50 protein-coding genes and 2 pseudogenes (1 of these 52 running past the window's edge) are annotated in these 57,671 nt (G+C 51.4%); 33 read left to right on the top strand and 19 right to left on the bottom strand.

Annotated elements, in window-relative coordinates; genetic code table 11:
• From mnmG to phoU, 18 genes are all read left to right on the top strand, one after another.
• Nucleotides 1-708, top strand: the 3' end of a protein-coding gene (gene mnmG, locus AC3G3F_RS22775) for a tRNA uridine-5-carboxymethylaminomethyl(34) synthesis enzyme MnmG (RefSeq protein WP_488395817.1). Its footprint begins 1,182 nt before the window's first position; the window shows 708 of its 1,890 coding nt (coding positions 1,183-1,890); its start codon lies off the left edge, out of view; its stop codon occupies nt 706-708.
• 98 nt (nt 709-806) lie between these two features.
• Nucleotides 807-1,430, top strand: a complete 624-nt coding sequence (gene rsmG, locus AC3G3F_RS22770; protein ID WP_023247185.1) for a 16S rRNA (guanine(527)-N(7))-methyltransferase RsmG — start codon at nt 807-809, stop codon at nt 1,428-1,430.
• 615 nt (nt 1,431-2,045) lie between these two features.
• Nucleotides 2,046-2,426, top strand: coding sequence for a F0F1 ATP synthase subunit I (gene atpI / locus AC3G3F_RS22765; RefSeq protein ID WP_023247186.1), 381 nt, complete (start codon nt 2,046-2,048; stop codon nt 2,424-2,426).
• Nucleotides 2,427-2,434: 8 nt separating this feature from the next.
• Nucleotides 2,435-3,250, top strand: coding sequence for a F0F1 ATP synthase subunit A (gene atpB, locus AC3G3F_RS22760; RefSeq protein ID WP_000135628.1), 816 nt, complete (start codon nt 2,435-2,437; stop codon nt 3,248-3,250).
• Between the two features lie 46 nt (nt 3,251-3,296).
• Nucleotides 3,297-3,536 carry a F0F1 ATP synthase subunit C gene (gene atpE, locus AC3G3F_RS22755; protein ID WP_000429386.1) on the top strand — a complete coding sequence of 80 codons (240 nt, stop codon included), beginning with the start codon at nt 3,297-3,299 and terminating at the stop codon, nt 3,534-3,536.
• 59 nt (nt 3,537-3,595) lie between these two features.
• Nucleotides 3,596-4,066, top strand: a complete 471-nt coding sequence (gene atpF, locus AC3G3F_RS22750; RefSeq protein WP_001052212.1) for a F0F1 ATP synthase subunit B — start codon at nt 3,596-3,598, stop codon at nt 4,064-4,066.
• 14 nt (nt 4,067-4,080) lie between these two features.
• A complete protein-coding gene (atpH, locus tag AC3G3F_RS22745) occupies nt 4,081-4,614 on the top strand; it encodes a F0F1 ATP synthase subunit delta (RefSeq protein ID WP_001288957.1) in 534 nt (177 codons plus the stop codon).
• 12 nt (nt 4,615-4,626) lie between these two features.
• Nucleotides 4,627-6,168 carry a F0F1 ATP synthase subunit alpha gene (gene atpA / locus AC3G3F_RS22740; RefSeq protein ID WP_001176751.1) on the top strand — a complete coding sequence of 514 codons (1,542 nt, stop codon included), beginning with the start codon at nt 4,627-4,629 and terminating at the stop codon, nt 6,166-6,168.
• Nucleotides 6,169-6,218: 50 nt separating this feature from the next.
• Nucleotides 6,219-7,082 (top strand): F0F1 ATP synthase subunit gamma, encoded by an 864-nt coding sequence (gene atpG, locus AC3G3F_RS22735; RefSeq protein WP_000896506.1) that lies wholly within the window; start codon nt 6,219-6,221, stop codon nt 7,080-7,082.
• Between the two features lie 26 nt (nt 7,083-7,108).
• Entirely contained in the window at nt 7,109-8,491 is a 1,383-nt protein-coding gene (atpD, locus tag AC3G3F_RS22730) for a F0F1 ATP synthase subunit beta (RefSeq protein ID WP_000190499.1), read from the top strand.
• Nucleotides 8,492-8,511: 20 nt separating this feature from the next.
• A complete protein-coding gene (locus AC3G3F_RS22725) occupies nt 8,512-8,931 on the top strand; it encodes a F0F1 ATP synthase subunit epsilon (protein WP_001251972.1) in 420 nt (139 codons plus the stop codon).
• A gap of 310 nt (nt 8,932-9,241) precedes the next feature.
• Nucleotides 9,242-10,612 carry a bifunctional UDP-N-acetylglucosamine diphosphorylase/glucosamine-1-phosphate N-acetyltransferase GlmU gene (gene glmU / locus AC3G3F_RS22720; protein WP_023247188.1) on the top strand — a complete coding sequence of 457 codons (1,371 nt, stop codon included), beginning with the start codon at nt 9,242-9,244 and terminating at the stop codon, nt 10,610-10,612.
• Between the two features lie 239 nt (nt 10,613-10,851).
• Entirely contained in the window at nt 10,852-12,681 is a 1,830-nt protein-coding gene (gene glmS, locus AC3G3F_RS22715) for a glutamine--fructose-6-phosphate transaminase (isomerizing) (RefSeq protein ID WP_053511059.1), read from the top strand.
• A gap of 290 nt (nt 12,682-12,971) precedes the next feature.
• A complete protein-coding gene (gene pstS, locus AC3G3F_RS22710) occupies nt 12,972-14,012 on the top strand; it encodes a phosphate ABC transporter substrate-binding protein PstS (protein WP_023247190.1) in 1,041 nt (346 codons plus the stop codon).
• Between the two features lie 126 nt (nt 14,013-14,138).
• Complete coding sequence (gene pstC / locus AC3G3F_RS22705; protein ID WP_000741630.1) at nt 14,139-15,098, top strand: phosphate ABC transporter permease PstC; 960 nt, start codon at nt 14,139-14,141, stop codon at nt 15,096-15,098.
• A complete protein-coding gene (gene pstA, locus AC3G3F_RS22700) occupies nt 15,098-15,988 on the top strand; it encodes a phosphate ABC transporter permease PstA (RefSeq protein ID WP_023247191.1) in 891 nt (296 codons plus the stop codon). Before pstC ends, pstA begins: the two co-directional genes overlap by 1 nt.
• A 106-nt stretch (nt 15,989-16,094) precedes the next feature.
• Nucleotides 16,095-16,868, top strand: coding sequence for a phosphate ABC transporter ATP-binding protein PstB (gene pstB / locus AC3G3F_RS22695; RefSeq protein ID WP_000063118.1), 774 nt, complete (start codon nt 16,095-16,097; stop codon nt 16,866-16,868).
• Nucleotides 16,869-16,882: 14 nt separating this feature from the next.
• Complete coding sequence (gene phoU, locus AC3G3F_RS22690) at nt 16,883-17,608, top strand: phosphate signaling complex protein PhoU (protein WP_000377800.1); 726 nt, start codon at nt 16,883-16,885, stop codon at nt 17,606-17,608.
• Between the two features lie 131 nt (nt 17,609-17,739).
• On the opposite strand, the gene yieH is transcribed toward phoU, so the two are convergent.
• On the bottom strand, nt 17,740-18,405 hold the full coding sequence (yieH, locus tag AC3G3F_RS22685) for a 6-phosphogluconate phosphatase (RefSeq protein ID WP_023247192.1): 666 nt from the start codon (nt 18,403-18,405) through the stop codon (nt 17,740-17,742).
• A gap of 168 nt (nt 18,406-18,573) precedes the next feature.
• On the opposite strand from yieH, the gene adeP reads away from it, so the two are divergent.
• Complete coding sequence (gene adeP / locus AC3G3F_RS22680; RefSeq protein ID WP_053511052.1) at nt 18,574-19,911, top strand: adenine permease AdeP; 1,338 nt, start codon at nt 18,574-18,576, stop codon at nt 19,909-19,911.
• Nucleotides 19,912-19,993: 82 nt separating this feature from the next.
• On the opposite strand, the gene AC3G3F_RS22675 is transcribed toward adeP, so the two are convergent.
• From AC3G3F_RS22675 to mnmE, 5 genes are all read right to left on the bottom strand, one after another.
• Nucleotides 19,994-20,578 (bottom strand): NADPH-dependent FMN reductase, encoded by a 585-nt coding sequence (locus AC3G3F_RS22675; protein WP_077918443.1) that lies wholly within the window; start codon nt 20,576-20,578, stop codon nt 19,994-19,996.
• Nucleotides 20,578-21,333, bottom strand: coding sequence for a 4'-phosphopantetheinyl transferase family protein (locus AC3G3F_RS22670; RefSeq protein ID WP_023247195.1), 756 nt, complete (start codon nt 21,331-21,333; stop codon nt 20,578-20,580). The genes AC3G3F_RS22675 and AC3G3F_RS22670 overlap by 1 nt, the downstream gene beginning before the upstream one ends.
• 157 nt (nt 21,334-21,490) lie before the next feature.
• Nucleotides 21,491-22,450, bottom strand: coding sequence for an HTH-type transcriptional regulator YidZ (gene yidZ, locus AC3G3F_RS22665; RefSeq protein WP_023247196.1), 960 nt, complete (start codon nt 22,448-22,450; stop codon nt 21,491-21,493).
• Nucleotides 22,419-23,606: an MFS transporter gene (locus tag AC3G3F_RS22660; protein WP_079813759.1), complete on the bottom strand. Its 1,188-nt coding sequence runs from the start codon at nt 23,604-23,606 to the stop codon at nt 22,419-22,421. Before AC3G3F_RS22660 ends, yidZ begins: the two co-directional genes overlap by 32 nt.
• 159 nt (nt 23,607-23,765) lie before the next feature.
• A complete protein-coding gene (gene mnmE / locus AC3G3F_RS22655) occupies nt 23,766-25,130 on the bottom strand; it encodes a tRNA uridine-5-carboxymethylaminomethyl(34) synthesis GTPase MnmE (protein ID WP_053511050.1) in 1,365 nt (454 codons plus the stop codon).
• A 175-nt stretch (nt 25,131-25,305) separates the two neighbouring features.
• On the opposite strand from mnmE, the gene AC3G3F_RS22650 reads away from it, so the two are divergent.
• Nucleotides 25,306-26,364 carry a type III secrection system effector, WxxxE family gene (locus tag AC3G3F_RS22650; RefSeq protein ID WP_023247199.1) on the top strand — a complete coding sequence of 353 codons (1,059 nt, stop codon included), beginning with the start codon at nt 25,306-25,308 and terminating at the stop codon, nt 26,362-26,364.
• A 295-nt stretch (nt 26,365-26,659) separates the two neighbouring features.
• Here the strand turns inward: AC3G3F_RS22650 and yidC are convergent, their stop codons facing one another.
• The 5 genes from yidC to AC3G3F_RS22625 form a co-directional block, all read right to left on the bottom strand.
• Nucleotides 26,660-28,306 (bottom strand): membrane protein insertase YidC, encoded by a 1,647-nt coding sequence (gene yidC / locus AC3G3F_RS22645; RefSeq protein WP_023247200.1) that lies wholly within the window; start codon nt 28,304-28,306, stop codon nt 26,660-26,662.
• A 2-nt stretch (nt 28,307-28,308) separates the two neighbouring features.
• Nucleotides 28,309-28,566, bottom strand: coding sequence for a membrane protein insertion efficiency factor YidD (gene yidD / locus AC3G3F_RS22640; RefSeq protein WP_001307474.1), 258 nt, complete (start codon nt 28,564-28,566; stop codon nt 28,309-28,311).
• The gene (rnpA, locus tag AC3G3F_RS22635) at nt 28,530-28,889 is read right to left on the bottom strand and encodes a ribonuclease P protein component (protein WP_000239725.1); all 360 of its coding nucleotides are present in this window, start codon (nt 28,887-28,889) and stop codon (nt 28,530-28,532) included. Before rnpA ends, yidD begins: the two co-directional genes overlap by 37 nt.
• 16 nt (nt 28,890-28,905) lie before the next feature.
• Nucleotides 28,906-29,046 (bottom strand): 50S ribosomal protein L34, encoded by a 141-nt coding sequence (gene rpmH / locus AC3G3F_RS22630; RefSeq protein WP_000831330.1) that lies wholly within the window; start codon nt 29,044-29,046, stop codon nt 28,906-28,908.
• A gap of 228 nt (nt 29,047-29,274) precedes the next feature.
• Nucleotides 29,275-29,367, bottom strand: a complete 93-nt coding sequence (locus AC3G3F_RS22625; protein ID WP_418895921.1) for a hypothetical protein — start codon at nt 29,365-29,367, stop codon at nt 29,275-29,277.
• A gap of 340 nt (nt 29,368-29,707) precedes the next feature.
• Here AC3G3F_RS22625 and dnaA point away from each other — a divergent pair, with 340 nt between their 5' ends.
• The 4 genes from dnaA to gyrB all read left to right on the top strand — a co-directional run bounded on the left by dnaA (nt 29,708) and on the right by gyrB (nt 35,868).
• A complete protein-coding gene (gene dnaA / locus AC3G3F_RS22620; protein WP_023247201.1) occupies nt 29,708-31,108 on the top strand; it encodes a chromosomal replication initiator protein DnaA in 1,401 nt (466 codons plus the stop codon).
• A gap of 4 nt (nt 31,109-31,112) precedes the next feature.
• Nucleotides 31,113-32,213, top strand: a complete 1,101-nt coding sequence (gene dnaN, locus AC3G3F_RS22615) for a DNA polymerase III subunit beta (protein WP_053511042.1) — start codon at nt 31,113-31,115, stop codon at nt 32,211-32,213.
• A 138-nt stretch (nt 32,214-32,351) separates the two neighbouring features.
• Complete coding sequence (gene recF / locus AC3G3F_RS22610) at nt 32,352-33,425, top strand: DNA replication/repair protein RecF (protein ID WP_023247203.1); 1,074 nt, start codon at nt 32,352-32,354, stop codon at nt 33,423-33,425.
• A gap of 28 nt (nt 33,426-33,453) precedes the next feature.
• Nucleotides 33,454-35,868, top strand: coding sequence for a DNA topoisomerase (ATP-hydrolyzing) subunit B (gene gyrB, locus AC3G3F_RS22605; protein WP_023247204.1), 2,415 nt, complete (start codon nt 33,454-33,456; stop codon nt 35,866-35,868).
• A gap of 64 nt (nt 35,869-35,932) precedes the next feature.
• On the opposite strand, the gene AC3G3F_RS22600 is transcribed toward gyrB, so the two are convergent.
• From AC3G3F_RS22600 to AC3G3F_RS22580, 5 genes are read right to left on the bottom strand one after another with little or no spacing between them, the layout of a single operon-like run.
• Nucleotides 35,933-36,265, bottom strand: a complete 333-nt coding sequence (locus AC3G3F_RS22600; protein WP_023247205.1) for a cupin domain-containing protein — start codon at nt 36,263-36,265, stop codon at nt 35,933-35,935.
• Nucleotides 36,266-36,289: 24 nt separating this feature from the next.
• On the bottom strand, nt 36,290-38,221 hold the full coding sequence (locus tag AC3G3F_RS22595) for a heparinase II/III domain-containing protein (protein ID WP_064055823.1): 1,932 nt from the start codon (nt 38,219-38,221) through the stop codon (nt 36,290-36,292).
• A gap of 10 nt (nt 38,222-38,231) precedes the next feature.
• Nucleotides 38,232-39,449 (bottom strand): alginate lyase family protein, encoded by a 1,218-nt coding sequence (locus AC3G3F_RS22590; RefSeq protein ID WP_023247207.1) that lies wholly within the window; start codon nt 39,447-39,449, stop codon nt 38,232-38,234.
• Nucleotides 39,450-39,463: 14 nt separating this feature from the next.
• Entirely contained in the window at nt 39,464-40,162 is a 699-nt protein-coding gene (locus tag AC3G3F_RS22585) for an oligogalacturonate-specific porin KdgM family protein (RefSeq protein ID WP_023247208.1), read from the bottom strand.
• Between the two features lie 30 nt (nt 40,163-40,192).
• Complete coding sequence (locus AC3G3F_RS22580; protein ID WP_053529110.1) at nt 40,193-41,449, bottom strand: MFS transporter; 1,257 nt, start codon at nt 41,447-41,449, stop codon at nt 40,193-40,195.
• A 569-nt stretch (nt 41,450-42,018) separates the two neighbouring features.
• On the opposite strand from AC3G3F_RS22580, the gene yidA reads away from it, so the two are divergent.
• On the top strand, nt 42,019-42,864 hold the full coding sequence (gene yidA, locus AC3G3F_RS22575) for a sugar-phosphatase (protein WP_488395809.1): 846 nt from the start codon (nt 42,019-42,021) through the stop codon (nt 42,862-42,864).
• Nucleotides 42,865-43,016: 152 nt separating this feature from the next.
• Here yidA and AC3G3F_RS22570 read toward each other — a convergent pair.
• A pseudogene (locus AC3G3F_RS22570) lies at nt 43,017-43,488 on the bottom strand (transposase); the annotation flags it as partial.
• Nucleotides 43,489-43,649: 161 nt separating this feature from the next.
• Here AC3G3F_RS22570 and AC3G3F_RS22565 point away from each other — a divergent pair.
• The gene (locus tag AC3G3F_RS22565; protein WP_488395807.1) at nt 43,650-45,938 is read left to right on the top strand and encodes a VgrG-related protein; all 2,289 of its coding nucleotides are present in this window, start codon (nt 43,650-43,652) and stop codon (nt 45,936-45,938) included.
• 2 nt (nt 45,939-45,940) lie between these two features.
• Nucleotides 45,941-46,342, top strand: a complete 402-nt coding sequence (locus tag AC3G3F_RS22560) for a hypothetical protein (protein ID WP_053511031.1) — start codon at nt 45,941-45,943, stop codon at nt 46,340-46,342.
• A 618-nt stretch (nt 46,343-46,960) separates the two neighbouring features.
• On the opposite strand, the gene torS is transcribed toward AC3G3F_RS22560, so the two are convergent.
• Nucleotides 46,961-49,699 (bottom strand): TMAO reductase system sensor histidine kinase/response regulator TorS, encoded by a 2,739-nt coding sequence (torS, locus tag AC3G3F_RS22555; RefSeq protein ID WP_488395805.1) that lies wholly within the window; start codon nt 49,697-49,699, stop codon nt 46,961-46,963.
• A 79-nt stretch (nt 49,700-49,778) separates the two neighbouring features.
• On the opposite strand from torS, the gene torT reads away from it, so the two are divergent.
• A complete protein-coding gene (gene torT / locus AC3G3F_RS22550; protein ID WP_023247215.1) occupies nt 49,779-50,819 on the top strand; it encodes a TMAO reductase system periplasmic protein TorT in 1,041 nt (346 codons plus the stop codon).
• Here the strand turns inward: torT and torR are convergent.
• Complete coding sequence (gene torR, locus AC3G3F_RS22545) at nt 50,792-51,484, bottom strand: two-component system response regulator TorR (RefSeq protein ID WP_023247216.1); 693 nt, start codon at nt 51,482-51,484, stop codon at nt 50,792-50,794. The two genes, torT and torR, sit on opposite strands and share 28 nt — an antisense overlap.
• A 129-nt stretch (nt 51,485-51,613) precedes the next feature.
• Here torR and torC point away from each other — a divergent pair, with 129 nt between their 5' ends.
• The 5 genes and pseudogenes from torC to AC3G3F_RS22520 all read left to right on the top strand — a co-directional run.
• Nucleotides 51,614-52,798 (top strand): pentaheme c-type cytochrome TorC, encoded by a 1,185-nt coding sequence (torC, locus tag AC3G3F_RS22540; RefSeq protein ID WP_001230258.1) that lies wholly within the window; start codon nt 51,614-51,616, stop codon nt 52,796-52,798.
• Nucleotides 52,788-55,340, top strand: a complete 2,553-nt coding sequence (torA, locus tag AC3G3F_RS22535; RefSeq protein ID WP_023247217.1) for a trimethylamine-N-oxide reductase TorA — start codon at nt 52,788-52,790, stop codon at nt 55,338-55,340. Before torC ends, torA begins: the two co-directional genes overlap by 11 nt.
• A complete protein-coding gene (torD, locus tag AC3G3F_RS22530) occupies nt 55,333-55,965 on the top strand; it encodes a molecular chaperone TorD (protein ID WP_488395803.1) in 633 nt (210 codons plus the stop codon). Before torA ends, torD begins: the two co-directional genes overlap by 8 nt.
• 189 nt (nt 55,966-56,154) lie before the next feature.
• Nucleotides 56,155-57,555 (top strand): cytochrome-c peroxidase, encoded by a 1,401-nt coding sequence (locus AC3G3F_RS22525; RefSeq protein WP_000724467.1) that lies wholly within the window; start codon nt 56,155-56,157, stop codon nt 57,553-57,555.
• 5 nt (nt 57,556-57,560) lie between these two features.
• A pseudogene (locus tag AC3G3F_RS22520) lies at nt 57,561-57,671 on the top strand (cytochrome c biogenesis heme-transporting ATPase CcmA); the annotation flags it as partial.

The raw sequence follows: 57,671 nt of genomic DNA, 5'->3' as shown, positions 1-57,671 counted from the left end.
TCCGCCGACAAAGAGGGCTGGGCGCCTGCGCGTTCTCAGGCTTATCTCGGCGTGCTGGTGGACGATCTGTGTACGCTGGGCACCAAAGAGCCGTATCGCATGTTTACCTCCCGCGCCGAATATCGCCTGATGCTGCGTGAGGACAACGCCGATCTGCGTCTGACCGAAATGGGCCGCGAGCTGGGTCTGGTGGATGATGAACGCTGGGCGCGATTCAACGAGAAGCTGGAAAATATCGAACGCGAACGTCAGCGGCTGAAATCGACATGGGTAACGCCGTCTGCGGAATCCGCTGATGAAGTGAATGCGCATTTGACCACGCCTCTCTCCCGTGAGGCCAGCGGCGAAGATCTGTTGCGTCGTCCGGAAATGACCTACGCGCAGCTCACTTCGCTTTCTGCATTCGCGCCTGCGCTTGAAGATGAGCAAGCCGCTGAGCAGGTGGAAATCCAGGTCAAATACGAAGGCTATATCGCTCGCCAGCAGGATGAGATTGAAAAACAACTACGTAACGAGAATACGTTGTTGCCTGCCACGCTGGATTATCGTCAGGTTTCCGGTCTGTCGAACGAAGTTATCGCCAAGCTGAACGATCATAAACCGGCGTCTATCGGCCAGGCATCGCGTATCTCCGGCGTCACGCCAGCGGCAATCTCCATTCTGCTGGTATGGCTGAAAAAACAAGGTATGCTGCGTCGCAGCGCTTAATAACCTTTTTGACGGGGCTCTGCGCTTTCCCGTCCTAAAATTGGTAGGCCGGATAAGGCAACGCCGCCGTCCGGCAAAGAAAACTACAGGTATCTACTGTGCTTAACAAACTTTCTCGCCTGCTGGATGAGGCTGGCATTTCGCTTACCGATCACCAGAAAACGCAGCTGGTCGCCTACGTTGATATGCTGCATAAATGGAATAAAGCCTATAATCTGACGTCCGTTCGCGATCCGGCTGAAATGGTTGTTCGCCACATCCTCGACAGCATTGTTGTTGCGCCATATCTCCAGGGACAGCGTTTTATCGATGTAGGAACGGGACCGGGACTGCCGGGCATTCCGCTGGCTATTGTTCTCCCTGACGCGCATTTCACCTTACTCGACAGCCTGGGCAAGCGGGTGCGTTTTCTGCGTCAGGTTCAGCATGAACTTAAACTGGAAAACATCACGCCGGTTCAAAGCCGCGTTGAAGCCTATCCCTCCGAGCCACCGTTTGATGGCGTTATCAGCCGCGCTTTCGCATCGTTGAATGATATGGTGAGCTGGTGTCATCATCTGCCAGGAGAGAAAGGGCGTTTTTATGCCTTAAAAGGGCAATTGCCAGAGGATGAGATTGCCTCGCTACCTGATGATTTTAGCGTCGAATCTGTTGAAAAATTACGCGTTCCGCAACTGGAAGGGGAGCGGCACCTGGTGATTATTAAGTCAAACAAAGTTTAATTTTTATCAAAAAAAATAGAAAAAAAACGACGCAGCTTGTGTTAAAAATCGACAGGCGTAACGCATTTCAGCGTTGTTACATTTAACCCTGAATTTACGGTTTCTTTTCAACATTACAACGCTGCTGCTTTTGTTAAAATAGAGAGTAATCAACTTTGTAAATATAAGCCTGCTAAAAATCGAATCAAAAAACCACTTTTGCTTGTTAAATTTTTATTATAAATGTCAATGGGGCGTTTTAAGGGTGTAAGCCGGTATTTTTAAAACAGTGCCTGGTTTTACGCTTAAATATCAAAAAGATGAAAAGGCATGAATTGACACGTAAATGAATTGCGTAAGCGTGAATATGTTTAATATGTGATCTGGTGCACGCTTTATCGCCAGTGTTTTCGCGCTATTTGCAGTTTTGTACGATCGTTCACACTTTGGCTAAAAGTTAAAAATGCGGGCCAGAGAAAAATATTTAAACATTTATTCACCTTTTGGCTACTTAATGTTTGAAATCACGGGGGCGCACCGTATAATTTGACCGCTTTTTGATGCTTGACTCTAAGTCTTAAAGAACGTTTTATACGACACGCGGCCTACCTCGAAGGGAGCAGGAGTAAAAACGTGATGTCTGTGTCGCTCGAGAGTCGAAACGTTGCTCGTAAGCTTCTGTTCATTCAGTTTCTGGCGGTAATAGCAAGTGGCTTGCTGTTTTGCCTCAAAGACCCCTTCTGGGGCATCTCCGCATTGTGCGGGGGATTGGCAGTGGCACTGCCTAATATGTTGTTTATGATATTTGCCTGGCGTCACCAGGCGCATACACCTGCTAAGGGCCGCGTGTCCTGGACTTTCGCCTTCGGTGAAGCCTTTAAGGTGTTAGCGATGCTGGTTTTACTGGTGGTGGCGTTGGCGGTTTTAAAGGCGGTGTTTTTGCCGCTGATCGTTACGTGGGTTTTGGTGCTGGTGGTTCAGATACTGGCGCCGGCTGTAATTAACAACAAAGGGTAAAAGGCATCATGGCTTCAGAAAATATGACGCCGCAGGATTACATAGGACACCACCTGAATAACCTTCAGCTGGACCTGCGTACATTCTCGCTGGTGGATCCGCAGAACCCCCCAGCCACCTTCTGGACGCTCAATATTGACTCCATGTTCTTCTCGGTGGTGCTGGGTCTGTTGTTCCTGGTGATGTTCCGTAGCGTTGCTAAAAAAGCGACCAGCGGCGTGCCAGGCAAGTTTCAGACCGCGATTGAGCTGATAGTCGGCTTTGTGCATGGCAGCGTCAAAGACATGTACCATGGCAAAAGCAAGCTGATTGCGCCGCTGGCCCTGACGATTTTCGTTTGGGTATTCCTGATGAACCTGATGGACTTACTGCCTATCGACCTGCTGCCGTATATCGCTGAGCATTGGCTGGGTCTGCCGGCAACGCGCGTGGTGCCGTCTGCTGACGTTAACATCACCCTGTCGATGGCGCTGGGCGTATTCATCCTTATTCTGTACTACAGCATCAAAATGAAAGGCATCGGCGGCTTCGCAAAAGAGTTGACGCTGCAGCCGTTCAATCACTGGGCGTTCATTCCTGTCAACTTAATCCTTGAAGGGGTAAGTCTGCTGTCCAAACCGGTTTCTCTCGGTCTGCGACTGTTCGGCAACATGTATGCCGGTGAGCTGATTTTCATTCTGATTGCTGGTCTGTTGCCGTGGTGGTCACAGTGGATTCTGAATGTGCCGTGGGCCATTTTCCACATCCTGATTATTACGCTGCAAGCCTTCATTTTCATGGTTCTGACGATTGTCTATCTGTCGATGGCGTCCGAAGAGCATTAATTTACCAACACTACTACGTTTTAACTGAAACAAACTGGAGACTGTCATGGAAAACCTGAATATGGATCTGCTGTACATGGCTGCCGCTGTGATGATGGGTCTGGCGGCAATCGGTGCTGCGATCGGTATCGGCATCCTCGGGGGTAAATTCCTGGAAGGCGCGGCGCGTCAACCTGATCTGATTCCTCTGCTGCGTACTCAGTTCTTTATCGTTATGGGTCTGGTGGATGCTATCCCGATGATCGCTGTAGGTCTGGGTCTGTACGTGATGTTCGCTGTCGCGTAGTAAGCGTTGCTTGAATTAAGAGCAATATCAGAAGGTTAACTAGATAGAGGCATTGTGCTGTGAATCTTAACGCAACAATCCTCGGCCAGGCCATCGCGTTTATTCTCTTTGTCTGGTTTTGCATGAAGTACGTATGGCCGCCGTTAATGGCTGCCATCGAGAAACGTCAGAAAGAAATTGCTGACGGTCTTGCTTCTGCTGAACGAGCACATAAGGATCTTGACCTTGCAAAGGCCAGCGCGACCGACCAGCTGAAAAAAGCGAAAGCGGAAGCTCAGGTAATCATCGAGCAGGCAAACAAACGCCGCGCTCAGATCCTGGACGAAGCCAAAACTGAAGCAGAGCAGGAACGTACTAAAATCGTGGCGCAGGCGCAGGCTGAAATTGAAGCCGAGCGTAAACGCGCCCGTGAAGAGCTGCGTAAGCAAGTTGCTATCCTGGCTGTTGCTGGCGCCGAGAAGATCATCGAACGTTCCGTGGATGAAGCTGCTAACAGCGACATCGTGGATAAACTTGTCGCTGAACTGTAAGGAGGGAGGGGCTGATGTCTGAATTTGTTACGGTAGCTCGCCCCTACGCCAAAGCAGCTTTTGACTTTGCCGTTGAACACCAAAGTGTAGAGCGCTGGCAGGATATGCTGGCGTTTGCCGCCGAGGTAACCAAGAACGAACAAATGGCAGAGCTTCTCTCTGGCGCGCTGGCGCCGGAAACGCTCGCTGAGTCGTTTATCGCAGTCTGCGGTGAGCAGTTAGACGAAAATGGTCAGAACCTGATTCGGGTGATGGCTGAAAATAATCGTCTGAACGCGCTCCCGGATGTTCTGGAGCAGTTTATTCACCTGCGTGCCGCCAGTGAAGCTACCTCCGAGGTAGAAGTTACGTCGGCAACCGCATTGAGTGAAGAGCAGCTTTCGAAAATCAGCGCCGCGATGGAAAAACGTCTGTCACGCAAAGTGAAGCTGAATTGCAAAATCGATAAGTCTGTAATGGCAGGCGTTATCATCCGGGCGGGTGATATGGTCATTGATGGCAGCGTACGCGGCCGTCTTGAGCGCCTTGCAGACGTCTTGCAGTCTTAAGGGGACTGGAGCATGCAACTGAATTCCACCGAAATCAGCGAACTGATCAAGCAGCGCATTGCTCAGTTCAATGTTGTGAGTGAAGCTCACAACGAAGGTACTATTGTTTCTGTAAGTGACGGGGTTATCCGCATTCACGGCCTCGCCGATTGTATGCAGGGTGAAATGATCTCCCTGCCGGGGAACCGTTACGCTATCGCACTGAACCTGGAGCGCGACTCTGTGGGTGCGGTAGTCATGGGTCCGTACGCTGACCTTGCCGAAGGCATGAAAGTTAAATGTACGGGTCGTATCCTGGAAGTTCCTGTTGGCCGCGGCCTGCTGGGACGTGTGGTAAACACCCTGGGTGCGCCAATCGACGGTAAAGGTCCGGTTGATAATGACGGCTTCTCTGCCGTTGAAGCTATCGCGCCGGGCGTTATCGATCGCCAGTCTGTCGATCAGCCGGTGCAGACCGGTTATAAAGCCGTTGACTCCATGATTCCAATCGGTCGTGGTCAGCGTGAACTGATCATCGGTGACCGTCAGACCGGTAAAACCGCGCTGGCTATCGACGCCATCATCAACCAGCGCGACTCCGGCATCAAATGTATCTATGTCGCTATCGGCCAGAAAGCGTCCACCATCTCTAACGTGGTGCGTAAACTGGAAGAACACGGCGCGCTGGCTAATACCATTGTTGTGGTGGCGACTGCGTCCGAATCCGCTGCACTGCAATATCTGGCACCGTATGCCGGTTGCGCAATGGGTGAATACTTCCGTGACCGTGGCGAAGATGCGCTGATCATTTACGATGACCTGTCTAAACAGGCTGTTGCTTATCGTCAGATTTCCCTGCTGCTCCGTCGTCCGCCTGGACGTGAAGCATTCCCGGGAGACGTATTCTACCTCCACTCTCGTCTGCTGGAGCGTGCTGCGCGTGTTAACGCCGACTACGTCGAAGCCTTCACCAAAGGTGAAGTAAAAGGGAAAACCGGCTCACTGACCGCGTTGCCGATTATCGAAACGCAGGCAGGTGACGTTTCCGCGTTCGTTCCGACCAACGTAATTTCGATTACCGATGGTCAGATCTTCCTGGAATCTAACCTGTTTAACGCCGGTATTCGTCCAGCGGTTAACCCGGGTATCTCCGTATCCCGTGTAGGTGGCGCAGCCCAGACCAAGATCATGAAAAAACTGTCCGGTGGTATTCGTACCGCGCTGGCGCAGTATCGTGAACTGGCGGCGTTCTCTCAGTTTGCATCCGACCTTGACGATGCCACCCGTAAACAGCTTGACCACGGTCAGAAAGTGACCGAACTGCTGAAACAGAAACAGTATGCGCCGATGTCCGTCGCGCAGCAGTCTCTGGTTCTGTTCGCAGCAGAACGTGGTTATCTGGCGGATGTCGAACTGGCGAAAATCGGTAGCTTCGAAGCCGCATTGCTGGCTTACGTCGACCGTGATCACGCTCCGCTGATGCAAGAGATCAACCAGTCCGGTGGCTATAACGATGAAATCGAAGGCAAGCTGAAAGGCATCCTCGATTCCTTCAAAGCAACCCAGTCCTGGTAACGTCTGGCGGCTTGCCTTAGGGCAGGCCGCAAGGCATTGAGGAGAAGCTCATGGCCGGCGCAAAAGAGATACGTAGTAAGATCGCAAGCGTCCAGAACACGCAAAAGATCACTAAAGCGATGGAGATGGTCGCCGCTTCCAAAATGCGTAAATCGCAGGATCGCATGGCGGCCAGCCGTCCTTATGCAGAGACCATGCGCAAAGTGATTGGTCACCTTGCGAACGGTAATCTGGAATATAAGCACCCCTACCTGGAAGAGCGCGACGTTAAACGCGTGGGCTATCTGGTAGTGTCGACCGACCGTGGTTTGTGCGGCGGCTTGAACATTAACCTGTTCAAAAAGCTGCTGGCGGATATGAAGGCATGGTCCGATAAAGGCGTTCAGTGCGAACTCGCAATGATCGGCTCTAAGGGCGTGTCATTCTTTAATTCCGTAGGCGGCAACGTTGTCGCTCAGGTGACAGGTATGGGGGATAACCCTTCTCTGTCCGAACTGATCGGTCCGGTTAAAGTGATGTTGCAGGCCTACGACGAAGGCCGTCTGGACAAGCTTTACATTGTCAGCAACAAATTTATTAACACCATGTCTCAGGTGCCGACGATCACTCAACTGCTGCCGCTGCCGGCGTCAGAAGATGATGATCTGAAGCGTAAAGCCTGGGATTACCTGTATGAGCCAGATCCGAAAGCGCTGCTGGATACTCTCCTGCGTCGTTATGTGGAATCTCAGGTTTATCAGGGCGTGGTAGAAAACCTGGCCAGCGAGCAGGCCGCACGAATGGTGGCGATGAAAGCCGCAACCGATAATGGCGGCAGCCTGATTAAAGAGCTGCAGTTGGTATACAACAAAGCTCGTCAGGCCAGCATTACTCAGGAACTCACCGAGATCGTCTCGGGGGCCGCCGCGGTTTAACCAGGTTATTTCGTAGAGGATTTAAGATGGCTACTGGAAAGATTGTCCAGGTAATCGGCGCCGTGGTCGACGTCGAGTTCCCTCAGGATGCCGTACCACGCGTGTACGATGCTCTTGAGGTGCAGAATGGTAATGAGAAGCTGGTGCTGGAAGTTCAGCAGCAGCTTGGCGGCGGTATCGTGCGTACCATCGCGATGGGGTCTTCTGACGGTCTGCGTCGCGGTCTTGATGTAAAAGATCTCGAACACCCGATCGAAGTCCCGGTAGGTAAAGCAACGCTGGGTCGTATCATGAACGTCCTGGGTGAACCGGTCGATATGAAAGGCGAGATCGGCGAAGAAGAGCGTTGGGCGATTCACCGCGCGGCGCCGTCCTACGAAGAGTTGTCAAACTCTCAGGAACTGCTGGAAACCGGTATCAAAGTTATCGACCTGATGTGTCCGTTCGCGAAGGGCGGTAAAGTCGGTCTGTTCGGTGGCGCGGGTGTAGGTAAAACCGTAAACATGATGGAGCTTATCCGTAACATCGCGATCGAGCACTCCGGTTACTCTGTGTTTGCGGGCGTAGGTGAACGTACTCGTGAGGGTAACGACTTCTACCACGAAATGACCGACTCTAACGTTATCGATAAAGTATCCCTGGTGTATGGCCAGATGAACGAGCCACCGGGAAACCGTCTGCGCGTTGCATTGACCGGCCTGACCATGGCGGAAAAATTCCGTGATGAAGGTCGTGACGTTCTGCTGTTCGTCGACAACATCTACCGTTATACCCTCGCCGGTACGGAAGTATCCGCACTGCTGGGTCGTATGCCTTCCGCGGTAGGTTATCAGCCGACTCTGGCTGAAGAAATGGGCGTTCTGCAGGAACGTATCACCTCCACCAAAACCGGTTCTATCACCTCCGTACAGGCGGTATACGTACCAGCGGATGACTTGACTGACCCATCTCCAGCCACCACCTTTGCTCACTTAGATGCAACCGTGGTACTGAGCCGTCAGATCGCATCCCTGGGTATCTACCCGGCCGTTGACCCGCTGGATTCCACCAGCCGTCAGTTGGACCCGCTGGTAGTAGGCCAGGAACACTACGACACCGCGCGTGGCGTTCAGTCCATCCTGCAGCGTTATCAGGAACTGAAAGACATCATCGCCATCCTGGGTATGGATGAACTGTCTGAAGAAGATAAACTGGTGGTAGCGCGTGCTCGTAAGATTCAGCGCTTCCTGTCCCAGCCGTTCTTCGTGGCGGAAGTATTTACCGGTTCTCCGGGCAAATACGTCTCCCTGAAAGACACCATCCGTGGCTTTAAAGGCATCATGGAAGGCGAATACGATCACCTGCCGGAGCAGGCGTTCTACATGGTCGGTTCCATCGACGAAGCCGTGGAAAAAGCCAAAAAACTTTAACGCCTTAATCGGAGGGTGATATGGCAATGACTTACCACCTGGATGTCGTCAGCGCGGAGCAACAAATGTTCTCCGGTCTGGTCGAGAAAATCCAGGTTACGGGTAGCGAAGGCGAACTGGGAATTTACCCGGGTCACGCGCCGCTGCTCACCGCCATTAAGCCTGGTATGATTCGCATCGTTAAGCAGCACGGTCATGAAGAGTTTATCTATCTGTCCGGCGGCATTCTGGAAGTGCAGCCTGGCACCGTGACCGTTCTGGCGGATACTGCGATTCGCGGTCAGGATCTCGACGAAGCGCGAGCCCTGGAAGCGAAGCGTAAAGCCGAAGAGCACATTAAGAGCTCGCACGGTGACGTGGATTACGCTCAGGCGTCTGCGGAACTGGCCAAAGCGATCGCTAAACTGCGCGTTATCGAGTTGACCAAAAAAGCGATGTAACACCGGCTTGAAAGCATAAAACCAGTCTGATCTCAGGCTGGTTTTTTTTTACCTGTGATTTATGACCTATGCCGAATCTTACTTCATGGCTCAAAAAAATAGCAAAAACATCACCCTAACGCTTTAATCAAGGCATAGCGCGACTTTTCACAAGACAAACACCGCGTCAATGGTCGAAAATGTCGCCATCGCCGTCGGAGGAACCCCGCGATCGAGCGTTTTATCCTCCTTCCATTTTACGATGAAAAAAATGTAGTATTTTCAAAGTGAAACAGTATAAATTCGTTCTCAAATTACAGTCAGGACGCGTATGTTAAATAGTGCTATGAGCGTAGTGATCCTTGCCGCAGGTAAAGGCACGCGCATGTATTCCGATATTCCTAAAGTGCTGCACACACTTGCGGGTAAAGCAATGGTGCAGCATGTCATTGATGCTGCTAATGAATTAGGCGCCTCACAGGTACATCTGGTCTACGGCCATGGTGGCGACCTGCTTAAACAGACGCTGAAAAACGATAACCTGAACTGGGTGCTTCAGGCGGAACAGTTGGGAACAGGTCACGCAATGCAGCAGGCCGCGCCCTTCTTTAGCGACGATGAAGATATTTTAATGCTTTACGGCGACGTGCCGCTGATTTCGGTTGAAACCTTACAGCGCCTGCGCGATGCCAAACCGCAGGGCGGTATTGGGTTATTAACCGTGAAGCTGGACGATCCGAGCGGCTATGGTCGTATTACGCGTGAAAACGGTAAAGTGACTGGCATCGTTGAACATAAAGACGCCACTGATGAACAGCGTCAGATCCAGGAAATTAACACCGGTATTCTGATTGCCAACGGCGCGGACATGAAACGCTGGTTGTCTAAGCTGACTAACAATAATGCGCAGGGTGAATATTACATCACTGATATCATTGCGCTGGCTTATCAGGAAGGACGGGAAATCGCCGCGGTACATCCGGCCCGCATCAGTGAAACGGACGGTGTGAATAACCGTCTGCAGCTTTCTCGTCTGGAACGTATTTACCAGGCCGAGCAGGCAGAGAAACTGCTGCTGGCAGGAGTGATGCTGCGTGACCCGGCACGTTTTGATCTGCGCGGTAATCTGGTTCACGGACGTGATGTGGAAATTGATACTAATGTTATCATCGAAGGTAACGTGACGCTCGGTCATCGGGTGAAGATTGGCGCGGGCTGCATTATCAAAAACAGCGTGATTGGCGATGACTGTGAAATCAGCCCCTATAGCGTGGTGGAAGATGCGCGCTTAGATCCGGCCTGTACCATCGGCCCGTTTGCCCGCCTGCGTCCCGGCGCGGAGCTGTTAGCGGGCGCTCACGTCGGCAATTTCGTTGAGATGAAAAAAGCGCGCCTCGGTAAGGGTTCTAAAGCCGGCCATCTGACCTACCTGGGCGATGCGGATATCGGCGACAACGTGAATATCGGCGCGGGGACCATCACCTGTAATTATGATGGCGCGAACAAATTCAAAACGGTTATTGGCGACGATGTGTTTGTTGGCTCCGATACCCAACTGGTGGCGCCGGTTACTGTCGGTAAAGGGGCCACCATCGCCGCAGGGACTACCGTCACCCGTAACGTAGCCGACAATGAACTGGTATTAAGCCGCGTGCCGCAGGTTCATAAGCAAGGCTGGCAGCGTCCGGTGAAGAAAAAGTAAATCACGATCATGGCGGGAGCGCTTCGCTTGCCCGCCCGACATTCAACCTGTTTTTGTAGGCCGGATAAGCGTCAGCGCCATCCGGCAGACTGGAGATGAGAGGATAAAATAATCCTCCGCTCAATGAGCAGTACTTATAAAAATAACCCCACTCTCTACAAGGCTCGGGGCGCCCGCCACGACGGGCATACAGGTTAGCGACAACGCATGGCGAAATGCCATAATCAGGAAATTAAACTATGTGTGGAATTGTTGGCGCTATCGCGCAGCGTGATGTAGCTGAAATCCTTCTCGAAGGTTTACGTCGTCTGGAATACCGTGGTTACGACTCGGCCGGCCTGGCCGTGGTGGATGCGCAAGGGCACATGACCCGTCTACGTCGTCTCGGTAAGGTACAAATGCTGTCTCAGGCCGCGGAAGAACATCCGCTGCACGGCGGGACGGGGATTGCTCACACGCGTTGGGCAACGCACGGTGAACCTTCAGAAGCAAACGCGCATCCGCATGTTTCTGAACACATCGTGGTGGTGCATAACGGCATCATCGAAAACCATGAACCGCTGCGTGAAGCGTTAAAAGCGCGCGGTTACACCTTTGCTTCCGAGACCGACACGGAAGTAATTGCTCACTTAGTGCACTGGGAGCTGAAACAAGGCGGTACTCTGCGAGACGCGGTTCTACGTGCGATCCCACAACTGCGTGGCGCATATGGCACGGTGATCATGGATACCCGCCATCCGGATACGTTGCTGGCTGCCCGTTCGGGTAGCCCGCTGGTTATCGGTCTGGGCATGGGCGAAAACTTTATCGCTTCCGATCAGTTGGCCCTACTGCCGGTGACCCGCCGCTTTATCTTCCTGGAAGAGGGCGATATCGCAGAAGTGACCCGTCGTTCGGTCGCTATTTTCGATAAAACCGGTGCGGAAGTGAAACGTCAGGATATTGAATCTAATCTGCAGTATGACGCCGGTGATAAAGGCATTTACCGCCACTATATGCAGAAAGAGATCTACGAACAGCCGAACGCGATTAAAAATACGCTGACCGGGCGTATCAGCCACGGTGAGGTGGATTTAAGCGAGCTGGGGCCGAAAGCCAACGAATTGTTGTCTCAGGTTGAACATATCCAGATTATCGCCTGCGGTACGTCGTACAACTCCGGGATGGTCTCTCGCTACTGGTTTGAAGCGCTGGCCGGAATTCCGTGTGACGTGGAAATTGCCTCGGAATTTCGCTATCGCAAATCTGCGGTGCGCCGTAACAGCCTGATGATCACGCTCTCCCAGTCTGGCGAAACGGCAGACACCTTAGCGGGCCTGCGTTTATCCAAAGAATTGGGCTACCTCGGATCGCTCGCCATTTGTAACGTACCGGGCTCTTCTCTGGTGCGTGAATCCGATCTGGCGATGATGACTAACGCCGGGACGGAAATCGGCGTTGCTTCTACGAAGGCGTTCACCACCCAACTGACCGTTTTGCTAATGCTGGTGGCGAAACTGGCGCGTCTGAAAGGCCTGGATGCGTCCATTGAGCATGACATCGTTCATGGCCTACAGGCGCTGCCGAGCCGTATTGAGCAGATGCTCTCACAGGACAAACGCATCGAAGCGCTTGCAGAAGATTTCTCCGACAAGCATCACGCGCTGTTCCTCGGTCGTGGCGATCAATATCCGATTGCGCTTGAAGGCGCGCTGAAGCTGAAAGAAATCTCTTACATTCATGCTGAAGCTTACGCGGCAGGCGAGCTGAAACACGGCCCGCTGGCGCTGATTGACGCCGATATGCCGGTTATTGTGGTGGCGCCGAACAACGAACTGCTGGAGAAACTGAAATCCAACATCGAAGAAGTTCGCGCTCGCGGCGGTCAGCTTTATGTCTTCGCCGATCAGGATGCGGGTTTCGTCAGCAGCGACAACATGCACATCATTGAGATGCCGCATGTGGAAGAGGTCATTGCGCCCATCTTCTACACTGTTCCGCTGCAACTGCTGGCGTATCACGTGGCGCTGATTAAAGGCACCGATGTTGACCAGCCGCGTAACCTGGCGAAATCAGTAACGGTGGAATAACCCCCTCCATGCCCCGCAGCAGCGGGGCATTTCTCTTATTATTTTATGATGACAAACTGTCATCTTTCCTGCCTGTTCTCCGTGTCATAAAAAGAAAATTTTTTTGCAATATGACGATAGTGATAATAAATAACATATTGTTTTTTAATATGTTTATAAAATCGTGATGTCGATATTGTTGATTGTCATAAAACTGTCATATTACGTACATTTAACTGTCACCTGTTTGTCCTATTTTGCTCATCGTAGCAACTCAAACAATGATTTACCGAAACCGTGCAGGAGACATTATGAAAGTTATGCGTACCACTGTCGCAACTGTTGTCGCCGCGACCTTATCGATGAGCGCGTTCTCTGCCTTTGCAGCAGCAAGCCTGACAGGTGCCGGTGCAACGTTTCCTGCGCCGGTATATGCCAAATGGGCGGATACCTACCAGAAAGAAACCGGTAACAAAGTCAATTACCAGGGAATAGGCTCTTCCGGCGGCGTGAAACAAATTACCGCAAATACCGTTGATTTTGGCGCGTCCGATGCGCCGCTGTCTGATGAAAAACTGAATCAGGAAGGCCTGTTCCAGTTTCCGACCGTCATTGGCGGCGTGGTGCTGGCGGTGAATATTCCAGGGCTCAAATCCGGCGAACTGGTGCTGGACGGTAAAACGCTGGGCGACATCTACCTCGGTAAAATCAAAAAGTGGGATGATGAAGCCATCACCAAACTGAACCCGGGCGTGAAGCTGCCCTCACAGAATATCGCCGTGGTGCGTCGCGCTGACGGTTCCGGCACTTCCTTCGTTTTCACCAGTTACCTGGCGAAAGTCAACGACGAGTGGAAATCGAAAGTGGGCGCGGGTTCTACCGTGAACTGGCCAACCGGCCTGGGGGGTAAAGGTAACGACGGCATCGCAGCGTTTGTACAGCGTCTGCCAGGCGCTATCGGCTACGTTGAGTATGCGTATGCCAAGCAGAACAATCTGGCCTACACCAAACTGATTTCTGCTGATGGCAAACCAGTAAGCCCGACGGAAGAGAGCTTCTCTAATGCGGCGAAAGGCGCAGACTGGAGCAAAACCTTCGCACAGGATCTGACCAACCAGAAAGGTGACGATGTGTGGCCAATCACCTCCACCACGTTTATCCTGGTCCACAAAGTGCAGAAGAAACCTGAGCAGGGTTCTGAAGTGTTGAAGTTCTTCGACTGGGCATACAAAAATGGCGCTAAGCAGGCGAATGATCTGGATTACGCCAGCCTGCCGGATAACGTCGTTGAGCAGATTCGTACCGCCTGGAAGACCAGCATAAAAGACAGCAGCGGTAAGGCATTGTATTAATTTAGTATTCTGACGAAAATGGCGGGTGACGCTTACGTTTACCCGTCCTACGGTTCTGACTGTAGGCCGGATAAGCGCAGCGCCATCCGGCAACTTCGTAAACGCGTTTAACTTAAAGAGTGATTTATGGCTGCAACCAAGCCTGCTTTTAACCCGCCGGGTAAAAAAGGCGACATGATTTTCAGCGCGCTGGTAAAACTGGCTGCGCTGATTGTGCTATTGATGTTGGGCGGTATTATCGTCTCATTGATCATCTCCTCCTGGCCAAGTATTCAGAAATTTGGTTTCTCATTCCTTTGGACTAAGGAGTGGGACGCGCCAAACGATATCTACGGCGCGCTGGTGCCCATTTACGGCACGCTGGTGACCTCCTTTATCGCATTGCTGATTGCCGTTCCGGTCAGTTTCGGCATTGCCCTGTTTTTAACCGAGCTGGCGCCAGGCTGGCTGAAGCGTCCGCTGGGCATTGCCATTGAACTGCTGGCGGCTATCCCCAGTATTGTGTACGGCATGTGGGGGCTGTTTATCTTCGCGCCGCTGTTTGCGACGTACTTCCAGGAGCCGGTCGGCAATATTCTTTCCAACATTCCTTTTGTCGGCGCGTTGTTCTCCGGTCCGGCGTTTGGTATCGGCATTCTGGCGGCAGGCGTCATCCTCGCCATCATGATAATCCCCTATATTGCGGCGGTTATGCGCGACGTCTTCGAGCAAACGCCGGTAATGATGAAAGAGTCAGCCTATGGTATCGGCTGTACTACCTGGGAAGTTATCTGGCGCATCGTGCTGCCGTTCACCAAAAATGGCGTCATTGGCGGCATTATGCTGGGACTGGGACGTGCGCTGGGTGAGACGATGGCGGTCACTTTTATCATCGGCAACACTTATCAGCTCGACAGCGCGTCACTGTATATGCCGGGCAACAGCATCACTTCCGCCCTGGCCAACGAATTCGCCGAAGCGGAATCGGGCCTGCACGTGGCAGCGTTGATGGAACTGGGGCTGATCCTGTTTGTGATCACCTTTATCGTTCTGGCGGCGTCTAAGTTCATGATTATGCGTCTTGCGAAGAACGAGGGAGCACGTTAATGGCTACGCTTGATATGCAGAACACCGCGCAGCTCGCGGAATCCCGTCGCAAGATGCAGGCGCGTCGCCGCATGAAGAACCGTATCGCATTAACGCTCTCAATGGCGACGATGGCATTTGGCCTGTTCTGGCTGATCTGGATTTTGATGTCCACCATCACGCGCGGCATTGATGGTATGTCGCTGGCGCTGTTTACCGAAATGACGCCGCCGCCGAACACGGCGGGCGGCGGGCTGGCGAACGCCCTGGCGGGGAGTGGATTGTTGATTCTCTGGGCTACCGTATTGGGTACGCCGCTGGGGATTATGGCCGGGATCTATCTGGCGGAATATGGCCGCAAATCCTGGCTGGCGGAAATCATTCGCTTTATTAACGACATTCTGCTTTCCGCGCCGTCAATTGTTGTGGGGCTGTTTGTTTACACCATCGTGGTGGCGCAGATGCAGCACTTCTCCGGTTGGGCGGGTGTGATTGCGCTGGCGCTGTTGCAGGTGCCGATCGTTATCCGTACTACCGAGAACATGTTGAAGCTGGTACCGGACAGCCTGCGTGAAGCAGCCTATGCGTTGGGAACGCCGAAATGGAAAATGATCTCTGCCATTACGCTGAAAGCGTCCATATCCGGGATTATTACCGGTGTGCTGCTGGCGGTTGCCCGTATTGCCGGGGAAACTGCGCCATTGTTGTTTACCGCGCTCTCCAACCAGTTCTGGAGCACCGACATGATGCAGCCGATCGCCAACCTGCCGGTAACCATCTTTAAATTCGCGATGAGCCCGTTTGCTGAATGGCAACAATTGGCCTGGGCGGGCGTGCTGATTATTACCCTGTGCGTGCTGCTACTAAATATTCTGGCGCGTGTTGTTTTCGCGAAGAAAAAACACGGTTAAAGACATTGCCGGATGGCGGCATAAACGCCTTATCCGGCCTACGGGTTGCATACATTTGTAGGCCTTAAAGCTACGCGCTATCAGGCATGATGAGGAAAAGAGTGAAATGAGTATGGTTGAAACTGCCCCGAGTAAGATTCAGGTTCGTGATTTGAACTTCTACTACGGCAAATTCCATGCCCTGAAGAACATTAATCTGGATATCGCGAAGAATCAGGTAACGGCATTTATCGGGCCATCCGGCTGCGGTAAATCGACGCTGCTGCGCACCTTCAATAAAATGTATTCGCTTTATCCGGAGCAGCGCGCCGAAGGTGAAATTCTGCTGGATGGCGACAATATTCTCACCAACACCCAGGATATCGCGCTGCTTCGCGCGAAAGTGGGGATGGTATTCCAGAAGCCGACGCCGTTCCCGATGTCCATCTATGACAACATCGCCTTTGGCGTGCGTCTATTTGAGAAGCTGTCTCGCGCCGATATGGACGAGCGCGTGCAGTGGGCGTTGACCAAAGCCGCATTATGGAACGAAACCAAAGATAAATTGCACCAGAGCGGGTACTCTCTCTCCGGTGGTCAGCAGCAGCGTCTGTGCATTGCGCGCGGTATCGCCATTCGTCCGGAAGTGTTGCTGCTGGATGAGCCATGTTCAGCTCTGGACCCTATCTCTACCGGGCGTATTGAAGAGCTGATCACCGAGCTGAAACAGGATTACACCGTGGTGATCGTGACCCACAACATGCAGCAAGCGGCACGTTGTTCCGATCATACGGCGTTTATGTACCTGGGCGAGTTGATTGAGTTCAGCAATACGGACGATCTGTTCACCAAGCCCGCGAAGAAACAAACAGAAGATTATATCACCGGTCGTTACGGTTAATTCAGGAGTGCGTAATGGACAGTCTGAACCTTAATAAACATATTTCCGGCCAGTTCAACGCTGAACTGGAAAGCATCCGCACTCAGGTAATGACCATGGGCGGCATGGTGGAACAGCAGCTTTCTGACGCTATCACCGCCATGCACAACCAGGACAGCGAGCTGGCGAAACGCGTGGTAGAAGGCGACCATCAGGTCAATATGATGGAAGTTGCCATCGACGAAGCCTGCGTGCGTATTATCGCCAAGCGCCAGCCGACGGCGAGCGATCTGCGTCTGGTAATGGCGATTATCAAAACTATCGCCGAACTGGAGCGTATTGGCGACGTGGCGGATAAAATCTGCCGTACCGCGCTGGAAAAATTCTCCCAACAGCATCAGCCGCTGTTGGTGAGTCTGGAATCGCTGGGCCGCCATACCGTACAGATGCTACACGACGTACTGGACGCATTCGCGCGGATGGATCTTGACGAAGCGGTGCGCATCTATCGTGAAGATAAGAAGGTTGACCAGGAGTATGAAGGAATCGTGCGTCAGCTCATGACCTACATGATGGAAGATTCGCGCACGATTCCCAGCGTGCTGACCGCGTTGTTCTGCGCCCGTTCTATCGAGCGTATTGGCGACCGCTGCCAGAATATTTGCGAATATATCTTCTACTTCGTGAAGGGACAGGATTTCCGTCACGTCGGCGGCGACGAACTGGATAAGCTGCTGGCGGGTAAAGATCCAAAAGAATAAGGTTTGTGGTGGGGGGGGGGCAACGATCCAAAAGCGCCACAAAACGTAGGCCCGGTAAGCTTGCGCCACCGGGTAATTCGCCGGATGAAGCTAACGCTTATCCGGCCTACGAGCCATCCGGCTTTGTTTTTTCAGCGCGTAATCTCCCACCCGCGCGCTTTCCACAATCCCGGCAACTGCGCCAAATCGGTAAACGTCGTCACGTTAGGGTGATCGATCGGCTTGTTATGCGGATCGGCGCAGAAATAAAACACTTCCATTCCTGCCGCGATTCCTGACTGTGCGCCTGCGCTGGAATCATCCACCAGAATACACTTCTCAACATTGACCTTCATGGCGTTCGCCGCATGGAGCATTAGCGCCGGATCGGGCTTCCAGCGTTGAATATCGTAACCGCTAAACAGCAAATCGGGAAAATGATGCAACATGCCCAGTTTACCCAGCGAATGCTGCATCTTACTGACTGGCCCGTTAGATACCACGCACATGGGCGTCTTAATACTCTCCAGCAGGATATTCGCGCCCGCAATGGCTTCCAGATCTGCATCGAACAGACGAGCAACCTCGGCGCGATACACGGGTTCCAGCTCCGCCTTTGCCAGCGCAACGCCATGCTCTTTACTGATGGTATCGATAATTTCGTAGAGCTTTACGCCTTTAAAGCGTCTGAATACTTCCGCGAGCTCAAGCGTAATGCCGAACTGCCGGAACATAGCGACATAGGCGCGCGAACAAATCACTTCACTGTCGACCAGCGTGCCGTCGCAGTCAAAAAACACCGCTTCGATTTGGGACATGTCATTTCCATTTTAACAAGTTTAACGTTTACGTAATGCTGAATTGAGAGACGCAATCGTTGCCGTACTAACAAATTGAGTGAAAAAAATTACCACACAACTGCGCCAGGTGTCGTATTTTGGTATAGGATAACGGCGAATTTTCCCTCCTTTCTCCGGAAATTGATAATGAGTCAACAACACACCACCCAGGCTTCTGGTCAGGGTATGCTGGAACGCGTGTTTAAACTACGCGAACATGGCACGACGGCACGAACCGAAGTGATCGCCGGTTTTACCACTTTCCTGACGATGGTTTATATCGTTTTTGTTAACCCGCAAATTCTGGGCGTAGCTGGCATGGACACCAGCGCCGTCTTTGTGACCACCTGTCTGATTGCGGCCTTTGGCAGTATTCTGATGGGCCTGTTCGCTAACCTGCCGGTGGCGCTCGCGCCAGCGATGGGGTTGAACGCTTTCTTCGCCTTTGTCGTTGTCCAGGCGATGGGACTGCCGTGGCAAGTTGGGATGGGCGCGATTTTCTGGGGCGCAATCGGACTGCTGCTGCTGACCATTTTCCGCGTGCGTTACTGGATGATCGCCAACATTCCTGTCAGCCTGCGCGTGGGTATCACTAGTGGTATCGGTCTGTTCATCGGTATGATGGGCCTGAAAAACGCCGGCGTGATCGTCGCCAATCCGGAAACTCTGGTCAGCATCGGCAACCTGACTTCCCACAGCGTATTGTTGGGCATTCTGGGCTTCTTTATCATCGCTATTCTGGCGTCCCGCAACATTCATGCGGCAGTGCTGGTCTCTATTATAGTCACCACGCTGCTGGGCTGGATGTTGGGAGATGTGCATTACAACGGCATCGTTTCCGCGCCGCCAAGCGTCTCTACGGTAATTGGTCATGTCGATCTGGCCGGCTCGCTGAATCTGGGGCTGGCAGGCGTCATCTTCTCTTTTATGCTGGTGAACCTGTTTGACTCTTCCGGTACGCTGATTGGCGTGACGGATAAAGCCGGTCTGGCGGATGAGAAAGGTAAATTTCCGCGCATGAAGCAGGCGCTGTTTGTCGATAGCGTCTCTTCTGTCACCGGGGCGTTTATCGGTACTTCCTCTGTTACCGCGTATATTGAATCCTCTTCTGGCGTCTCTGTGGGCGGACGTACCGGCCTCACTGCCGTGGTAGTCGGTTTGCTATTCTTGCTGGTCATTTTCCTGTCGCCGCTGGCGGGGATGGTGCCAGGTTATGCCGCGGCCGGCGCGCTGATTTACGTGGGCGTGTTAATGACATCCAGCCTGGCGCGTGTGAAGTGGCAGGATTTAACGGAGTCCGTTCCGGCCTTTATTACCGCCGTGATGATGCCGTTTAGCTTCTCCATTACCGAAGGTATCGCGCTGGGATTTATCTCGTACTGCGTGATGAAAATTGGTACCGGCCGCCTGCGCGATCTCAGCCCATGCGTGGTGATTGTCGCGCTGTTATTCGTGTTGAAGATTGTCTTTATCGACGCGCATTAATCCATGTATTGCCGGATAGCGGTGTGAATACCTTATCCGGCCTGGCGTAAGCCCGGTAAGCGTCGCTGCCGGGCATTGCGGATTACGCTTTTACGCGCTGGATATAGTCGCCAAACGCGGTCAGTTGGCCCGTTAAATGGTCCAGTGTGCTTTGGTCGATTACTTCTCTGGCTTGCGGGTCGACTTTATTCTGAATCACGCCGCCCATAAATTCCGGTTTATTCATCACCATCGCGTCGAGGAACACCAGAATCTGGCGCAGATGATACTGACAGCGCGCGCCGCCAATCGCCCCCATTGAACTGGTCTGGATAAGGACCGGCTTACCCGCCAGCGGCTGTTCAGGCAGACGGGATAGCCAGTCGATGGCATTCTTCAGGCCGCCTGGAACTGAATAGTTATATTCCGGCGTCACAATGATGACGCCGTCGGCGTTGCGAATCTGCTCTGCCAGTGCCTCTACGCTGGCCGGAAATCCTTCTTCTTGCTGGATATCGGCGTCATACAGCGGAATATCTCCGATCGAAGGCAGCGGCGATACCGTCATTCCTGCCGGCGCGACTTTAGGCAGCGTACGCGCCACCATTCCGTTAAAGGAACCTTTGCGCAAACTTCCCAGCAATGTAACCACATTCAGTGTTTCAGACATACGTGCCCCTTTTTTCATTACGAACGATTAAGCGTATACGATTTGACGGCGGGGAGTTGGGCGAATCGCATCAGGCGACCGGGTGGCTCATTGGCGCGCGTCTGGATATCGGGCAGGCTTTTCCAACCCAGTTTTCCATCGAACTCCCACACCTTCAACTTTTCTATCGCTGGCGTAACGGCCACGGACCACACCAGCACATCTTCCGCATCACACACGGCTTCAAGCTGCGTGACATGCGCGCACTTGAGGCGTCCGGCAACGGGTAAAAGTTGCAGCTCCCGCGGATCGCCATTCATGACATCGCCGGTGAGTTTTAACACGCTCTGACGCAATGTAATGAGTTGCGCTCGTGCTTCGTTGGGATCGTTTTGATTGGCTACCCATAAATTTTCATTACGGGAGAAAGGGTGGCGTTCGAGCGAATGCGGGCTGTGAAAGCCGCGTGAGGTGCGCTGCAACTCCATATCCAGCCCACACTCTCCTTCGGTGGTCAACGCCACGCCAACCATATTTCCGGCATAGGAGATAGAAAAGCCTGGCAGATTTTTATCACGAAACGCAGGTTTACCTTTCGCCTGAATAATGATTTCCGGTAGCTCGCCAATCCCGTACAGCATAAACATCAGTTCGGCGAGAAGGCCTCTGGAGGCGAGAAAACGCGTTCGTCGGTGAGCAGGTAGGTTTCTGGCTTCAATATGACAAGGCGAAGAGAGACGAATTGAAACCAACTGTCCCTCCGTAAGTATCCCTCTGGCAAAGTGAGTCGCCATTTTTCGCTCCGTGATTAATGGGCCGTGATAATGACGAGAGTAACATTAACGTAAATTATGGATAGGTTTTACGCGCTAAAAATTCAATTTCAGAAGGTTCTTTAATCAGACGGTTACATTTCTGATAAGAGGAAGGTTAATTTATCAACATAGGTGGTTAGATAAGGCGACGGCAGAGCGCGTTGATAGCCTGTCGTAGCCAAACAATCTTAGGATTATGACTGTTACGTTTGTGCCATAACAGGGTAAACGGTACCATGAGTTTTTCCCGCCGTTGCGCATCAAAAGGCAGGGGGCGCGCCACTAACGGTAGCTGGTGGAGTTGATTGTAGTGCTGACAATAGCGCGGCGCGGTTGCTATCAGGGTGTGATCCGGCTGGGCGGCCATAAAGAGCGACTGCTCGAACCCCGGCAGGCTCAACGCGATATGGCGTTTACGCCCCATTTCTTGCAGGACATCATCCAGCGCCCAGGTATCGCTTTGCTCCCAGCAAATACTGATATGCGGGTAGCGCAGAAAAGTGTCCAGATCCCACGCTTCGCGCAACGCCGGATGATCCTCCCGCAGCCAGACCCACGGCAAATCGCTAAACAGCACCTCAAAATCGATCGCGAGCGGCAACAGACTGAGCAATTCTCGCGAGCGGGGATGGCTTTCGCGTCCGGTAAATCCGATATCGACTTCCCCACGCGTAATCGCCTCCAGCGAGTCATAATCCCAGTTGCGAACCTTAATAGTAGCCTGTGGATAGCGTTGATAAATCTGCTGCGACAGCGAATTAAACATAATCATCATCAGCGGCGACTCTGCCGCCAACTCAAATTTTAAACCGCGCGGCGTTTGATGATGCGGCTTATCAAGCAGTTGATTACCCATCTGCATCCAGTCCGCCAGACTTTGCTCCATACTGACCATCAGCGGTGTCGGCGTCAGACCCAGCGGCGTATTGACGAACAGCGGATCGTCAAACCATGCCCGGAGTTTCGCCAACGATTTACTGACCGCAGAGGGCGTTACGTTCATCCGTTTTGCGGTTTTAGTGACGCTGCGCTCCTGCATCAGTAACTGTAGACATAACAGCAGATTAAGATCGAGACTGGTAAGGGATTTCTTCATGCTCGGATACGGACCTATTAGGTGCGACGGAGAGTATCAGCAGAATACTCACTATGCTACAGCCAATCAGAATCCCGATCAGCATATTCAGCGCGCTGATACCGACTATTGCCGCCAGCCAAATCCACAGTGATGAACCGCAAACCTGCGCGATACCCAACGTGGAACTGGCCACACCGGCGCGCAGCGAAAACGGCCCCAGCGCCTGGCTCATCGCGACGCCAAAACCGACCGAGAATCCGGCGCAGATAAGCGTCAGGCCAAAGAGCGTGACGGTATTGGTATGAGCAAGGCTTAACGTCACGCCAGCCGTCAAAAACAGCCCCTGTGAGACGAGCATTAAGGTTCGCGGCTTAAATAACCCTAGCGCAAAAGGGGTAGAAAAAGAGACAACCATGCTGACGCCTGCCGTGAGCGCCATTGTAACGGCATAGTCGCCACGGCTAAATCCCATCACATCCATCAGCAGCACCGGAGAGGCATTGACGAAGGTCAGGATCACTGACACGCTAAGGGAAGTGATCGCCAGTCGACTCAGAAAAAAACGGTTAATCAGCGACTCGGCGGCGTGCGACGATCGTGATAAATCGCGTGGAGCCAGCCTTGCCGGGCGCGTCTCGCGTAGGATAAACAGTGATAACAGGCCCACAATAATGCCCATCGCGGACATCGTATAGAACAGACTTTGCCAGGGGAAACGAAGCATAATCAAATGCCCCATCACCGGGGCGAGTACCGGCACAATGCAGGTAATCCCATTCAATAACGACAGCACTTTCGCCCGGCGACGCTCGTCGAGCGTGTCGCGCAGAATGGCGAACGCCACCACGTAGCAGCCGCCTGCTCCCACCCCCTGAAGAAAACGCCCACTCAGAAACAGCGAACCTTCCGACGCCCATGAACAAAGCAGTGAGGCCATCATGAAGACGATCGCGCCGACGATAGCGACCGGCTTGCGACCTGACTGGTCGGCTATCTTCCCGGCAAACAGCATAGCCGTCGCCATTCCGGCCAGGTAAACGGAGAAGGCGATATGCAACTGCGCCTCGCTAGCGTTCAGATCGGCGGCTATACGCGGTAAACCGACCAGATACATATCAATACCGGCAGGATAGAGTAAAACCAGGGCAAAACTACACAGTAGAAAACGTTTCATAGCGGCCTCACGAAAAGTGTGGTGCTAAGGATACGGGGCGGCGTTGCGCGAGACGAGTTGCCATTTGGACAACAGCAATTTCCTGTGAGGCAATGAGATATCACCCCGGCAGTTACGTAGGCCGGATAAGGCGTCAGCCGCCATCCGGCACGATCAATGTTATTTACCAATACAAAAGCTGGAGAAAATTCGTCCCAGCAGATCGTCGGAGGTAAACTCGCCAGTAATCTCGCTTAAGCTTTGCTGCGCCAGGCGTAACTCTTCCGCCAGCAGTTCTCCCGCCCATGCGCCTAATAGCTGCGCTTTGCCCTGTTCAAGATGTTCAGCGGCTTCCGCCAGCGCCTGTAGGTGACGGCGGCGGGCCAGAAAGCCGCCTTCCATATTGGTATCAAACCCCATACTCTGCTTGAGATGATTGCGTAACACGTCGACGCCTTCGCCGGTACGTGCCGAGAGGCGAACAAGTGTGTAAGTATTTACTTCGCTAATACCCAGCGTCTCGCCGGTGATATCCGCCTTGTTACGGACCACGGTAATCGGTAGATTTTTGGGCAGACGGGCGATAAAGTCCGGCCAGATGTCGGCAGGGTCAACGGCGTCCGTCGTGGTGCCATCCACCATAAACAGCACGCGATCGGCCTGTTCAATCTCCTGCCAGGCGCGTTCGATACCGATACGCTCTACTTCGTCGCTGGCATCGCGTAGACCGGCGGTATCGATGATATGCAGTGGCATTCCATCGATATGGATATGCTCGCGCAGCACGTCACGCGTGGTACCTGCGATATCGGTAACAATCGCCGCTTCACGGCCCGCCAGCGCATTTAGCAGGCTTGATTTTCCGGCATTCGGGCGTCCGGCAATCACCACCTTCATCCCTTCGCGCAGCAGGCTGCCCTGGCGCGCTTCGGCGCGCACGGCGTCAAGATCGGCGATGACGCCATTGAGCTGCGTTTCGATTTTGCCGTCAGAAAGAAAGTCGATCTCCTCATCCGGAAAATCGATAGCCGCTTCGACGTAGATTCGCAGGTGAGTAAGTGCTTCCACAAGGTGGTTAACGCGGGCGGAAAATGCTCCCTGTAACGAGTTCAGCGCCGAACGCGCCGCCTGTTCGGAACTGGCATCGATCAGGTCGGCAATGGCTTCCGCCTGGGCTAAATCGAGCTTATCGTTAAGGAACGCTCTCTCTGAGAACTCGCCTGGTCGGGCAATTCGCACGCCTGGAATCGTCAGAATGCGTTTTAACAGCAGATCGAGGATCACCGGACCGCCATGCCCTTGTAGCTCCAGCACATCTTCGCCGGTAAAGGAGTTCGGGCCGGGGAACCACAGCGCGATGCCCTGATCCAGCGTGGCGCCGTCGGCATCTTTGAATGGCAGGTAATCGGCGTAGCGTGGTTTGGGCAGTTTGCCCAGTACCGCCTGAGCGACCTCTTTAGCATTCAAACCGGAAATACGCAGGATACCGACGCCACCGCGTCCCGGTGGGGTAGCCTGGGCGACAATAGTGTCGTTATGGCTCATGATATGTCTCGTAAAATACGAATAAAAAGGCGGTCGTCAGCCGTTCCTTTTTTACCAGACTATGTCTGTTTCCGGGAACCGACAGGCCTACAAATAAGGTAAAAAGCTTATCACCATCAGGCGGAATAGCAAATATAATAATATTTGTTTTTTTATGAACTCACAGGACGGACATATGGGGATTTCTGTTGGTCATTCATATTTTACTGCTACTATCAGCAGCGAAACAATAAATAAAATGCTCTCTTCCGATGAGCTCCCACATATGACTATATGGGAGTGCATAAAAGATTTTTTCTTTGATACAGGGCAAAGAGAAGCTTTAAATTGTTTACATAAATTATGTAACCCCACACCAGATTTAAAGGATACAGACATTACATCTTGTTTCTTTAGGTTAAAAGAGCTAGCTTCACCAGGATATCAGGAAAGATTTATTCATGATTTTGCTGAAGAGTCTTCTACGGGGAGTTTGTATCTTAAAGATAACTATGGGGATGTTTTTCTGTATATAGAAATGAGTGAAGGATTGTGTAATTATACTATACTTGGGAAAACATTTATTTTTAACACCAGCCAAATGCCGCATTCTCAACAGGAATGCGAAACAAGCACACCAGAGTTATCCATAATCTTTCAAGAAAGTGAATCTCAATCAAGCTCTGATAGTATATTGTGGTTAAAAGATGGTTGTTATTTAGCATCGTATGGAATAGGTGAATTTAACTTAGATTTCAATGGTTTTTACCAGAGTGTGTTGAACTTCATTACCTCAGTACAAAAAGGTGATAATTTCAGGTTGTGGCAAAATGAAGAAAAAGAAACCTATATCTCGGCAATGGTTAATAAAGCAATAGATATTCATTCTGGCGAGAAACAGGTGAAATTATCAAAACAAGTAAAAGAGGGGGTTTTTGAACATGTAAAAAATAACTTAGGTGTGTGTGACCTACGGTTAAATAGTTCCTGTGCACAAAGTTCAATAAAGCATTGTGTGTTAACATTGTTAAATAAAGATAAAGACTGGGGCAGTTTTATTAATCAAACCTCTACTGACGGCGAGGTCAAAAAAACAATAACCACCGACATGGTTAGCATCGTTTCGAATCAAATTTTCGTAAAGATGTTTGGGGACGAAATGAAATTGCCTGAGAAATGGAGTAGCATAGTGTGTTCTTTAGTAAGGGATTCAATAAAATTGATGAGCGAGCCATCTGATTTTATCATGCAATAGATGTATGCGGTTTTTAACACCGTGCTCTAACAACAAGGCATTAAGTCTTTTTAATAGCCAGGAATCAACCGAGCAATTAACTATACTTATTTTGGCTCATTTAAATTTCGCGTATGGGTGAAAATATCAGCGCGTCAGAATAATATTTGTTCTGCCAGGCTGAAATGAAGAAGATGGCCATATTACGAGTGGTAAAAAAACCGCAACGCTACGCATTGCGGTTTTTTTCAGGGCTTGACTGACCATCCGTTAGATTAGCCGGACGTCGGCATAAACGCCTTATCCGGCCTTACGGTCAGGAGTTTTTCTTCTCGCGGCTATGCAGGCCACGTTTTTCCAGACCACGGTAAATCAACTGCTGCTGAATGATGGTTACCAGGTTGCTGACGATATAGTAGAGCACCAGACCTGACGGGAACCACAGGAAGAACACCGTAAAGATGACCGGCATAAAGGTCATGATCTTCTGCTGCATCGGGTCGGTCACGGTGGTCGGCGACATCTTCTGAATGAAGAACATCGTTACGCCCATCAGGATCGGCAGAATGTAGTACGGGTCCTGTGCAGACAGGTCATGAATCCACAGTGCGAACGGCGCATGACGCAATTCAATGGAACCCATCAGCATGTAGTACAACGCCAGGAAGATAGGCATCTGGATGATCAGCGGGAAGCAGCCGCCCAGCGGGTTAACCTTCTCCGCTTTGTACAGGGCCATCATCTCCTGGCTTTGGCGCTGTTTATCATCGCCAAGACGTTCGCGCATCGCCTGAATTTTTGGCTGCAGCATACGCATCTTCGCCATTGACGTGTACTGCGCTTTGGTTAGCGGGTACATGATACCGCGAACGATAAAGGTAATGATGATAATGGAGAAGCCCCAGTTGCCCACGAAGCTGTGGATCCACTTCAGCAACTTGAACAGTGGCTGAGAGATGAACCACAACCAGCCGTAGTCCACGGTCAAATCCAGGTGCGGTGCAACAGCCGCCATTTTATCCTGAATTTCCGGGCCGACCCACAGGGTGCTGGTCATCGCGCCAGTCTGACCTGGCTGTACCAGTACCGGCTGCGCTTTATAGCCGATAGCGACAATACCGTTGCCCAGATTGGCGGTGTAGAAATTGTTGGTGCCGTCGTTACGCGGAATCCATGCGGTAGCGAAATACTGCTGCAACATTGCCACCCAACCGCCTTTGGAGCTGACGTTGAGGTTTTCGTTATCGGCAATGGTGTCGAATTTGTATTTCTCATACTTCTCATCTGGCGTGGAGTACGCTGCGCCGCGGAAGGTATGCAGCGCAAAGTTGCTGCTGCCGGTGTCGCGATGAGGCGGTAGGTTGACGGATTGTTTTAACTGACCAAAGGTGGAGACTTCCAGCGGTTTTTCGCCGGTGTTCTGCACGCTATAGTTCACATTAACCGCATAATCGCCACGCTTAAAGACAAACGTTTTGGTAAACGTGTTGCCTGCGGCGTCAGTATAAGTCATCGGAACCTGCAGTTCGTTCTGACCGTCGGCCAGTACAAACGCATCTTTCTCGACGTTATACAGCGGACGCGGGCCGTTAGCCGGGTTATCCGGGCCGTCGCGCCCTGTCAGGCCGCTTTGCGCCTGATAGATAAACTGCGGGGTGGTTTCCAGCAGTTGGAACGGTTCGCTGGAACCCAGTTCTTTCGGGTAAGCCGGGAGCAAGGCCTGCTCGACATCACCACCACGGGTGTTGATAGTCAAATCAAGCACATCGGTTTTCACCGTAATCAGTTTCCCCTGGCCACTGGCTGGTACGCCCTGGTCGGCGGCGCTACCCGCTGCGGTGGTCGTTGTCTGCGTGGTCTGTTGAGTCTGAGGTTGCGGATTTTTATCCTGCTCCCAGGCTTGCCAGATCATGAAAGACACGAACAGCAAAGCGATGACTAAAAGATTGCGTTGCGAATCCATCGTTAGTGTTCTCTGGTATCAAATGGTCCGGGCGGGACGGGATCGTCACCACCAGGGTGTAAAGGGTGGCATTTTAATACGCGTTTCACCGTCAACCAACTGCCTTTTATCACTCCAAACCTGCGCAATGCCTCAATTCCGTAGCTTGAGCACGTTGGCGTGAAACGACAATGCGGCCCAAGCAGCGGACTGATCAGGCGTTGATAGACCCGAATAAGGGCTATCAGGACCCGCGAGCCAGGCGACAGTGGCGGCGCCATAATTTTTCCAACGCTTCCGAGAGAGCACGGTTATCGAGGTCGGCAACCCCTTTTTTCGCCACCACCACGAAATCCATTGCAGGAAGTTCATGCTGGCGCAGACGGAAGCTTTCACGCGTCAGACGTTTAATCCGGTTGCGTTCATGCGCGCGTCGAACGTTTTTCTTGGCGACGGTAAGACCGATGCGGGGATGCCCCAGCGAATTCAGGCGGCCGAGGATGGTGATTTGCGGCGTGCCAGCCCGTTGAGGTTGCTGGAAGACGAATGTGAAATGAGCGGGAGTTAACAAACGTAACTCCCTGGGAAATGCGAGCTTAACCACTCAGGGGTTAGCTTTATTACTTGGAAACGGTCAGACGAGCGCGGCCTTTAGCACGACGACGTGCCAGAACCTGACGACCATTTTTAGTAGCCATACGAGCACGGAAGCCGTGAGAACGGTTGCGCTTCAGTACAGACGGTTGAAAAGTGCGTTTCATGGCGATTTCTACCTAAACTTGAATAAATTCACTGACTTTTGCGTATGCCCGAACAAACTTTGAACGACTTACGCCACAGTGTGGGTGATTAAAGAGGCCGGATTGTAATAATTGTACACTCCGGAGTCAATTCTCTTTCCTTATTTTCCCGCGATTTTCCACGCCTTTTTGTGCGGAAAATAAGCAACGTTGACGCCAGATGACGGGCATTACGCGACGGAGGGAGAATTATACGGGCTGCCAGGTAAAGCGCAAGGATCGCCCTGGATCTTTATGCGATCTTTTAGGTGTTTGGTCACTTTTACATATTAATTTTTTCAATATGCGCGCGAAAGCGTACAGGAGTTCCCCAGGATCGATTACACTTATCCATTCCTGGAAAGTCCTGTGGATAAATCGGGAAGAATCTGTGAGAAACAGAAGATCTCTTGCTCAGTTTAGGCTATGATCCGCGGTCCTGATCGTTTCAAACGATCCTGGTCAGGCATGAACACGAAATCTTTCAGGGCGCGTGAAGTCGCGATCGTTTGAAAGATCCCGTGAAAACCGCAGACAGCGGTTCGTGCGTCACCCTTCATGCAGGGTCTTATCGACGTGCGCCAACAATCATTAATGTATCAGCCTTTGTCATTTATCGACTTTTGTTCGAGTGGAGTCCGCCGTGTCACTTTCGCTTTGGCAGCAGTGTCTTGCCCGATTGCAGGATGAGTTACCAGCCACAGAATTCAGCATGTGGATACGCCCGTTGCAGGCGGAACTGAGCGATAACACGCTGGCTTTGTATGCGCCAAACCGTTTTGTGCTCGATTGGGTAAGAGATAAGTATCTCAACAATATCAATGGATTACTCAACACATTCTGCGGCGCGGATGCCCCACAACTGCGTTTTGAGGTGGGAACAAAGCCCGTTACGCAAACGCTAAAAACGCCTGTGCATAACGTTGTCGCGCCTGCGCAGACAACAATGGCGCAGCCGCAGCGCATAGCGCCTGCGGCCCGTTCGGGCTGGGATAACGTGCCAGCGCCCGCGGAGCCGACCTACCGATCCAACGTTAACGTTAAACATACGTTTGATAACTTCGTCGAAGGTAAATCCAACCAACTGGCGCGCGCGGCGGCACGTCAGGTGGCGGATAATCCTGGCGGCGCTTATAACCCGTTATTCCTCTATGGCGGCACCGGTCTGGGTAAAACTCACCTGCTGCACGCGGTGGGTAACGGCATTATGGCGCGCAAACCCAACGCGAAAGTCGTGTATATGCACTCCGAGCGCTTTGTGCAGGACATGGTAAAAGCCCTGCAAAACAACGCCATCGAAGAGTTTAAACGCTATTACCGCTCCGTTGACGCATTGCTGATCGACGATATTCAATTCTTCGCCAATAAAGAACGATCGCAGGAAGAGTTTTTCCACACGTTTAACGCTCTGCTGGAAGGCAATCAGCAGATCATTTTGACGTCGGATCGCTATCCGAAGGAGATCAACGGCGTCGAGGATCGTCTCAAGTCCCGCTTTGGTTGGGGGCTGACAGTGGCGATCGAACCGCCAGAACTGGAAACCCGCGTGGCGATCCTGATGAAAAAAGCGGACGAAAATGATATTCGTCTGCCGGGCGAGGTGGCGTTCTTTATCGCCAAACGTCTACGCTCTAACGTGCGTGAACTGGAAGGGGCGCTGAACCGGGTGATCGCCAATGCCAACTTTACCGGCCGGGCGATTACCATCGACTTTGTGCGCGAAGCGTTGCGCGATTTGCTGGCGTTACAGGAAAAACTGGTCACCATCGACAATATTCAGAAGACGGTGGCGGAGTATTACAAAATCAAAATTGCAGATCTGCTTTCTAAGCGCCGATCTCGCTCGGTAGCACGTCCGCGCCAGATGGCTATGGCGCTGGCAAAAGAGCTCACCAACCACAGTCTGCCGGAAATCGGCGATGCGTTTGGCGGGCGCGACCACACTACCGTACTTCATGCCTGTCGCAAAATTGAGCAACTGCGTGAAGAAAGCCACGATATCAAAGAAGATTTTTCGAATTTAATCAGAACATTGTCGTCGTGATCCTATGAAATTTACCGTTGAACGTGAACATTTATTAAAACCGCTTCAGCAGGTCAGCGGCCCGCTGGGCGGTCGTCCTACACTGCCGATTCTCGGTAACCTGCTCCTCCAGGTAGCGGACGGTACGCTTTCTCTGACCGGCACCGATCTTGAAATGGAGATGGTCGCGCGCGTTACGCTTTCTCAGTCGCATGAGCCAGGCGCCACTACCGTGCCGGCGCGGAAATTCTTTGATATCTGCCGTGGCCTGCCGGAGGGCGCGGAGATTGCCGTTCAGTTGGAAGGCGATCGGATGCTGGTGCGTTCTGGCCGTAGCCGCTTCTCGCTATCTACACTGCCTGCCGCCGACTTCCCGAATCTTGACGACTGGCAAAGCGAAGTTGAATTTACGCTGCCGCAGGCCACGATGAAGCGCCTGATTGAAGCGACCCAGTTTTCCATGGCCCATCAGGATGTGCGCTACTATTTAAACGGTATGCTGTTTGAAACGGAAGGTAGCGAATTGCGCACTGTCGCGACTGACGGCCACCGTCTGGCGGTGTGCTCAATGCCGCTGGAAGCGTCTTTACCCAGCCACTCGGTGATTGTGCCGCGTAAAGGCGTGATTGAACTGATGCGTATGCTCGACGGCGGCGAAAACCCGCTGCGCGTGCAGATCGGCAGTAATAATATCCGCGCGCACGTTGGTGATTTTATCTTTACCTCGAAGCTGGTAGATGGTCGCTTCCCGGATTACCGTCGCGTTCTGCCGAAGAATCCGGATAAACATCTGGAAGCGGGCTGCGATATTCTCAAGCAGGCGTTTGCCCGCGCGGCGATCCTCTCTAACGAGAAATTCCGCGGCGTGCGTCTGTATGTCAGTGAGAATCAGCTCAAAATCACCGCCAATAACCCGGAACAGGAAGAGGCAGAAGAGATTCTGGATGTGAGCTACGGCGGGACGGAGATGGAAATCGGTTTTAACGTCAGTTACGTGCTGGACGTGCTCAATGCGCTGAAGTGCGAAACCGTGCGCATTATGCTGACGGATTCCGTATCCAGCGTACAGATTGAAGATGCGGCGTCACAGTCGGCTGCCTATGTTGTTATGCCAATGCGCTTGTAAAGAATATCGGGCTATCTTACTTGTTATTCTGGCTCCGGGCAGTGCTCGCAATCCTCACGTACTCCAGTACGCTCCGGTTGCTGTGCGCTGGCCGTAACCAGACTAACTGCGCCGATAACGCCCTGGTTATGAGTTGATATGTCGCTATCCAGACTGCTAATCAAAGATTTCCGCAACATAGAAAATGCGGATCTCGCTTTATCCCCCGGCTTTAACTTCCTGGTTGGCGCGAACGGCAGCGGCAAAACCAGCGTGCTGGAAGCGATTTATACGCTTGGCCACGGTCGGGCGTTTCGCAGTTTGCAGCCTGGCCGCGTGATTCGTCATGAGCAGGAAGCGTTTGTTCTTCACGGGCGCTTGCAGGGCGAGGAGCGTGAGACATCGATTGGGTTAACCAAAGATAAGCAGGGCGACAGCAAAGTCCGTATTGACGGTACTGACGGTCACAAGGTCGCTGAGCTGGCGCATTTAATGCCGATGCAGTTGATTACGCCGGAGGGGTTTACTTTACTCAATGGCGGCCCCAAATACAGAAGAGCGTTCCTTGACTGGGGATGCTTTCACAACGAAGCCGGATTCTTCACCGCCTGGAGCAACCTGAAACGATTGCTGAAGCAGCGTAATGCCGCACTGCGCCAGGTAAGTCGTTATGAGCAACTACGCCCGTGGGATAAAGAGTTGATCCCGCTGGCGGAACAAATTAGCTCCTGGCGGGCGGAGTACAGTAGCGCTATCGCACAGGACATGGCGGATACCTGTCAGCAGTTTTTACCTGAATTTTCCTTGACGTTCTCTTTCCAGCGCGGCTGGGAGAAAGAGACAGACTATGCGGACGTGCTGGAGCGAAGCTTTGAACGCGACCGTATGTTGACCTACACCGCGCACGGGCCGCATAAAGCGGACTTTCGCATTCGCGCTGACGGCGCGCCGGTGGAAGATACCCTGTCGCGCGGGCAGCTAAAGTTGTTGATGTGCGCCTTACGTTTGGCGCAGGGCGAGTTCCTTACCCGCGAAAGCGGACGGCGCTGCCTGTACCTGATAGATGATTTTGCCTCTGAACTTGACGATGCGCGTCGCGGGCTGCTGGCCAGCCGCTTAAAAGCGACGCAATCGCAAGTCTTTGTCAGCGCAATCAGCGCTGAACACGTTCTGGACATGTCGGACAAAAATTCGAAGATGTTCAGCGTAGAAAAAGGTAAAATAACGGATTAACCCAAGATTAAATGAGCGAGAAACGTTGATGTCGAATTCTTATGACTCCTCCAGTATCAAAGTCCTGAAAGGGCTGGATGCGGTGCGTAAGCGCCCGGGTATGTATATCGGCGACACGGATGACGGCACCGGTCTGCACCACATGGTATTCGAGGTGGTAGATAACGCTATCGACGAAGCGCTCGCAGGTCACTGTAAAGATATCGTCGTGACTATTCACGCCGATAACTCCGTATCTGTAACGGATGATGGCCGTGGCATTCCGACCGGGATTCACCCGGAAGAAGGTGTCTCAGCGGCGGAAGTGATCATGACCGTTCTGCACGCGGGCGGTAAATTTGACGATAACTCCTATAAAGTCTCCGGCGGTCTGCACGGCGTGGGCGTCTCGGTAGTCAACGCCCTGTCGCAAAAACTGGAACTGGTTATCCAGCGAGATGGCAAAACTCACCGTCAGATCTACGAGCACGGCGTGCCGCAGGCACCGCTGGCCGTCACTGGCGATACCGATAAAACCGGTACGATGGTCCGTTTCTGGCCGAGCCACGAAACGTTCACCAATGTCACTGAGTTTGAATATGAGATTCTGGCGAAACGCCTGCGTGAACTGTCATTCCTGAACTCTGGCGTCTCCATCCGCCTGCGCGACAAGCGCGACGGCAAAGAAGATCATTTCCACTACGAAGGCGGCATCAAGGCGTTTGTTGAATATCTGAACAAGAATAAAACACCGATCCACCCGAATATCTTCTACTTCTCCACCGAAAAAGACGGTATCGGCGTTGAAGTGGCGCTACAGTGGAACGACGGTTTTCAGGAAAACATCTACTGCTTTACCAACAACATTCCGCAGCGCGATGGCGGTACCCACCTGGCAGGCTTCCGTGCGGCGATGACCCGTACCCTGAACGCCTACATGGACAAAGAAGGCTACAGCAAAAAAGCCAAAGTTAGCGCCACCGGCGACGATGCTCGTGAAGGCCTGATTGCGGTCGTTTCCGTGAAGGTGCCGGACCCGAAATTCTCCTCGCAGACCAAAGACAAGCTGGTCTCTTCCGAGGTGAAATCGGCAGTGGAACAGCAGATGAACGAACTGCTGAGTGAATACCTGCTGGAAAACCCGTCCGACGCCAAAATCGTGGTTGGCAAAATTATCGACGCCGCCCGTGCGCGTGAAGCGGCGCGTCGCGCCCGTGAAATGACCCGTCGTAAAGGCGCGCTGGACTTAGCCGGTCTGCCGGGCAAGCTGGCGGATTGTCAGGAACGCGATCCGGCGCTGTCTGAACTGTACCTGGTGGAAGGGGACTCCGCGGGCGGCTCTGCGAAGCAGGGGCGTAACCGCAAGAACCAGGCGATTCTGCCGCTGAAAGGTAAAATCCTCAACGTCGAGAAAGCGCGCTTCGACAAGATGCTCTCTTCCCAGGAAGTGGCGACGCTGATTACCGCGTTGGGTTGCGGTATCGGTCGCGACGAGTACAACCCGGACAAGTTGCGTTATCACAGCATCATCATCATGACCGATGCGGACGTCGACGGCTCGCACATCCGTACGCTGCTGTTGACCTTCTTCTATCGTCAGATGCCGGAAATCGTCGAGCGCGGCCATGTCTACATTGCCCAGCCGCCGCTGTACAAAGTGAAGAAAGGCAAGCAGGAACAGTACATTAAAGACGATGAAGCGATGGATCAGTATCAGATTTCCATCGCGCTTGACGGTGCGACTCTGCACGCGAACGCCAGCGCGCCGGCGCTGTCCGGCGAAGCGTTAGAAAAACTGGTGTCTGAATATAACGCCACGCAGAAAATGATTGGGCGTATGGAGCGCCGCTTCCCGAAAGCACTGCTCAAAGAGCTGGTGTATCAGCCAACTCTGACCGAAGCCGATCTTTCTGATGAGCAGACCGTAACGCGTTGGGTGAATGCGCTGATTACCGAGCTGAATGAGAAAGAGCAGCACGGCAGCCAGTGGAAGTTCGATGTTCATACTAATACGGAACAGAATCTGTTCGAGCCGATCGTTCGCGTGCGTACGCACGGCGTGGATACCGATTATCCGTTGGATCACGAGTTTGTGACTGGCGCGGAGTATCGTCGTATCTGCACGCTGGGCGAGAAGTTGCGCGGTCTGATTGAAGAGGACGCGTTTATCGAACGCGGCGAGCGTCGTCAGCCGGTAACCAGCTTCGAGCAGGCGCTGGAGTGGCTGGTGAAAGAATCACGTCGCGGTCTGGCTATCCAGCGTTATAAAGGTCTGGGTGAAATGAACCCGGATCAGTTGTGGGAAACCACAATGGACCCGGAAAGCCGCCGTATGCTGCGCGTGACCGTCAAAGATGCGATTGCTGCCGACCAGTTGTTCACCACGCTGATGGGCGACGCCGTTGAACCGCGTCGTGCCTTTATCGAAGAGAACGCCCTGAAAGCGGCGAATATCGATATCTGATGGTTCTTTTGCCTCAGTGAAAAACGCCTGAATATTTCAGGCGTTTTTTCAGTAAGTTTTTAGATCATTTGCTGGCCAATAAAAAATCGTCCCGAATCGGTGTAAAAATATCCAACAGCTTTCCTGCTTTCAGACAGACGCAGCCATGCATAATATTGGGTCGCTTGTACAACGTATCACCCTGTTTTACCACCTGCGACTCATTGCCGATAGTAAATTTGAACTCGCCCGCAAGCACATAAGTAAGCTGTTCATGGGGATGGCTATGTAATGGCCCGATAGCGCCTTCAGTAAACTCCACTTCTACTGCCATCAGGGAACCACTGTGGGCGAGAATCTGTCTGGAAACCCCATTCCCCACGCTATTCTTCACGGTATCATTGTGTAATACGAACATTGATTTTTCTCTTTCAGTAATGAGTTATGCTAAAGGGATTAAATGAGCAGTAAGATTATTTACCGTAACGATGAGGTTCTCATTTTCAATTTTTATCTGGATATCATCTTCACCGGAAAAATCGGTAACAGTGATATGGGCGACCTGTTTTTCTTTAGAGCGCATGGTGAGATAAGTAAGATCTGACGTTGAAGGATTATTCGGCCCTTTACCCAGGAAAAGCATACTATTGCTTAGTGATAAGCAGTAAAGATTAAATTTATCAGGAGCACACCAGGTCAGTTTCACTGGAACCTCCAGGCTAACTTCCTTCGCCACGAAAACACGGGGAAAGAGCGTTTTCTTGTATTCAGCAAGCGGTGGTTCAGCGTTAATAAGATAAGTAGTATTAATTTCCTGGTCGAATGGATTATCTACAGTAATGATATCAATCAGTAAGTCATTCTTTACGGTGATATTTCTGCGAAAAACAACGTCTTTATAGGCCTCTTCATCCCATTCAACCCGGGTTTTACTGTCCGGGAGTAGGGGAGTACTTTTCCATTCGACTTCTGTGATGAGCTGTACCGTGCCATTTTCCTCGTGATATGACACCACATAGGGATTCGCTGGCGCCTGGTTTTTCCCGTTAATACAGAGTGTATTATGTGAAAAGGAGTTCTTGTAGTAACCGTAATGCAAGGGAGCGCCGTATCCCGTTGTCCCTGGGTCTGGAAAAAGGGCCCGGCCATTATTAAACACGGTTAACCCCAGACGATCGTAATGATCGTGCTCGCCACCATAGGGAGTATGTTTGATACAAATGGCACGTCCTGGCTTATTCCTGATAATAGTCAGGCCACTTTCTGCGGTGTGTAGAGTCTCTTGCGGCGGTAAAAGAGACGTAGAGGGGAGCGTTTTACCGTAAAATAATGCATCGATGCTGTTTCGGGGACGCTGACTATAGATTTGTTTTAATAACTGTCCATACTCAGGCGTGCCGTAATACCACCAGGCATATTCATAAATATCGGTATGTGTCAGTTTTTCCTGACCATTAACACAATCGTTAATTTTCGGTAAAGTCATATCCGGCATTAACTGTGTCAGTGGTACACTTAACATTTTTGGGTAATAAGCGGTTTTCAGTAAGCTGTAATCAGAACCGCTGGCCATTTTTTCATAGGTGAAAAAACCTTGTAGCGCATAAAAATGGTAATGCAGAGAACCTTCAAACCACATACCGTCTGGCATTAAGGCATGTTCCAGTTGATATCGCAATCCATACTGACTATTGATAGCGAATTCGAGATAAACGTTGTCGTCCAAAACGGCACCAATTATGCCGATTGCAGTGCTTATTTTGACTTCGTGATTATGGATCTGATTACACCGGTGTTTCATCAAAAACTCAGCGCCGGAACGCAACAGACGTTCTGCAATATATTGGTCTTCCTCCGCTGTCAACGTTGTACGGATAATGTCAAAACCTCTGGCAAAATCTGTATGACAGTTGGCCTCGCATAATGTCTGGGCATTCGCTTTACCCGGACCATTGTAAGGAATGCCACCATGCTCCTGATAGTCTGGATAATATTGGGCGTATTGCATCAAAACATCCCGGACCTTATTGAGATAGTGGGGTTCATTCGTTAGCAGCCATAGTACCGCTAATTCGTAACATGCTTTTGCATTCAACCCATTAAGCCAACGCCACCATGCGCCATCATAGGGTTCACCAGCAAAACTTGCGTGATCAATAGGGCAGCGATGTAACCCTGGAGAATGGCGATCCCAGATTAAACGCACACTATGATCCGGACAAAAAAAGTAATGATTCCAGGTTGCACATCCGATTTCAGGAACCAGAACTGGGTTATTAATAACATCATTATTAACCGCGATCAGCGCCTTTATTATATCTGGTGTTATGCGCTTGCGAGCCTGTAATACCTGCGATTGTGTGAACTGCTTCATGTCGCCCTCGTTATTTCACCAACACTGAACCCGGGATGAGAATATTGATATCTTTGTTATTCTCCTTTACAAGTAATGCTGCGTTTTTGGTGAATTCCGCATCCTGGTACGCCCTTGCAGCCGCTAATAACGGTCCTATTGCTTCGGAAGGTGTGTATCGGATATCTTCATGCACCCAGGATTTTTGCGGCTTTCCAGTTTGCTCGCTAACCAGAGCAAACGCTTTTTTCATCGTGCGGTTATCCAGTTCGAATCCCCAGACATCGTTGTGCGTTTTCTCTCCATAGCGCCCCATACGCGCATAGGCCGACAGTGCGAAATTGGTGTAATGAAAGGAACGAGTGCGTTCAGTTTCAGACGTGAGTTCACCGGCTGCATTTACCTGAGAAATTAGGTGGCGCAATTTGAAGATCTCTACCTGTCGCTGCGCCTGCTGTAGTTGGTCCGTAAAGAGGGAAAATGCGGTCACTTGTGTGTCATACCATGCCCCATGATTGTTATACCAGTTTGATTCCTCGAAACCGTTGTGGCTTGTTAACAGCCATTGGGTATAGTCAGCGTACCATTTTTTATACCCTGTGAGCGCTTGCGGCGTGATGTACCCGGATGTTTCCAGTAAAGCAATACTATCAGCCACATCAATCAACACACGGGTATCAATAATACCAATACCACGTCCATTTACTTTTCCGGGGATCGCTTGTGCGTAATTCAAGTTAGGGTTCATCCTGGTTTTGCTATCAAGAAACCAGGCGTGTAAAAGCTGTTGCGCTTTTTTCGCGTATTTATCCTTACCGCTGTAAAACCAGGCTAGCGCCAATACCTGCACATCGTTGGAGAACCGCACCATCCGTTTACTGTCGGTGCCGTCTGTTTTTGTATCAGGATTGATTTGCCCATCTTTACGTATATAGGGCATTCCGTCTTTCCTATCAGGATTTGGCCACCAGTACGGGCCAAAACTGTAATAGTCATGCCTGTTTCCTGAGGCGGGGAGCAGTGTTTTATCCGTGACGGAATAAACGGAATGGCCGAGCGCGGCGTCAGCCTGCTGCAAAAGCGCTTGCCAGGCTGGCATATACTGAGCGTCATGGCGGCGAATGCTTTGCTTGATACTCAACATTTGCTCGCAATCATAAGTCAGACAATGAGGTAGCGCTGCAGCGAAAGCTTGGGCGCAGAAAACCCCACTGGCAATAAATGCCAGGTAATATATTATACTTTTCATTGTATTTAGCCTGTTTATTCGAAGTTAATTGTTAGCCCAACGCGGAAGCGGTTTTCGGTTAATCCTGATTCATCGTCATATTTACCTTGCTGTTCCATATAATCCCACTCAACGTAGGGTTGCCAGGTTTTATTCAGTTTATATTTAACGACCAGATCATTTTCATACGCGCTTTTCTTCCCATTATTATAATGGAAATCATTCACGTAACGATAGAACACCGGATTATCCTGAATACCCCAGTATTGATTCTGCCAGCCAAAGTACAAATCCAGTCGTTCGACGCTTCCTTTATCCTGATTACCAGAAAGATCTGTAGAATCATACTGGTTCCAGTCATAACGAAAACGAACTCCGGAATAAATTGAGTCAGTCATATTCCAGACAAATTTGACGTAGGGGCGAATTTGTGTGCCATCAGCACTCCAGTGATAAATCATCCCTGGCTGTATAGTAATCTTAGGGTTTAATATATATTTATAGTTACCTTCAATTTCATTGTAACTGACAGTAGACTGATCAAAGTTATCGTCACCTTGTTTATTATCTGTCTCCATACTTAACCAGTACCCGGATTTAAAACTTTGGCTCATTTTAAAGCGAGATTCATAACTATGGCTGGCCTCTTTATAGCCACCACGCATATCAAAAGTCATAGCATGGCCGACTACAGGACAACAACAAGCCGCCAGCAATAAAGCTGTTTTATTCATTAAATTATTTCCTTGCCGAGATTTTAGAATTTATGCAGCGATAGGCTGTATGCTTTTTTTAGGCGTTTTTATAAGAACCCATAAAAAGAGTGCGCCAACTAAGTCGAATACCCCTAATCCTACAAAAAAGGCGTTATAACCAATTACAGTCACCATAGCCCCCAGAAAAAGACCAAACAGGAAATTTCCCATGCTGCCGGTAAATGCAGCAAACCCTGTTGCCGTCCCCACTTCTTGTTTAGGGAACAAGTCTGAAGACATACTGATGACCGTAATAGACAGACACTGATGAGCGAAGCCGGCAATACAGAACAGCGCAAGAGCAACATAAACATTGGTGACGAAGCCAACGCCTGCCATTGATAACATCAGGATAGAGGCAAATGTAAATGTGATACGTTTGGCATTCAGCACACAAATACCACGGTTAACCAGTAGGCGAGAAATGTAACCGGCAAAGATGCAGCCGAAGTCAGCCGTCAGGAAAGGCAGCCAGGCGAACATTGCGATATGCGCCATATCCATATGTCGAATGGTTACAAGGTAAAGTGGCATCCAGTAATGCAACGTTCCCCAGGCCGGATCGGCCATAAAACGTGGTAATGAAATAGCCCATAAATTACGGTGAGTAATGATAGAGCGAAGCGTCGCTTTTTCTTTTACCACCTCAATCTGATCGGCCTGTACGGTGTCATATTCTGCCTTTATCAGCGCAGGGTGTTGTTCCGGAGAACGGTAAAAAATGTACCATATCGCTGCCCACACAATACCTATCGCCCCGGTTACGACAAACGACATTTCCCAGTTGTAATTAACGATTGCCCAGACCACTAGCGGTGGTGCCAGCATTGCGCCGACGGATGTTCCCAGACTATAAATACCGCATGCCAATCCTCTTTCTTTTGCCGGGAACCATTCCGCTGTGACTTTCATACCCGCAGGGTTAAAGGCAGCCTCGGTTAATCCTAAACCGCCGCGTAGCCATGCCATTGGCAGCCAGGTACTGCATAATCCCGTCAGCATGTTGAAAATAGACCATAGCGCCGCAAGAAGAGCAAAACTTAATCGTAGGCCAAACTTGTCAATAATAAAGCCGCATGCAATACCACCGATTGCATAGGTAAAAGGAAAGACGGAGACAATCCAGGAATACTGCTCGCTCGATAGCCCCAATGTTCTCATCATCTCAGGCGCAGCAACGCCAAGGGTACTTCTTGCCAGATAGTTGGTAATGGTGCCCAACATCACAAGGACGATGATGTACCATCGTAGATTCTTAATTTTCATTGTTGGTCTCATGTATACAGTTGGTTTTAAGAAACATTGGTTATTAAAAAATGAAACGTTGTTTCGTATGCATGAAACTCAAATTTAATATTAATTTCCGTGAGGAAATTCACACTTACATAAAGCTAAAAGATACGCAAAATATTTTATGTATAAAAAAACCTACCAGATTTAATAATTTTTATTTTTTTTCATGAGGTTATGTGGTTTTTCACAAAGGCTTAGTGACTATTTTTAAAAATAATGAAATATACATATTTTTATTAAATGTAAAAACAAAAAAGCATAGATAATTAGTATTTAATTAAAAAATAGAGTGCGCCATTGTTATAATCTAAGTCATTAAGCATTGGCTTTTTTATTGTTTGGATGCATGAAGGCTGCGAGTGTTAAATCTCATATAAAATTAATGACCGTACTGATATGCAACAATTATGGACCTGTGGAGTAAAGCGGTAAGCGTTAGCCATAACGGGGATTCTTTTGTCGTAATCCAGCCCCTTTTGATAGCTGTTTTTTGTGCCGAATCGCGTTAGCATGGGCCAGTACTCATTTCATCCGGGGAACTCATGGCTATCAAACTTATTTCTATCGACATGGATGGCACCCTTCTGCTGCCCGATCACACCATTTCGCCTGCCGTTAAAAACGCGGTTGCTGCAGCCCGCGAAAAAGGGGTGAACGTGGTGCTGACCACGGGGCGTCCATATGCGGGCGTTCACAGCTATCTGAAAGAACTTCATATGGAACAACCCGGCGACTACTGCATCACCTATAACGGCGCTCTGGTGCAGAAAGCCGGTGATGGCAGTACGGTGGCGCAAACAGCGCTGAGCTATGACGATTATCGTTTCCTTGAGCAGCTATCCCGCGAAGTGGGGTCTCACTTCCACGCGTTGGATCGCAACACGCTCTATACTGCCAACCGCGATATCAGCTACTACACCGTACATGAATCCTATGTCGCGACCATTCCGCTGGTGTTCTGCGAAGCAGAGAAAATGGACCCGGCGACGCAGTTCCTGAAAGTCATGATGATTGATGAACCCGCCATCCTTGATAAGGCTATCGCGCGCATTCCGGCGGAAGTAAAAGAGAAGTACACCGTGCTGAAAAGCGCGCCGTACTTCCTTGAAATCCTCGATAAACGCGTCAATAAAGGTACGGGCGTAAAATCGCTGGCCGACGCGCTGGGCATCAAGCCGGAAGAGGTGATGGCGATTGGCGATCAGGAAAATGACATTGCGATGATTGAGTTTGCCGGCATGGGCGTGGCGATGGACAACGCCATTCCGTCGGTAAAAGAGGTTGCCAACTTCGTCACTAAATCAAATCTGGAAGATGGTGTCGCCTGGGCTATCGAAAAATTTGTGCTGAACCCCGACCACTCATCCGGCCATTTTCCCGCCCGATAAGGCATAGTCGCCATCGGGCGAATACGCGCTTAACGACCCGCACTTGTTGCGGGTTTTTTTATGTCTTTCGTTTACGTCTTATAACGTTCTCATAACTAATTGTCGTTTTTGTGATCTAAATTGTAGTACAACACAACTACATTGTTGACATGGTACAAATAACACAGACCAAATCCCCAGTTGCGCTGACTGTCAGTGATGCAGAACAGCCATTCGGCAATTGAGGTCATTTTCTGCATTCAATTGAGGCTGATAGCGATAGCAACTTTCGCTGACTAAAAACAGCTTACAGGCAAAACGCATGCTGACGTTTCGACTTCTGACCGCGTGCTGTGTCATCGGCTTTCGACGCGATGGCGTCACCACTTTTTTGCCACGGCCTTCTGAATGATTTCGGCTTTAAGTCACTCCTCAGCATACATTTTTTTGAGGCGGAGATTTCCATCTTCCAGCTTTTTCAAACGGGTCATCATGGAGGCTCCATACCGCCAAAACGTGAACGCCACTTATAGAAACTGCATTGCTCATGCCATGCTCACGACACAGTTCAGCCACAGGTGCTCCGGCCTCGGCTTGCTTCAGGATGGACATGATCTGGCTGTCAGTAAAACGTGATTTTTTCATAGAGATCTTCCCGGTTTAGGTGACGAGAAAATTCTACTTATCAACACACCGATTTTTCGGGGGGCCCGGTAACATATTGCGACAACTGGGGTAATTTTGGTTAAGTTCCGGCCGATGTATGATGGACCCATACTTAACCAGACAAACTAAAAGGATTTTCTATGTCGAAGCCGGAAAACGGCCCGCAGCTCCCGGCCATTCGCTGGCCGGTGCCGAAAAATAACCGGGGCGGGGAGTTCAGTAACCTGGAGGAGATGCTGGCGCATCTGGAGGGCGAGGCCACCGGGCACTGGCTTATCGGCCGCAATGGCATGTGGCACGGCGGCATTCACATCAGTGACACCACCACGCCGTGGTGTGCGCTCAGCGGTCAGGCGATGAATGAGGCGGTGGATTTCCCGGTACCGTTTCCGGGGGAGCAGGCTGTGCGCTGCATGGCGGACGGTGAGGTGGTGGCCTACCGGATTAACCGGGATTACCTCAGCGTGCCGTGGTACTGGGGGGATTTATGCTACTCCGGGTCTTTTGTGCTTATTCGCCACCGTATTCAGCCAGGGAAAACGGCAGAGAGCGGGCTGACCTTTTACACCCTGTATATGCACCTCGCGCCCTGGCTGGCCTACCCGGAGCGGGACAGTACAGCGTTTCAGGTGGCTGACGGCCAGCGCCTGAAGGCGTATGTGGATGCGTCCCGGCAGTGGGTGGCGGCAGAGCTGCCGTCCGGCACGCGGGTGACATGGGATAAAGCGGTCAGCGCCGACACCATGACCGGGAGCAACGGGCGGCAGTATGCGCACGTCACGCTGGCGGAGCCGGTCACGGGCTGCATGAGCCTGAGCACCGGGGACCGGGTGTGGACGGTGTGCGACAGAGAGAATCTGGTTCCGGCCCGCGACAGCGCCACCCGTCCGGCGTGGTGGTCCCCGTTCCTGCCGCCGTCACGTGAAACGGTGCAGTTTGATACGGTGGTGTGCCCGACCCCTTACCCGATTAAGGCCGGGGACCCGGTGGGTCATCTGGGCTGGTTTCAGGTGCCCGGTGAAGACGGACATGAAAAACGCTATCAGGTGCATATCGAATGCCTGACGACGGACGACCTGCCGCACTTCCTGAGCAACCCGGAAGGCACGGGGCGCGACATGCCCGCCTTTGCCCGCTGTCCGAAGGACATTCCGGTGTACCTGCAATTCAGCGGCGGAGAAATACAGAAGGGGCTGATAACCACGCAGACCGAAACGGTGATGGCGCTGTCCGGGCAGGCAGTGACGGACAAAGAGGGTAAACGCTACTGGCCGGGCGGGTCGTCGCGGGGGCTGCTGGCGGGGTCGGATGTGCAGTTGTTGTCCCGGTACGATCTGGCCGGCCGGGGTTTTGAGACGACAGAAGACAGCCCGGCGAGCTTTGACCATCTCGACGGGAAGACGCAGCCGAAAGGGCTGGTGAAGACGATTTTTGAGCGGTTTTTCAGCGTGGCGGACAATGACGGGAAACCCTACAGCAAGGCGGTGGCGTTTAACTACCGGCAACTACTGGACAGGATTGACGATGCGAAATCCCCCCGGTATAACCCGGAACAGTACCGGCGTGCGGTGCAGAATCCGTCAATGCGTGACCACCTTTATCGGCTGTGCGTGAAGCACCCCAGTGACTGGTATTACTCGTCGGAAGCGCCTGTGTGGAAAACGTTTTTTACGCCGCAGCTAAAAAAAGAAGCGCCGGAATGGTACGCCTACAGCGAGAAGTTCCTGATTGACCTGCGCTGGATGCATCGTGTGGCGGGGATGGTGGAAAATCCGTGGCATATGCATCCGCTGGTGTTTCTCGATGCTATTGCTATGAATGCTAAGGTGTGGGTGCTGGGTACAACGTCAGAACACTATGAGTCCGGTGGAAGAGGACCTGGAGTTGTGTCTTCAGGGCGGGGGGATCATGGTGGCGCTTCGTATGGATGCTATCAGTTATCTTCTAAACCAGGCGTTGTTCAGGATTATATTCAGCAATCAAAATATAAAGATAGACTCACTGGTTTGCAGGTTGGGACACAAGAATTTAATACTGAGTGGAAAAAGATAGCTAGCGAGCATAAAGAGGACTTTGCTCACGAACAATATCTTTTTATAAAGAAAACTCATTATGAAGTACAGCTAGGATTTCTGGGTAAAAAAGGGATTAATATAAAGCATAAGCGAGCGGCTATACATGACATGATATGGTCTACTTCAGTCCAATATGGACCATATACAGACATTATAATTAAAGCTACAAAAGAATTTTCTTTTGAAAATGCCACTGATGCTCAAATTATAACTGCGGTGCAAGATTATAAGTACGCGCATGTAGAAACAAAATGTGCTAGTTCCCCCACTCTTTGGTCTGGGTTGAAGGATAGAGTCGTAAGTGAGAAAAGCAAATTATTGGATTTGACTCAATATAATTATGAGGTTGAGTAATTATGAGGTTTATTAATTTTGTTGGTGTGACTATCTTTGTAATGTCTTTTTCTACATTCTCACAAAATGTGAGTGAATATAGTAAAGAGTACACTGATTGTATATCTAAGACAGTAAATAACCCCATGTCAACGGAGTGCATTGACTCAGAAATAAACGCACAGAACAAGTCAATAGATTCATTCATTGGTAAGCATGGCGATATAACCTCTCCAGAGGATGGTAATATTGTAGAACTTAAGTTATTTACTGATAACCAGCGTAAATACATTGATGGGAAATGTGACTTGTGGCTGAAGACTGGAGGGCAAAACGGAATGCTTTTAAATAAACAGTGCGTTTTGGATGAAACAATTTCGCTTAAAAAGTTGTTGTCTGACTTTGTTAGTTCTGTTGATGGTTAATTAAATCATGTGGAGGATCTTCTTGAGATCCTCCATGGAACGTCGTAATCCTTTGCTCTGTAAATGAAAAAAACCGCAGGAAGACAGGTTGGTTCGGTTTCGTCGAGCAGCAAACTTGCCAAAACCGGGCGATAACTGATCTTCACAGGAACAGTCACCAAAGCAGTACACTTTGTTTAGCTGCTTCAAACTGGCTTCTTCAAACGACAAAGTAACTTTTTCACTCTCACGTTCCTGCTATCTCCAGTTACCAGTGGCGTTTTTACGTGCTTTTCTGGGTTGGGCTCAAGTGAACAGTTACCGGATAAGGCGCAGCAGTCGGGCTGAACGGGGATTCTTGCTTACAGGGGGTGAGGGCCAATGGGACGAAAACGTACGCTAAGAGCATAATGTGTTGTTTATAATAGGTTTATTTATAGCGAATTGATGCTTATTATAACGAAAAATTACGTCTGGTGTTTTTGTAATGCGCATTATAAAAATGCGATTATAAAAAAGGATTCGGCAAGGATCCTTTGGCGTGCTTTTACTACCAGTTGCCTGGGGTCTTGCGTAATCCCTTTACAAGCGTCAATTTTATCACCATACAACTGGCAGGTTAGTCCGGGATCGTTGAGCTTATCCCTCTTTGAAACCGGACGATATCCATGCGTCGAGCGCCGTCACTCCCTGCGTCACGATAGTTTTAATATCTATCTCGCTAAGCGGCTGCATTTCCAGCTCCCGACAGGCATCGGTCGCCTGAGTCATCCCCAGGCTGGCGCAGCCGCTTTTTAATTTATGCGCCAGCCGCTTAATGTTAACGTCGTCATTCATGGCGCGCGCCGCCTCGATCTCCTCGACTAAAGGCAGCGCGCTGTCTTTGAATAACGTGACCCATTGTCGGAGTTTTTCCGGGCCGACAGACGCCATATCGCCGGCAAGCTGATGTTCATTCAGCATCGCCCGCGCGTTGTGAGATTTGCCCTGTAAATAATGCGCTATCATGCGGTAAAGCTCCTCGCGGGGAATGGGTTTCTGAATAATCCCGCAGAAAAGACCGGCGGTACGCTGACGGAGATTATCGTCTATCACATGCGCGCTAAAACCAATGCGTTTCATGGCGGGATACTGACTCATCAACTGCTGCGCCAGGGTTAAGCCGTCATAATCCGGTAAATCAAAATCCACCAGCGCCACATCAAAGGACTCGCCTTTGGCTAAACAGCGTAGCGCGTCATTCGCGCTTTCAGCAAGTGAGACCTTTACCCCTTTGCTTGTGAGCATTTCAGCGGTAATACGCTGCGTCAGCATATTATCTTCAATCAGCAACAAGCGTAGTCCGTTAAGATTTATCGGTTCCCTGAGCGCATTTTTGCTTGCGGGTTTGGGGTGGCGAACCGGCAGTTGTAAACGAAAACAACTGCCAACATGAAGCGTACTGGTGACGGTTAGCGTCCCACCCATCGCCTCTGCCAGGCTGGCGCTGATAGCCAGCCCCAGCCCCGTCCCGCCCCGGCGTCCTGTCGCCTGCACAAACGGTTTGAAAATAGCCGTCAGCTTCGCTTCAGGGATACCGCATCCGGTATCTTCAACCTCAATAAACCAGCTCTGATCGTCGCAAAACGTGCGCAGCACTATGTTGCCGCGATCGGTAAATTTCGCCGCATTACTTAAAAGATTAATCACAATTTGGCGTATCCGGCGCGGATCGCCTTGTAGCGTTGAGGGGAGTTGGTCGCTAAAGTCGGCGATGAGCGCCACCTGAACGCGGCTGTGCATTAAATGCAGCGCGCTATTCAATAATTGTCGCGGTTCAAACGGCTCCTCGCTAATGGAAACGTTGGTGCCGCCTACTTCAATCGCCGAGTAATCAAGAATATCGTTAAGAATCGCCAGTAGCGATTCGCCTGAATCGTTAATGGCCTGTAAGTCGTCGCGGTAGTTTGCCATGAGCGGTTTATCCGCCAGCAATTGTACCGTACCGAGAATGCCGTAAAGCGGCGTGCGAATTTCATGGCTCATGGCGGCAAGGAACGTCGATTTCGCCTCGTTGGCTTTTTCCGCTTCGGCGCGCGCCTGTCGGTGTTCCAGCACCAGCGCATGAAGCTCCGCCGTTTGCGATCGCACCTGCTCCGCCAAATCTTCACGATGGCGGTTCAATTTGCGCACGTTGGCGCGAAACGCTTCCATCAGACGGCTGATGGTATCAAGTTCGCTGACGCCAGCCGCCTCCGGGAACGGCGAGTCAATATCGCCCTCCAGTAGCCGTTGTAAGGCCTGCGTTTGTTGCGCCAGCGGGCGGGATACGGAACGGTAAACCACTCGCCAAAGAATAAAACTTAATGAGCACAGCGCCAGGATGCCTAAGATCACTAACCCTATTTGCCCACGCTGACTGGCGTGTGTAAGACGCGCTAACCCAGCCTCGTTTCGTTTTTCGATGGCGTTCACCAACTGCGACACTTCCGTACTGAAGCGGGTAAACTGAAAGAGGTTATTGGCCATAAGCGTTTGAAGCTGGTCGCGGATGGCGTTTTCCTTACGAAACAGGGTAACCAGTGTGGTGTACTGGTTTATTTTCTCCAGCGCGTCGGCGATTTGGGCGCGAACGGTAGGATCTTCTATACGCTGCTGGCGGCGGGATAAAATTTTAACCAACTGATTAAGTTTTTCATCGGTGTCCTCGGCATCGCTCAGCCCTTGCGCGTCTTTTAAGGTCACTATGAGCTGCTTAAACCGCAGGGCATTGACCCGCAGCTCATTCATCTGATTCACATACTCAAGGTCGATATCAATCAGCCGGTCAAGCGCGCGTTCAGCCTGGTCCCCTTTATCGCTTTCGATAAGATCGTAAATACCGGCCTGGGTGGCGCCTGCAGATGTCGCTGCATTATTGGCCTGTCCGTGAGCCTGGGCGGCAATGATTTCCGCTGCCTCCGCAATCTGGCGGCTTAACTGCTGTTGCTGTGCGCGCAGCGTGAGAATTTCACCGACCAGCGTACCCTGCTGCCCAAGCGTTTGTGCGATCTCTTTTTCTTGCCGGGCAATGGCCGAGGTAGTAAACCCCTGCTCGCTTAATGCCTGCAATATGTGGTTAATTTTGAGGCTTTGCGCTTTCAGCATCTTCCCCTGGGCCAGCCAAACGCTCTCGCTGTCGGCATTGGTCAGATTTTGCGCGGAAAAGAGCTCATAAGCGCTGGCTTCGCTTAACTGCCGGGCCATATTCATCGTGGGGATCAGCGCTTGCGTATTGGTTTGCTCCACCTGACTAATGACGCGCAGGCTTATCCAGCCGATCACGGTGCTGAGTAGGGTGAGCGCCGCCATCAGGGCGAAGGCCAGCCATAATCTGCGGGTCAGTGAGGGCGTTGACATTTATGCGCCGCGGATGAAATGGGTTGAGTTGCCGCCGGAAAAACCATTAGGATAAAACCTTGTCGGTTGTGGGGCTATCATGCGCGCGCTTATTTCGTTCTTTTTTTTGATAATCATCGTCTCGAATGTAGAAACGGCGTTAGCCGGAACCGGGCTGCTACACTGGACGCGCGCCGATCGGGCGATTCCCTGGCGGCAAACGTCAGTCAATGCGATTAAACCCTGGAAACTGTGCGCATTATACCCCAGCCTGAAAGATTCTTACTGGTTGTCCGTCAACTACGGGATGCAAAAAGCGGCCAAATTGTATGGCGTTGATTTAAAAGTGCTGGAAGCGAATGGCTATCGGCAACTGGCGACGCAACAACAGCAAATGATGCAGTGCCGGGAATGGGGCGCCGACGCTATTCTGCTTGGCAGCAGTACCGATCGTTTCCCGGGGCTGGAGCAGTATGCCGGTAATGTGCCGGTTATTGAACTGGTGAACATGATTCACGATGCCAGCGTCGCAACCCGCGTTGGTCTGCCGTGGTTTCAGATGGGCTATCTGCCGGGACGTTTCCTGGCGCAGTGGAGCAAAGGAAAAACGCTTAACGTTTTGCTCTTCCCGGGGCCGGATGAAGCCGGTGGTAGTCAGGAGATGGTGGCGGGTTTTCGTCAGGCGATTAAAGACAGCGCCATCAACATTGTGGATATCGCCTGGGGCGATAACGACATTGAAGTGCAGCGAAACTTACTCCAGGAAATGCTGGAGCGCCATCCGGATGCTAATGTGGTAGCCGGGTCGGCGATAGCGGCGGAGGCGGCGATGGGCGAAGGGCGGAATTTGACGACCCCGCTCACGATCGTCTCATTTTATCTGACACATCAGGTTTATCGCGGTTTAAAACGCGGCCATATCCTGATGGCGCTCAGCGATCAGATGGCCTGGCAGGGAGAATTAGCGATAGCGCAGTCGATTAAGGTCTTACAGGGGCAACCGGTGCCTGAAAATATCAGCCCACCAGTGCTTATTTTGACGCATAAAAACGCCGATAGCGTGCGCGTTCGTCGTTCGCTATCGCCGCCGGGATTTCGGCCCGTCTATCTGTATCAATACACCTCCGAGGCTAAAAAGTAGCCTTCGCCATGCTGTGTGACCAGCAGTTCCGGCGTAATTTTATGGCGTAAGCGGCGAACCAGTACATCAATCGTGCGGAGATCCGGGGTCTCTACGCGGCGGGCGGAAAGCATTCGCAGCAGGCGTTCGCGATGCAGCACTTTGCCTGGGTTGGTCACAAAGGCCAGCAGTAGCTCGTACTCTGCGCGCGTAAGCTTAATGGCTTCACCGTTGTGCTCCAGCGTGTGATTCATCACGTTCAGGCAGTAACCGGAAAACATGTAGCAGTTTTCATTGGCGTTTTGCGGCGTGGGGTGGGCCAGATCGATGCGCCACAAAAGATTTTTCACCCGCACTACCAGCTCGCGAAGTTCCAGCGGCTTGGTGACGTAGTCGTCCGCGCCCATCTCCAGCCCGACGATGCGGTCGATTTGGTCGCAACGCCCCGTCACCAGAATAATGCCCACCGTGGAGCGTTCGCGTAGCGCCCTGGTCAGCATCAACCCGTTTTCATCGGGGAGATTGATATCCAGCAAGATCAGCGAAACGTGCTCATGCTCCATGATGTCGCGCAGGCCCGCGCCGCTGTCGGCCACAGAAACACGATACCCCTCCTGCTCAAAATAGGCCTGTAATCTGGCCTGAGTAACAGGTTCATCCTCAACAATAACAATGTGATGTGACATCCTGCGCGCGATCTCTTTCTGTTCATATCTGTTCATATATTGCCGTATCCCGTTCATCCTGACCAGTGACGCTGTTCATATTTGCGGAATAAGATCTGTGCATTAAACCATATAATTACAGGGGCTATTATGCGAAAACTCTGGAGAGCGCTACTCAGGCCAAGCGCCCGTTGGTCGATACTGGCGCTGGTCATTGTCGGGATTGTGATCGGCGTTGCGCTGATCGTGTTACCTCACGTCGGTATCAAACTGACCAGTACGACAGAGTTTTGCGTTAGCTGCCATAGTATGCAGCCGGTGTATCAGGAATATAAACAGTCCGTACATTTCCAGAACGCTTCCGGCGTACGCGCGGAATGCCACGACTGCCATATTCCCCCCGATATTCCAGGCATGGTGAAACGTAAGCTGGAAGCCAGCAACGATCTTTACCAGACATTTATCGCCCACTCGATTGATACCCCGGAAAAATTTGAAGCCAAACGCGCCGAGCTTGCCGAGCGTGAATGGGCGCGCATGAAAGAGAATAACTCCGCGACCTGTCGCTCCTGCCATAACTACGATGCGATGGATCACGCGAAACAGAACCCGGAAGCGGCGCGGCAAATGAAAATCGCCGCTAAAGAAAATCAATCCTGCATCGACTGTCATAAAGGAATTGCCCACCAGCTACCGGATATGAGCAGCGGTTTCCGCAAACAGTTTGAAGAACTGCGCGCCAGCGCCAGTACACATAATGACGGCGATACACTCTATTCGCTGGATATCAAGCCGATTTATGCCGCTAAAGGCGATAAAGAACCGGCAGGATCGCTGTTACCTGCTTCTGAAGTGAAAGTCCTTAAACGGGACGGTGACTGGCTGCAAGTGCAAATCGAAGGCTGGACGGAGACGGACGGTCGCCAGCGCGTGCTGACGCAGTTGCCCGGTAAACGTATTTTTGTCGCCTCGATTCGCGGCGATGTGCAACAGCATGTGAAAACGCTGGAAGAGACCACCGTCGCGGCGACCAATACTCAGTGGAGCAAATTACAGGCAACCGCGTGGATGCAAAAAGGCGACATGGTAAATGACATTAAACCGATTTGGGCCTACGCCGACTCCCTCTATAACGGCACCTGTAATCAGTGTCACGGCGCGCCGGACAAAGCGCACTTCGACGCTAATGGCTGGATCGGCACGCTCAACGGCATGATCGGTTTCACCAGTCTGGATAAGCGTGAAGAACGTACCTTGTTGAAATATCTCCAGATGAATGCGTCTGATACCACCAACACGCCGCACAGCGATAAGGGAGAACACAATGAAAAATAAGGACACGTTACACGTCTCTCGTCGACGTTTTCTGGCGCAGCTCGGCGGTTTGACGGTGGCAGGAATGCTGGGGCCGTCACTGCTGACGCCCCGTAGCGCCCGCGCGGCTGATGCCGTTGCGCCAGGCGCCGCGACGAAAGAGGGTATCCTTACCGGTTCTCACTGGGGGGCGATTCGCGCCACGGTGGTTGACGGTCGATTTGTGGCGGCAAAACCGTTTGAACAGGATAAATACCCGTCCAAAATGATCGCCGGTCTGCCCGATCACGTCCACAACGCGGCGCGTATTCGCTATCCGATGGTGCGCGTCGACTGGATGCGCAAAGGCCATCAAAGCGACACCTCGCAGCGCGGCGATAATCGTTTTGTGCGCGTCTCCTGGGATGAAGCGCTGGATCTGTTCTATCAGGAACTGGAGCGGGTGCAAACCACCTATGGGCCGAGCGCGTTACTGACGGCGAGCGGCTGGCAATCTACCGGCATGTTCCATAACGCCTCCGGGATGCTGGCGCGCGCGATTGCGCTGCATGGCAATAGTGTCAGCACGGGGGGGGACTATTCGACCGGCGCGGCGCAGGTGATTCTGCCGCGCGTGGTGGGTTCAATGGAAGTGTACGAACAGCAAACTTCATGGCCTCTTGTTTTACAGAACAGTAAAACGATTGTGCTATGGGGGTCTGATATGGTGAAAAACCAGCAGGCAAACTGGTGGTGCCCGGATCACGATGTCTATCAGTACTATGAACAATTAAAAGAGAAGGTTGCCAGCGGCGCTATCTCGGTCATCAGCATCGACCCGGTCGTTACCTCCACACACGATTATCTGGGGCGCGATAAGGTCAAACATATCGCCATTAACCCTCAGACGGATGTTCCGTTACAACTGGCGCTGGCGCATACCCTGTACAGCGAGAAACTGTACGATAAAAATTTCCTTGATAATTACTGCGTCGGTTTTGACCAGTTCCTCCCCTATTTGCTGGGCGAGAAAGATGGACAGCCCAAAGATGCCGCCTGGGCGGAAAAACTGTGCGGTATTGACGCCGACACCATCCGCGCGTTGGCGCGGCAGATGGCGGGCGACAGAACGCAAATCATCGCTGGCTGGTGCGTACAACGTATGCAGCATGGCGAACAGTGGTCATGGATGGTCGTCGTGCTGGCGGCAATGCTGGGACAGATTGGTTTGCCGGGCGGCGGCTTTGGTTTTGGCTGGCACTACAACGGCGCCGGGACGCCTGGCCGTAAGGGGATCATTTTAAGCGGCTTCTCCGGTTCGACGACCGTTCCGCCAGTACACGACAGCACGGATTACAAAGGCTACAGCAGCACCATTCCTATTGCGCGTTTTATGGATGCCATCCTTGACCCCGGGAAGGTCATTAACTGGAACGGGAAATCGGTTAAATTACCGCCGCTGAAGATGTGCGTGTTCGCCGGGACCAATCCGTTCCACCGACACCAACAAATTAATCGTATTATTGAGGGGTGGCGCAAGCTGGAAACGGTCATCGCTATTGATAACCAGTGGACATCGACCTGCCGCTTTGCGGATATCGTTTTGCCGGCTACCACCCAATTTGAGCGTAACGACCTCGATCAGTTCGGCAACCATTCTAACCGCGGCATTATCGCCATGAAACAGGTGGTGTCGCCGCAGTTTGAAGCGCGTAACGACTTTGATATTTTCCGCGATCTCTGCCGACGCTTTAACCGTGAAGCGGCATTCACGGAAGGTCTTGATGAAATGGGCTGGCTGAAACGCATCTGGCAGGAAGGGAGCCAGCAGGGAAAAGGTCGCGGTATCCACTTACCGACTTTCGAGGTGTTCTGGAATCAGCAGGAGTACATCGAGTTTGATCATCCGCAGATGTTTGTGCGCCATCAGGCTTTCCGTGAAGATCCGGACCTGGAGCCGTTGGGCACGCCAAGCGGTTTGATCGAGATTTACTCCAAAACGATCGCCGACATGCAATACGACGATTGTCAGGGCCATCCTATGTGGTTCGAAAAAATCGAACGCTCGCATGGCGGGCCGGGATCGCAGCGCTGGCCGCTGCACTTACAATCCGTCCACCCTGATTTCCGTCTGCATTCCCAACTGTGTGAGTCGGAAACGCTGCGTCAGCAATATGCCATTGGCGGCAAGGAACCGGTCTTTATTAACCCACAGGATGCCAGCGCGCGCGGGATCCGCAACGGTGATATTGTGCGGGTATTCAATGCACGCGGGCAGGTACTGGCGGGGGCGGTAGTTTCCGATCGCTATGCGCCGGGCGTGGCGCGAATTCATGAAGGCGCCTGGTACGATCCTGATAAAGGCGGCGACATCAACGCGTTGTGTAAGTACGGCAACCCTAACGTATTAACGCTGGATATCGGTACATCGCAGCTCGCACAGGCGACCAGCGCGCATACGACGCTGGTGGAAATTGAAAAATATACCGGCCATATTGATAACGTCACGGCGTTTAACGGTCCGGTTGAGATGGTCGCGCAGTGTGAATATGTACCCGCATCGCAGGGGAATCCGCATGATTAAGCAGCCAGCGCTTGCTCAGGAACAGTATGCCTGCGTATATGCATGGCTGGCGTTACTCTTTTTCCGGGAAGTAGATGATGAAGGGTTCATGCAATTACAGTCCGCGGAGATCGCGGACTGGCTGGCGCTATTAAAGCGCCAGCCAGCGCTGGCGGCGTCGGTGGCGTTACTCGAACAAAAAATTGCCGCGCTTAGCCTGCGTCAGGATGCGCAGTTGGAGCTGGCGGCAGATTTTTGCGGATTATTCCTGATGACGGATAAAAAATCGGCGTTGCCCTACGCCTCGCAATACCCGCAGCAGGAATCCGGCATGATTAAACATTTATTGCTCGAAGCCGGGATGGAGGTCAACGACGGTTTTAAAGAGCCAGCCGATCACCTGGCAATTTATCTGGAATTACTCAGCCATTTACATTTTTCATTGGGTGAATCGTTCCAACAACGGAGAATGAATAAATTACTCCAGAAAACATTGTCGTCATTACTGGATTGGCTTCCGGAATTTACAAATAATTGCGTTAAGCATGATCCCTATGGTTTTTATGCTGCGTTAAGTCAATTATTGTTGGCTATCGTTCGTTTTGATGACGAAAAAGAGGATTTATTCATTGTTGTTGCTGAATAAACCAGGTGATGGGCATCGCAAAATGAATGTTACGATAGCCGGGGGTTATCATATCTATAGGTTTAGCCAATTGTAATTATTGATACCAATCAATATCCACGATGGGTTTGTATTTAGTATTGACGGGCCTCATGAGTAAAAAAATAAAATTTAATTAATCATGCCGCAATACCCCATAAGGATAGTGATATGAAAAAAATTACCCTCTATGCGACAACGGTTATCACCGTTGGGCTGTTATGTTATTTAGGTTTGTCCGGGTATGTATGGTATTACGACAAACAGCGCAGTAAAAAAAGCGATGTGCAGGCCTCGGTTGTGGGAGAAAATAACAAAATACTGGGTTATTTCAGGGAGAAAGGATGTGATTATTGTCATACGCCTTCTGCTGAATTACCTTTTTATTCCTCTTTTCCGGTGGCAAAGCAGCTAATGGATTACGATATCCAGCTCGGCTACAAATCGTTTAACCTCGAGGCGGTACGGGCCGCCCTGATTGCGGATACGCCGGTGCCGCAAAGCGAACTGAATAAAATTGAATGGGTTATGCAACATCAGACTATGCCGCCAACCCGCTATGTCGCGCTGCACTGGGCGGGGGGCGTCAGCGATAAAGAGCGTACTGATATCCTGAACTGGATAGCCGATCAACGTGAGCGTAACTATGCCAGCGCCGACACCGACGCCGCGCACCGGAATGAACCCGTTCAGCCTATTCCGCGCAATATTCCCGTTGATGCGAAAAAAGTCGACTTAGGTTTCCGCCTTTATCATGATGAACGTTTATCCGGCGACAGCACAATATCCTGTGCGCATTGTCACGCGTTAAATGCGGGGGGTGTCGATGGCAGAAAAACCTCAATTGGTGTTGGCGGTGCGGTAGGGCCAATAAATGCGCCGACGGTATTCAATTCCGTATTTAATATCGAACAATTTTGGGATGGTCGTGCTGCAACCCTTCAGGCACAAGCAGGCGGACCGCCGTTAAATCCTATCGAAATGGCATCTAAATCCTGGGATGAAATTATTAGCAAGCTTGATAAAGATCCTGTCCTGAAAAAAGATTTTCAGGCGGTTTATCCGCAAGGATTTACCGGGGAAAATATTACTGATGCGATTGCCGAATTTGAAAAAACGTTGATAACACCGGATTCCGCCTTTGATAAATGGCTACGTGGAGATGAAAATGCGCTGACCGCGCAACAGAAACACGGTTATCAATTATTTAAAGAGAATAAATGTGCAACCTGTCACGGCGGTATCATTTTAGGCGGACGCTCTTTTGAACCGTTGGGATTAAAGCGAGACTTTAATTTTGGCGAAATTACCGCAGCGGATATTGGTCGTATGAACGTCACCAAAGAGGTTCGCGATAAATTACGGCAAAAAGTTCCGGGTTTACGCAATGTCGCGTTAACGGCGCCTTATTTCCATCGGGGCGACGTACCGACGCTGGATGGCGCGGTAAAACTGATGCTGCGTTACCAGGTTGGTACCGATCTGCCACAAAACGATATTGACGATATCGTCGCTTTCCTGGAAAGCCTGACCGGTGTTTATACGCCATATCAACCTGAATATGCGCAATGACAATGATGCTTGAAGCCAGAGAACTGCACTGCGAGCGGGACGAGAGGACGCTGTTTCGCGGGCTGTCGTTCACCGTGGATGCCGGGGAGTGGGTGCAGGTCACCGGCGGCAACGGC

The sequence above is a fragment of the Salmonella sp. FC25216 genome (assembly GCF_057751355.1).
The sequence above is the reverse complement of the archived record's forward strand: the minus strand, read 5'-3'. Positions and strand labels throughout refer to the sequence as shown.

Coding starts and splice junctions, on each gene's coding strand:
- pstA (WP_023247191.1), top strand. CDS start 15,098: ATGGCTACGCTTGATATGCAGAACACCGCGCAGCTCGCGGAATCCCGT.
- pstB (WP_000063118.1), top strand. CDS start 16,095: ATGAGTATGGTTGAAACTGCCCCGAGTAAGATTCAGGTTCGTGATTTG.
- torT (WP_023247215.1), top strand. CDS start 49,779: ATGCGCGCGCTTATTTCGTTCTTTTTTTTGATAATCATCGTCTCGAAT.
- torS (WP_488395805.1), bottom strand. CDS start 49,699: ATGTCAACGCCCTCACTGACCCGCAGATTATGGCTGGCCTTCGCCCTG.
- AC3G3F_RS22585 (WP_023247208.1), bottom strand. CDS start 40,162: ATGAATAAAACAGCTTTATTGCTGGCGGCTTGTTGTTGTCCTGTAGTC.
- dnaN (WP_053511042.1), top strand. CDS start 31,113: ATGAAATTTACCGTTGAACGTGAACATTTATTAAAACCGCTTCAGCAG.
- atpE (WP_000429386.1), top strand. CDS start 3,297: ATGGAAAACCTGAATATGGATCTGCTGTACATGGCTGCCGCTGTGATG.
- gyrB (WP_023247204.1), top strand. CDS start 33,454: ATGTCGAATTCTTATGACTCCTCCAGTATCAAAGTCCTGAAAGGGCTG.
- yieH (WP_023247192.1), bottom strand. CDS start 18,405: ATGTCCCAAATCGAAGCGGTGTTTTTTGACTGCGACGGCACGCTGGTC.
- AC3G3F_RS22650 (WP_023247199.1), top strand. CDS start 25,306: ATGGGGATTTCTGTTGGTCATTCATATTTTACTGCTACTATCAGCAGC.
- torD (WP_488395803.1), top strand. CDS start 55,333: ATGATTAAGCAGCCAGCGCTTGCTCAGGAACAGTATGCCTGCGTATAT.
- phoU (WP_000377800.1), top strand. CDS start 16,883: ATGGACAGTCTGAACCTTAATAAACATATTTCCGGCCAGTTCAACGCT.
- AC3G3F_RS22565 (WP_488395807.1), top strand. CDS start 43,650: ATGTCGAAGCCGGAAAACGGCCCGCAGCTCCCGGCCATTCGCTGGCCG.
- atpG (WP_000896506.1), top strand. CDS start 6,219: ATGGCCGGCGCAAAAGAGATACGTAGTAAGATCGCAAGCGTCCAGAAC.
- pstC (WP_000741630.1), top strand. CDS start 14,139: ATGGCTGCAACCAAGCCTGCTTTTAACCCGCCGGGTAAAAAAGGCGAC.
- glmS (WP_053511059.1), top strand. CDS start 10,852: ATGTGTGGAATTGTTGGCGCTATCGCGCAGCGTGATGTAGCTGAAATC.
- AC3G3F_RS22670 (WP_023247195.1), bottom strand. CDS start 21,333: ATGGCGACTCACTTTGCCAGAGGGATACTTACGGAGGGACAGTTGGTT.
- torC (WP_001230258.1), top strand. CDS start 51,614: ATGCGAAAACTCTGGAGAGCGCTACTCAGGCCAAGCGCCCGTTGGTCG.
- torR (WP_023247216.1), bottom strand. CDS start 51,484: ATGTCACATCACATTGTTATTGTTGAGGATGAACCTGTTACTCAGGCC.
- AC3G3F_RS22590 (WP_023247207.1), bottom strand. CDS start 39,449: ATGAAAAGTATAATATATTACCTGGCATTTATTGCCAGTGGGGTTTTC.
- pstS (WP_023247190.1), top strand. CDS start 12,972: ATGAAAGTTATGCGTACCACTGTCGCAACTGTTGTCGCCGCGACCTTA.
- AC3G3F_RS22525 (WP_000724467.1), top strand. CDS start 56,155: ATGAAAAAAATTACCCTCTATGCGACAACGGTTATCACCGTTGGGCTG.
- atpH (WP_001288957.1), top strand. CDS start 4,081: ATGTCTGAATTTGTTACGGTAGCTCGCCCCTACGCCAAAGCAGCTTTT.
- yidZ (WP_023247196.1), bottom strand. CDS start 22,450: ATGAAGAAATCCCTTACCAGTCTCGATCTTAATCTGCTGTTATGTCTA.
- yidC (WP_023247200.1), bottom strand. CDS start 28,306: ATGGATTCGCAACGCAATCTTTTAGTCATCGCTTTGCTGTTCGTGTCT.
- glmU (WP_023247188.1), top strand. CDS start 9,242: ATGTTAAATAGTGCTATGAGCGTAGTGATCCTTGCCGCAGGTAAAGGC.
- yidA (WP_488395809.1), top strand. CDS start 42,019: ATGGCTATCAAACTTATTTCTATCGACATGGATGGCACCCTTCTGCTG.
- atpD (WP_000190499.1), top strand. CDS start 7,109: ATGGCTACTGGAAAGATTGTCCAGGTAATCGGCGCCGTGGTCGACGTC.
- atpB (WP_000135628.1), top strand. CDS start 2,435: ATGGCTTCAGAAAATATGACGCCGCAGGATTACATAGGACACCACCTG.
- recF (WP_023247203.1), top strand. CDS start 32,352: ATGTCGCTATCCAGACTGCTAATCAAAGATTTCCGCAACATAGAAAAT.
- torA (WP_023247217.1), top strand. CDS start 52,788: ATGAAAAATAAGGACACGTTACACGTCTCTCGTCGACGTTTTCTGGCG.
- AC3G3F_RS22595 (WP_064055823.1), bottom strand. CDS start 38,221: ATGAAGCAGTTCACACAATCGCAGGTATTACAGGCTCGCAAGCGCATA.
- rpmH (WP_000831330.1), bottom strand. CDS start 29,046: ATGAAACGCACTTTTCAACCGTCTGTACTGAAGCGCAACCGTTCTCAC.
- atpI (WP_023247186.1), top strand. CDS start 2,046: ATGTCTGTGTCGCTCGAGAGTCGAAACGTTGCTCGTAAGCTTCTGTTC.
- AC3G3F_RS22580 (WP_053529110.1), bottom strand. CDS start 41,449: ATGAAAATTAAGAATCTACGATGGTACATCATCGTCCTTGTGATGTTG.
- AC3G3F_RS22600 (WP_023247205.1), bottom strand. CDS start 36,265: ATGTTCGTATTACACAATGATACCGTGAAGAATAGCGTGGGGAATGGG.
- atpA (WP_001176751.1), top strand. CDS start 4,627: ATGCAACTGAATTCCACCGAAATCAGCGAACTGATCAAGCAGCGCATT.
- AC3G3F_RS22660 (WP_079813759.1), bottom strand. CDS start 23,606: ATGAAACGTTTTCTACTGTGTAGTTTTGCCCTGGTTTTACTCTATCCT.
- yidD (WP_001307474.1), bottom strand. CDS start 28,566: ATGGCGCCGCCACTGTCGCCTGGCTCGCGGGTCCTGATAGCCCTTATT.
- AC3G3F_RS22675 (WP_077918443.1), bottom strand. CDS start 20,578: ATGAAAAAAGGGGCACGTATGTCTGAAACACTGAATGTGGTTACATTG.
- AC3G3F_RS22560 (WP_053511031.1), top strand. CDS start 45,941: ATGAGGTTTATTAATTTTGTTGGTGTGACTATCTTTGTAATGTCTTTT.
- AC3G3F_RS22725 (WP_001251972.1), top strand. CDS start 8,512: ATGGCAATGACTTACCACCTGGATGTCGTCAGCGCGGAGCAACAAATG.
- mnmE (WP_053511050.1), bottom strand. CDS start 25,130: ATGAGCCATAACGACACTATTGTCGCCCAGGCTACCCCACCGGGACGC.
- adeP (WP_053511052.1), top strand. CDS start 18,574: ATGAGTCAACAACACACCACCCAGGCTTCTGGTCAGGGTATGCTGGAA.